This is a genomic window from Burkholderia sp. BCC0398, assembly GCF_902833245.1.
In the GTDB taxonomy this organism is placed as follows: Bacteria; Pseudomonadota; Gammaproteobacteria; order Burkholderiales; family Burkholderiaceae; genus Burkholderia; species Burkholderia sola.
Genome location: NZ_CADFEM010000005.1, coordinates 454,969 through 512,639 on the forward strand (window position 1 = coordinate 454,969; position 57,671 = coordinate 512,639).

General features: G+C 67.9%; 48 protein-coding genes (1 of these 48 running past the window's edge). 24 read left to right on the forward strand and 24 right to left on the reverse strand.

Translation table 11 applies throughout. The features are described 5' to 3' along the window. Window positions 1-176: 176 nt before the first annotated feature. Both HWX76_RS13900 and HWX76_RS13905 read right to left on the reverse strand, forming a co-directional pair. Window positions 177-1,616: an APC family permease gene (locus HWX76_RS13900; protein WP_050016791.1), complete on the reverse strand. Its 1,440-nt coding sequence runs from the start codon at window positions 1,614-1,616 to the stop codon at window positions 177-179. 288 nt (window positions 1,617-1,904) lie between these two features. Next, window positions 1,905-2,849 carry a helix-turn-helix domain-containing protein gene (locus HWX76_RS13905; RefSeq protein WP_089490430.1) on the reverse strand — a complete coding sequence of 315 codons (945 nt, stop codon included), beginning with the start codon at window positions 2,847-2,849 and terminating at the stop codon, window positions 1,905-1,907. Between the two features lie 581 nt (window positions 2,850-3,430). Here HWX76_RS13905 and HWX76_RS13910 point away from each other — a divergent pair. Next, a complete protein-coding gene (locus HWX76_RS13910) occupies window positions 3,431-4,759 on the forward strand; it encodes an MFS transporter (protein ID WP_176015946.1) in 1,329 nt (442 codons plus the stop codon). A gap of 39 nt (window positions 4,760-4,798) precedes the next feature. Here HWX76_RS13910 and HWX76_RS13915 read toward each other — a convergent pair whose 3' ends face one another. Continuing rightward, window positions 4,799-5,500 carry a FadR/GntR family transcriptional regulator gene (locus HWX76_RS13915; RefSeq protein WP_050016796.1) on the reverse strand — a complete coding sequence of 234 codons (702 nt, stop codon included), beginning with the start codon at window positions 5,498-5,500 and terminating at the stop codon, window positions 4,799-4,801. A 233-nt stretch (window positions 5,501-5,733) separates the two neighbouring features. Here HWX76_RS13915 and HWX76_RS13920 point away from each other — a divergent pair, with 233 nt between their 5' ends. From HWX76_RS13920 to HWX76_RS13960, 9 genes are all read left to right on the forward strand, one after another. Further along, window positions 5,734-7,278, forward strand: coding sequence for a sugar ABC transporter ATP-binding protein (locus HWX76_RS13920; RefSeq protein WP_124630168.1), 1,545 nt, complete (start codon window positions 5,734-5,736; stop codon window positions 7,276-7,278). Continuing rightward, window positions 7,271-8,302 (forward strand): ABC transporter permease, encoded by a 1,032-nt coding sequence (locus HWX76_RS13925; RefSeq protein WP_176015947.1) that lies wholly within the window; start codon window positions 7,271-7,273, stop codon window positions 8,300-8,302. The genes HWX76_RS13920 and HWX76_RS13925 overlap by 8 nt, the downstream gene beginning before the upstream one ends. 42 nt (window positions 8,303-8,344) lie before the next feature. Continuing rightward, window positions 8,345-9,292: an ABC transporter substrate-binding protein gene (locus HWX76_RS13930; RefSeq protein ID WP_089490428.1), complete on the forward strand. Its 948-nt coding sequence runs from the start codon at window positions 8,345-8,347 to the stop codon at window positions 9,290-9,292. A gap of 29 nt (window positions 9,293-9,321) precedes the next feature. After that, window positions 9,322-10,338 (forward strand): aldo/keto reductase, encoded by a 1,017-nt coding sequence (locus HWX76_RS13935; protein WP_050016804.1) that lies wholly within the window; start codon window positions 9,322-9,324, stop codon window positions 10,336-10,338. Beyond that, the gene (locus HWX76_RS13940; protein WP_176015948.1) at window positions 10,335-11,210 is read left to right on the forward strand and encodes an amidohydrolase family protein; all 876 of its coding nucleotides are present in this window, start codon (window positions 10,335-10,337) and stop codon (window positions 11,208-11,210) included. The genes HWX76_RS13935 and HWX76_RS13940 overlap by 4 nt, the downstream gene beginning before the upstream one ends. A gap of 22 nt (window positions 11,211-11,232) precedes the next feature. After that, a complete protein-coding gene (locus HWX76_RS13945) occupies window positions 11,233-12,243 on the forward strand; it encodes a zinc-binding alcohol dehydrogenase family protein (protein ID WP_089490426.1) in 1,011 nt (336 codons plus the stop codon). 31 nt (window positions 12,244-12,274) lie between these two features. Continuing rightward, entirely contained in the window at window positions 12,275-13,438 is a 1,164-nt protein-coding gene (locus HWX76_RS13950) for a mannitol dehydrogenase family protein (RefSeq protein WP_176015949.1), read from the forward strand. Then, entirely contained in the window at window positions 13,435-14,958 is a 1,524-nt protein-coding gene (locus HWX76_RS13955; RefSeq protein WP_050016812.1) for an altronate dehydratase family protein, read from the forward strand. The genes HWX76_RS13950 and HWX76_RS13955 overlap by 4 nt, the downstream gene beginning before the upstream one ends. 65 nt (window positions 14,959-15,023) lie before the next feature. Further along, window positions 15,024-15,254, forward strand: a complete 231-nt coding sequence (locus HWX76_RS13960) for a hypothetical protein (RefSeq protein ID WP_235356277.1) — start codon at window positions 15,024-15,026, stop codon at window positions 15,252-15,254. A 34-nt stretch (window positions 15,255-15,288) separates the two neighbouring features. Here the strand turns inward: HWX76_RS13960 and HWX76_RS13965 are convergent, their stop codons facing one another. From HWX76_RS13965 to HWX76_RS13975, 3 genes are all read right to left on the reverse strand, one after another. Next, complete coding sequence (locus HWX76_RS13965) at window positions 15,289-17,250, reverse strand: phosphatase PAP2 family protein (RefSeq protein ID WP_124555360.1); 1,962 nt, start codon at window positions 17,248-17,250, stop codon at window positions 15,289-15,291. A gap of 184 nt (window positions 17,251-17,434) precedes the next feature. Further along, window positions 17,435-19,021 (reverse strand): methyl-accepting chemotaxis protein, encoded by a 1,587-nt coding sequence (locus HWX76_RS13970; protein ID WP_176015950.1) that lies wholly within the window; start codon window positions 19,019-19,021, stop codon window positions 17,435-17,437. Beyond that, window positions 19,018-19,314 carry a hypothetical protein gene (locus tag HWX76_RS13975; RefSeq protein WP_143328942.1) on the reverse strand — a complete coding sequence of 99 codons (297 nt, stop codon included), beginning with the start codon at window positions 19,312-19,314 and terminating at the stop codon, window positions 19,018-19,020. The genes HWX76_RS13970 and HWX76_RS13975 overlap by 4 nt, the downstream gene beginning before the upstream one ends. Window positions 19,315-19,342: 28 nt before the next feature. On the opposite strand from HWX76_RS13975, the gene HWX76_RS13980 reads away from it, so the two are divergent. After that, complete coding sequence (locus HWX76_RS13980) at window positions 19,343-21,160, forward strand: methyl-accepting chemotaxis protein (RefSeq protein WP_050016818.1); 1,818 nt, start codon at window positions 19,343-19,345, stop codon at window positions 21,158-21,160. 186 nt (window positions 21,161-21,346) lie between these two features. Here HWX76_RS13980 and HWX76_RS13985 read toward each other — a convergent pair whose 3' ends face one another. The 3 genes from HWX76_RS13985 to HWX76_RS13995 form a co-directional block, all read right to left on the reverse strand. Beyond that, entirely contained in the window at window positions 21,347-22,525 is a 1,179-nt protein-coding gene (locus HWX76_RS13985; RefSeq protein ID WP_050016820.1) for a fumarylacetoacetate hydrolase family protein, read from the reverse strand. A 32-nt stretch (window positions 22,526-22,557) separates the two neighbouring features. Next, a complete protein-coding gene (locus HWX76_RS13990) occupies window positions 22,558-24,339 on the reverse strand; it encodes an IlvD/Edd family dehydratase (protein ID WP_176015951.1) in 1,782 nt (593 codons plus the stop codon). A 188-nt stretch (window positions 24,340-24,527) separates the two neighbouring features. Further along, window positions 24,528-25,565, reverse strand: coding sequence for a LacI family DNA-binding transcriptional regulator (locus HWX76_RS13995; protein ID WP_124630177.1), 1,038 nt, complete (start codon window positions 25,563-25,565; stop codon window positions 24,528-24,530). Window positions 25,566-25,862: 297 nt separating this feature from the next. Here HWX76_RS13995 and HWX76_RS14000 point away from each other — a divergent pair, with 297 nt between their 5' ends. Next, window positions 25,863-27,209 carry an MFS transporter gene (locus HWX76_RS14000; protein WP_050016825.1) on the forward strand — a complete coding sequence of 449 codons (1,347 nt, stop codon included), beginning with the start codon at window positions 25,863-25,865 and terminating at the stop codon, window positions 27,207-27,209. 176 nt (window positions 27,210-27,385) lie between these two features. On the opposite strand, the gene HWX76_RS14005 is transcribed toward HWX76_RS14000, so the two are convergent. Continuing rightward, window positions 27,386-28,552, reverse strand: coding sequence for a pyridoxal phosphate-dependent aminotransferase (locus HWX76_RS14005; protein WP_124630179.1), 1,167 nt, complete (start codon window positions 28,550-28,552; stop codon window positions 27,386-27,388). Between the two features lie 53 nt (window positions 28,553-28,605). Between HWX76_RS14005 and HWX76_RS14010 the strand changes: the two genes are divergently transcribed. After that, the gene (locus tag HWX76_RS14010) at window positions 28,606-29,256 is read left to right on the forward strand and encodes a GntR family transcriptional regulator (protein ID WP_244137970.1); all 651 of its coding nucleotides are present in this window, start codon (window positions 28,606-28,608) and stop codon (window positions 29,254-29,256) included. A 636-nt stretch (window positions 29,257-29,892) separates the two neighbouring features. Beyond that, on the forward strand, window positions 29,893-30,867 hold the full coding sequence (locus HWX76_RS14015) for a LysR family transcriptional regulator (protein WP_176015985.1): 975 nt from the start codon (window positions 29,893-29,895) through the stop codon (window positions 30,865-30,867). Window positions 30,868-31,101: 234 nt separating this feature from the next. Here HWX76_RS14015 and HWX76_RS14020 read toward each other — a convergent pair whose 3' ends face one another. The 3 genes from HWX76_RS14020 to HWX76_RS14030 form a co-directional block, all read right to left on the reverse strand. After that, window positions 31,102-31,335, reverse strand: coding sequence for a hypothetical protein (locus HWX76_RS14020; protein ID WP_011549124.1), 234 nt, complete (start codon window positions 31,333-31,335; stop codon window positions 31,102-31,104). A 290-nt stretch (window positions 31,336-31,625) separates the two neighbouring features. Then, the gene (locus HWX76_RS14025) at window positions 31,626-32,201 is read right to left on the reverse strand and encodes a DUF308 domain-containing protein (RefSeq protein ID WP_176015953.1); all 576 of its coding nucleotides are present in this window, start codon (window positions 32,199-32,201) and stop codon (window positions 31,626-31,628) included. A 12-nt stretch (window positions 32,202-32,213) separates the two neighbouring features. Beyond that, entirely contained in the window at window positions 32,214-32,588 is a 375-nt protein-coding gene (locus HWX76_RS14030) for a hypothetical protein (protein WP_162484457.1), read from the reverse strand. Between HWX76_RS14030 and HWX76_RS14035 the strand changes: the two genes are divergently transcribed. After that, window positions 32,487-33,962 carry an HD domain-containing phosphohydrolase gene (locus HWX76_RS14035; protein WP_050016960.1) on the forward strand — a complete coding sequence of 492 codons (1,476 nt, stop codon included), beginning with the start codon at window positions 32,487-32,489 and terminating at the stop codon, window positions 33,960-33,962. The two genes, HWX76_RS14030 and HWX76_RS14035, sit on opposite strands and share 102 nt — an antisense overlap. 43 nt (window positions 33,963-34,005) lie before the next feature. Here HWX76_RS14035 and HWX76_RS14040 read toward each other — a convergent pair whose 3' ends face one another. From HWX76_RS14040 to HWX76_RS14090, 11 genes are all read right to left on the reverse strand, one after another. Further along, window positions 34,006-35,487 (reverse strand): MFS transporter, encoded by a 1,482-nt coding sequence (locus HWX76_RS14040; protein ID WP_176015954.1) that lies wholly within the window; start codon window positions 35,485-35,487, stop codon window positions 34,006-34,008. Window positions 35,488-35,537: 50 nt separating this feature from the next. Beyond that, complete coding sequence (locus HWX76_RS14045; protein ID WP_089490415.1) at window positions 35,538-36,134, reverse strand: TetR family transcriptional regulator; 597 nt, start codon at window positions 36,132-36,134, stop codon at window positions 35,538-35,540. Window positions 36,135-36,276: 142 nt separating this feature from the next. Continuing rightward, window positions 36,277-37,734 (reverse strand): amidase, encoded by a 1,458-nt coding sequence (locus tag HWX76_RS14050; protein WP_050016843.1) that lies wholly within the window; start codon window positions 37,732-37,734, stop codon window positions 36,277-36,279. Between the two features lie 36 nt (window positions 37,735-37,770). Further along, window positions 37,771-39,003, reverse strand: a complete 1,233-nt coding sequence (locus HWX76_RS14055) for an MFS transporter (RefSeq protein ID WP_050016845.1) — start codon at window positions 39,001-39,003, stop codon at window positions 37,771-37,773. A 22-nt stretch (window positions 39,004-39,025) separates the two neighbouring features. After that, a complete protein-coding gene (locus HWX76_RS14060; protein ID WP_050016847.1) occupies window positions 39,026-39,964 on the reverse strand; it encodes a transporter in 939 nt (312 codons plus the stop codon). A gap of 78 nt (window positions 39,965-40,042) precedes the next feature. Beyond that, the gene (locus tag HWX76_RS14065; protein ID WP_089490414.1) at window positions 40,043-41,053 is read right to left on the reverse strand and encodes a helix-turn-helix domain-containing protein; all 1,011 of its coding nucleotides are present in this window, start codon (window positions 41,051-41,053) and stop codon (window positions 40,043-40,045) included. Window positions 41,054-41,267: 214 nt separating this feature from the next. Beyond that, window positions 41,268-42,740 (reverse strand): NAD-dependent succinate-semialdehyde dehydrogenase, encoded by a 1,473-nt coding sequence (locus HWX76_RS14070; protein ID WP_050016851.1) that lies wholly within the window; start codon window positions 42,738-42,740, stop codon window positions 41,268-41,270. Window positions 42,741-42,863: 123 nt separating this feature from the next. Beyond that, window positions 42,864-43,355 (reverse strand): winged helix-turn-helix transcriptional regulator, encoded by a 492-nt coding sequence (locus tag HWX76_RS14075; protein WP_006749694.1) that lies wholly within the window; start codon window positions 43,353-43,355, stop codon window positions 42,864-42,866. A gap of 85 nt (window positions 43,356-43,440) precedes the next feature. Continuing rightward, window positions 43,441-44,841: an aspartate aminotransferase family protein gene (locus tag HWX76_RS14080; RefSeq protein ID WP_124679088.1), complete on the reverse strand. Its 1,401-nt coding sequence runs from the start codon at window positions 44,839-44,841 to the stop codon at window positions 43,441-43,443. A 163-nt stretch (window positions 44,842-45,004) separates the two neighbouring features. Then, window positions 45,005-45,931, reverse strand: a complete 927-nt coding sequence (locus tag HWX76_RS14085) for a glyoxylate/hydroxypyruvate reductase A (protein WP_176015955.1) — start codon at window positions 45,929-45,931, stop codon at window positions 45,005-45,007. Between the two features lie 12 nt (window positions 45,932-45,943). Then, entirely contained in the window at window positions 45,944-46,804 is an 861-nt protein-coding gene (locus HWX76_RS14090) for a GNAT family N-acetyltransferase (RefSeq protein WP_050016861.1), read from the reverse strand. 203 nt (window positions 46,805-47,007) lie between these two features. Here HWX76_RS14090 and HWX76_RS36530 point away from each other — a divergent pair, with 203 nt between their 5' ends. From HWX76_RS36530 to HWX76_RS14130, 9 genes are all read left to right on the forward strand, one after another. Beyond that, complete coding sequence (locus tag HWX76_RS36530) at window positions 47,008-47,202, forward strand: hypothetical protein (protein WP_089490412.1); 195 nt, start codon at window positions 47,008-47,010, stop codon at window positions 47,200-47,202. A 65-nt stretch (window positions 47,203-47,267) separates the two neighbouring features. Further along, the gene (locus HWX76_RS14095; RefSeq protein WP_050016866.1) at window positions 47,268-47,936 is read left to right on the forward strand and encodes a haloacid dehalogenase type II; all 669 of its coding nucleotides are present in this window, start codon (window positions 47,268-47,270) and stop codon (window positions 47,934-47,936) included. A gap of 178 nt (window positions 47,937-48,114) precedes the next feature. Continuing rightward, window positions 48,115-49,653 carry a methyl-accepting chemotaxis protein gene (locus HWX76_RS14100; protein WP_050016867.1) on the forward strand — a complete coding sequence of 513 codons (1,539 nt, stop codon included), beginning with the start codon at window positions 48,115-48,117 and terminating at the stop codon, window positions 49,651-49,653. A 674-nt stretch (window positions 49,654-50,327) separates the two neighbouring features. Next, window positions 50,328-51,911 (forward strand): ABC transporter substrate-binding protein, encoded by a 1,584-nt coding sequence (locus tag HWX76_RS14105; RefSeq protein WP_050016869.1) that lies wholly within the window; start codon window positions 50,328-50,330, stop codon window positions 51,909-51,911. 79 nt (window positions 51,912-51,990) lie between these two features. Continuing rightward, window positions 51,991-52,944, forward strand: coding sequence for an ABC transporter permease (locus HWX76_RS14110; RefSeq protein WP_176015956.1), 954 nt, complete (start codon window positions 51,991-51,993; stop codon window positions 52,942-52,944). Window positions 52,945-52,974: 30 nt separating this feature from the next. Continuing rightward, the gene (locus tag HWX76_RS14115; protein WP_089490410.1) at window positions 52,975-53,931 is read left to right on the forward strand and encodes an ABC transporter permease; all 957 of its coding nucleotides are present in this window, start codon (window positions 52,975-52,977) and stop codon (window positions 53,929-53,931) included. Continuing rightward, window positions 53,931-55,805 (forward strand): ABC transporter ATP-binding protein, encoded by a 1,875-nt coding sequence (locus HWX76_RS14120; protein ID WP_050016874.1) that lies wholly within the window; start codon window positions 53,931-53,933, stop codon window positions 55,803-55,805. Before HWX76_RS14115 ends, HWX76_RS14120 begins: the two co-directional genes overlap by 1 nt. A gap of 139 nt (window positions 55,806-55,944) precedes the next feature. After that, a complete protein-coding gene (locus HWX76_RS14125; protein ID WP_080334362.1) occupies window positions 55,945-57,279 on the forward strand; it encodes an FAD-binding oxidoreductase in 1,335 nt (444 codons plus the stop codon). A 23-nt stretch (window positions 57,280-57,302) separates the two neighbouring features. Then, a protein-coding gene (locus HWX76_RS14130) for an AraC family transcriptional regulator (protein WP_176015957.1) crosses the window boundary here: on the forward strand, window positions 57,303-57,671 show its 5' portion. 63 nt of this gene lie beyond the right edge of the window; the window shows 369 of its 432 coding nt (coding positions 1-369); its start codon is at window positions 57,303-57,305; its stop codon lies off the right edge, out of view.

Here is a 57,671-nt window from a genome sequence, read left to right on the forward strand (position 1 = left end):
TTCACTGTATGTCGATGAAAACGCGCGCCTTGTCCGCTATCGGCAATCGTTGCGGCGCGATCGGGATAGGGAATACCCGTGCCGGCGCGACGCATCGCGCGTCACGTTGGCAGCGGGGAATGCTCGGGGAGTGAACAACGAGACGACGGTGCGGCGCGGCACCGTCCGGTCGGCGGCTACTGGGCGGCGCGCCCGAGTTCGCGATACAGGTCCGGGTCGCTGCGCTTCAACCGCAGCGCGGCGCGGATGCCGAGCGCACCGACGGCGACGAGGAAATACGGAAACATCGCGACGAAGGTCGAATCCGATCCGCTCAGCACGGACAGGTTGCGCACGACGAGCACGAGGCACGCGCCGAGCGCGATCACGCTGACGAGCGGCGCGATCAGGCGGTGCACGACGCCGGCGTCGCGGTGATCGCGCGCGAAGAACGCGATCACCGACGCCGCCACCAGGATCTGCACCGCGATGATGCCGATCGTGGCCAGCGCGCTCATCCACGAGAACACGACCGCGAACGGATCGAGGCGGAACGCGGCCGACCCGGCGATGGCCGCGAGCGCGATCAGCGTCTGCACCTTGCCGGCGACGTCCGGGCAACGATGCACCGGGCACGTATGGCCGAGCTTGCGCCACAGCACGCGTTCGCGGCCCATCGCGTAGAAATAGCGCGTGATCGTGTTGTGGAACGACAGGATGGCCGCGAACAGGCTCGTGACGAGCAGCACGTTCATCGCGTCCGTCGCGATGCTGCCGAGCAGCCGGCCGCTGACGGCAAACCACAGATTGGCCGGATCGCGCGCGGCCTGCGCGGCGATCGCGCGCTCGCCCCACGCCTCGACGATCGCCCACGACGACAGCGCGTAGAACGCCATGATGAGGATCACGGCGAGGTAGGTGGCGCGCGGAATCGTGCGCTTCGGGTCGCGCGCCTCCTCGGAGAAGATCGCGGTCGCCTCGAAGCCCATGTACGAGCCGAGCACGAACACGAGCGCGGTGCCGAGCCCGGGCGCGAACACCATCGCGGGGCTGAACGGTTTCGCGCTGAAGCCGCCGGCACTCGCGCCGTGCACGACGATCGCGAGATCGAGCAGCATCACGATCGCGATTTCGCCGATCATCAGCATGCCGAGCAGCCGGCCGCTGAACTCGATGCGCCGCGCGCCGCAGAAGTGGACCGCGACGACGCACGCGAGCGCGAACGCCCACCACGGCACGTCGACGCCGTAGTGCCGCTGGATGCTGTCGTTCAGAAAGAAGCCGAACATGCAGTAGATCGCGATCTGCACCGCGTTGTACGCGACGATCGCGACGAACGCGCCGCCCACGCCGGCGGGGCGTCCGAGCCCGTTCGCGATGTACGCGTAGAACGCGCCCGCATTGGAGATGTGCCGGCTCATCGCCGCATAGCCGATGCTGAAGATCAGGTACATGACGCCGGCCAGCACGAATACGCCGGGCACGCCGGGGCCGTTGCCGAGCGAGAATGCCGCGGGCGTCGCGCCGACCATCGCGGTGAGCGGCGCGGCCGCGGCGACGACGAAGAAGACGATGTGGGAGAGTCCGACGGCGTTCTTGCTGAGCCCCGCTTCGGACCGGGGTGACGATTCGTTCATGATGGGTCCCGCTGGCCGGCTCGTCCGTCAGGAGTCGACACCGGCATGCCTGATCGATATCCCCGTGCCGCGCGCCGATCCTGACGTGCCGGCAATCGATGCCGACCTCCGCCGACGACACAGGTATGCGCTTGGACGGCCGCTCGATGCGGTGCAGCGCATCGAGCAGGGCCGACGACAAAATTTACGGTGCCGAAAAAACGGGCGTTGTCCGTAATCGGCAATCCGCATGGGCGGGGGCGGCAGGGGATTACCCGGATGCGACGCCGCCATGCGTCTGTTGCGGGCTCAGCTCAGGCGCGGCGTGTGCGACGGCAGTTCGTGGAAATGCTGCTGGTAGTACGCGGAGAAGCGTCCGAAGTGGCAAAAGCCGAATTGCGCCGCCGCGTCGCCGATCCGCATCGTGTCGGGCGTCGTCATCAGGAAGCGGCGCACGGCGTTCAGCCGGATCGAGCGGAGATAGGCGGTCGGCGTGGTGCCGACCACGTTCTGAAAGCTGTATTGCAGCGTGCGGCGGCTGATCCGCAGGTGATGACAGAGATCGATGACCGTCGGTACGTCGTCGGATTCCAGCGCGATTTCCTGGCTGCGCCGCACGATGTAGCTTTGCGTCGAGGCCGACGGCAGCGCACCGGCATCCGGGTCGTCGGGCTGCACGAGGTCGAGCAGGATGCCGACCAGACTGTGCGCGAGCACGCGTTCGTCGAACGCATCGCGCGCGGTGAGCGAACCGCTGTCGAGCGCCTGGCCGAGCACGCGTTCGAGGCCGTCCAGCGCGTTGCGGTAGCGCGCGGGCGAGATCGGCAGCACCGGCTGCTTCAGGAAACGTGCGGGCAGGTTCGCGAGTTCGTCCACCTCGCTATCGGCCGCGAGCGTGCGGTCGATCGTGAACGCGAGCACCTCGGTGTCGCACGGCAGGTGGGCGACGAATTCCTCGCCGCCGCGCAGCGTCAGCAGGCTCGGCCGCTCGACGGTGCGCCCCTGGACCACGGGCGCGACCGCACTGGCGATCGGCAGCGCGAAGCAGAGCCGGTCGCGCGGCGCGAGGCCGTGCTGCATCACGCGCTGGTTGATGCGTTCGCGAAAGACGTGAAAACGCTGGCCGGCGACCTGGCGCAGCGTGGTCGTCGCGGTGCCCGGACTGATCTGGTCGTAGTGCTGCGACCAGTTCACGATCGCCTGGGAATGGAGGAACACATCCGAGAAGCACAGTGTTTCAGCGCGCAGGTTCATGGCGTGGCGAATGCATCCCGTTTCAAATTCGATGCCGGCCGAAGCCGGCTCATGCTGCCGGCGCGGGCAGCGCGATCGCGCCATGCGCGCGCCGCCCGGATGGCTTTCCGAACGCGCGGTGCGACGCGGTCAGTCCCGCCGACGATCATATCCAGAAAAAAACACCGCGTGACGCGATCGAAAAGTCCGGTGGCGTTTGTCGAGCGAGCGGCCCGCGGAAGGCGGCGGCGCATAGCCAAACCGAAAGAAATTCGGGGGTGCCGGACGATATCGACTGACGAATGTCATTGGCAACTCTATTTTTCAAAATCTCATTATAGGGGATTAAATTTATTTTTGCGGTGGGGTTTGAACATGGCGTCATGCGCTGCCGAGTAACGGGGGCTTCATGGTCAACACGATCGCGCACCATCGGTATTTTCTTACAAAACTGTCGAATGCCGATTCACGTCATGGCCCAGGGCACGCACGACGCCTCCTCTCGTGTTAACTACCGATAAATCCCGAAATACGGGATTTGTATAATTACCCCGCAACGCCTCGCCTGTTCGTGACGCCTGTCCACATACCGGGAGCGGTCCATGTCCGAGTCACCCCCTGCCTTGTTGTATCGCCGGATCGCGCTGCGCGTGATTCCGTTTCTGTTCGTCTGCTACGTCGTCAACTTCATCGATCGCGTCAACATCGGGTTCGCCAAGCTGCAGTTTCTGCAGGATCTCGGCTTGAGCGAAGCCGTATTCGGCTCCGCGACGGCCATCTTCTTCATCAGTTACGCCGCGTTCGAGGTGCCGAGCAACCTGCTGCTGGCGCGCATCGGCGCGAGCCGCACGCTGATGCGGATCATGGTGCTGTGGGGCCTGTGCACGGTCGCGCAGATGTTCGTGACCGGCAGCGTGTCGCTGTACGTGGTGCGGTTTCTGCTCGGCGCCGCCGAGGCCGGCTTCTTTCCGGGCCTGATCCTGTACCTGTCGTACTGGTTTCCGGACAGGGTGCGCGCCCGCGTCAACAGCGTGCTGCTGCTCGCCGTTCCGGTCGCGGGGATGATCGGCGGACCGCTGTCCGGCTGGATCATGGCGCACCTGCAGGACACGATGGGGTTGCGCGGATGGCAGTGGCTGTTCCTGATCGAGGGATTGCCGGCCATTGCGCTCGGGCTGGTTGCGCCGCTGATGCTGAGCGACCGGCCGGAACGGGCGGCATGGCTGTCGCCTGCGGACCGGCAGGCGCTGTTGCGCGATCTGGACGCGGAGCGGGCGTCGGCCGTGGTCGGCCATGACCGAACGGGCGTGCTCGACATCGTTCGCCACGCGCGCGTGCTGGGGCTGGCGGCGATCTATTTCTGCGTCTACGTCGGGATGGGGACGGTGACGTTCTGGTCGCCCACGGTGCTGAAGGCGGCCGGGGTCGCGAGCGTTACCGGAATCGGTTGGTTGTCCGGATTGATTTCCATGTTCACGATGATCGGCAACGTGGCGATCGCATGGAGTTCCGACCGATACGGCGAGCGCCGCTGGCATACGGTGGCTTGCATGCTCGTCACCGCGTGCAGTCTGCTGCTCCTGCGCTTCTCGGTCGGCCATGTAGGAGTCACCGTCGCGTTGCTGGCGATCGCGCAGCTGTGCGCGTTCACCGTGCCGATCGTGTTCTGGACGATTCCGGCTGCCCAGCTGACCGGCCGCGCGGCGGCAGCCGGCATCGCGGTGATCAGCATGCTGGGTTCGCTCGGCGGCGCGTTCAGTTCGTGGCTGGTCGGCATCCTGTTCGCACGTACCGGCGCGCCGTATGCCGGGTTCGCGGTGGTCGCGGGGCTGCTGGTGGTCGGCGCGGTGCTGGTGACGAGCCTGGTGCCGCGCACGCTGCCGTCGCGCCGCACGACGAGCGAACGGGCCGCGTGGCAGGGCGTCGAATAGCGCGTTGCCGCGCCCTCGCCGACGCGCGCCGGCGCCCGCTCAATCCGGATCGGCTTTCAGCCCACCCTCGATCCACCGCGCTTCCGACGCGCGAAGGTGCGCGCGAATGGCCGTCTGGGCCGCGATCGGATCGCCGGCCTGCAACGCGACGAGCACGTCCTCGTGCTCGCGCACGGCGGCCGTCCACGTCTGCGGATTCTCCGCATGGCCGCGCATCGCGGTCGCGATCGGGTCGTGGCGGCTGTCGAACAGCTCGCCGACGAAGCGGGTGAGCACCGAATTGCCGGCGGCTTCCGCGATCAGCATGTGGAACTGCCGGTCGGCTTCGACCGGGGATTTGCCGGCCTCCGCGAGCCGCTTCATGCGCTGCACCGTGCGGCGCAGGCGCTCGAGCATCGCGGCCGTCATCCGCGCGGCGGCCAGCGCGGCGACGCTGCCCTCGACGGCCGCGCGCGCCTGCATCAATTCCGACGGACTGTCGCCGAGCGTGGCCATCGGGCCGACCGCGTCGGCCGCCGTGTCGCGCACATACACGCCGGAGCCCATCCGGATCTCGATCTGCCCGCCGATTTCCAGCGCGATCAGCGCTTCGCGCAGCGACGGGCGCGATACGCCGAGCGTCAGCGCCAGCTCCCGCTCCGGCGGCAGCCGCTCGCCGATCGCGAATTCGCCCTGGCGAATCAACGCGACGATCTGGGCCGCGACCGATTGGTAAAGCCGCTTGGGTTCTGTCGATTTCATACGAGTGATAGGGATCAATGCGCTTTCGGCGCAAGCGCGTGTCGCGGAGTCTATCACGCCTGCCGCTTTGCCCCGTGTGGCAGCGGGATCATCCGGATGTCGGGGTTTTCACTATTGGTAAGATCGGATGTAGATAGTTAAATTGGCTTGACCAAAGTTGGTTTGATTGCTGTAATTCATCCAAATTGGACTGACCAGATAGTGCCGCGGTCGATCCACCCCAAGGAGACGCAATGGCAATGCCTCGCAATCTGCCCGGTCAGGCCGCGCACGACGAAGCCGACCGGGAGATCCTGCGCCTGGACGGGATTCGCAAGCGCTTCCCGGGCGTCCTCGCGCTCGACGGGATTCGCCTCGACCTGCGCCGCGGCGAGGTGCATGCGGTGTGCGGCGAGAACGGCGCGGGCAAATCCACGCTGATGAAGATCATCAGCGGCCAGTACCTGCCCGACGACGGCGTCGTTCACTATCGCGGCGCGCCGGTGCGATTTCGTTCGGCTTCCGAAGCGCAGGCGGCCGGCATCTCGATCATTCACCAGGAACTCAATCTCGTCCCGCACCTGAGCGTGGCGGAGAACCTGTTCCTCGCACGCGAGCCGCGGCGCGGGCCGTTCGTCGATACGAAACGGATGAACGCGGATGCGACGCGCTGCATCGCGCGCATCGGGCTGAACGTGGCCCCGACGACGAAGGTCGGCGTGCTGTCCATCGCGCAGCAGCAGATGGTCGAGATCGCGAAGGCGCTGTCGCACGATGCGCGCGTGCTGATCATGGACGAGCCCACGTCGTCGCTGACGGAAGCGGAGACGGTGCAGCTGTTTCGGATCATCGAGGAACTGCGCGCCGACGGCGTGGCGATTCTGTATATCTCGCACCGGCTCGACGAAATGGCGCAGATCGTCGATCGCGTGACGGTGCTGCGCGACGGGCGTCACATCTCGACGGACGATTTCGCCGACGTGAGCATCGACGACATCGTCGCGCGCATGGTCGGACGTACGCTCGACGACGCGTATCCGTCGCGGCAATCGGTGCCGACGGACGACGTGCTGCTCGACGTGCGCGACCTGCGCCGCGACGGCGTGTTCGGGCCGGTGTCGTTCGCGCTGCGCCGCGGCGAGATCCTCGGTTTCGCGGGATTGATGGGCGCCGGGCGCACCGAGATCGCCCGCGCGATCTTCGGCGCGGATCGCATTGACGGCGGCACGATCGCGCTGCACGGCCGGCCCGTGACGATCCGCTCGCCGCGCGAGGCGATCCGGCACGGCATCGCGTATCTGTCGGAGGACCGCAAGAAGGAGGGGCTCGCGCTGCCGATGCCCGTCGCGGCGAACCTCACGCTCGCGAACGTGCGCGGCATCACGTCACGCTTCGGATTCCTGCGCTTCGACGACGAGCTCGACGTCGCGCGCCGCTACGTGCAGGACCTCGCGATTCGCACGCCGTCGGTGCACCAGCGCGTGCGCAACCTGTCCGGCGGCAACCAGCAGAAGGTCGTCATCGGCAAATGGCTGTACCGCGGCTCGAAGATCCTGTTCTTCGACGAGCCGACGCGCGGCATCGACGTCGGCGCGAAATTCGCGATCTACGGGTTGATGGACCGGCTCGCCGCTGACGGCGTCGGCGTGGTGCTGATCAGTTCGGAATTGCCCGAACTGCTTGGCATGACCGACCGGATCGCCGTGTTTCACGAAGGTCGATTGACCGCGTTGCTCGACACTCAACACACCAGTCAGGAGGAGATCATGCACTACGCGTCGGGGCGTTCCCATGCTTGAAATGACATCCGATCGAAGCCAGGCCGACGAACGGGCGGCGCGACAGCGGCGGCGCGACCTGATCCAGAAGTTCGCGGCGCTGGGCAGTCTCGTCGTGCTCGTGTTCGCGTTCTCGATATCGAGCGCGGCGTTCTTCTCGGTCGACAACCTGATGACGGTCGGCCTGCAGGTCACGTCGATCGCCTATCTGGGCGTGGCCGCCACCTGCGTGATCATCACCGGCGGCATCGACCTGTCGGTCGGCTCGGTGCTCGCGCTGGCCGGCGTGTGCGCGGCGCTGCTGGTCAAGGCCGGCGTGCCGGTGCCCGCCGCGATGGCGGCCGGCATCCTGGTCGGCGCGCTGTGCGGGCTCGTCAACGGCATCTGCGTGACGCAGATGGGCCTGCCGCCGTTCATCGCGACGCTCGGCATGATGCTCGTCGCGCGCGGCATCGCGCTGCAGATCACCGGCGCGCGGCCGGTCTCGGATCTCGGCGACGCGTTCGGCGCGCTCGGCAACGGCGCGCTGCTGCGGATCTCGCACATCGGCGCGGACGGGTTCCCCGACACGACCTTTCCCGGCATCCCGTATCCGGTCGTGATCATGGTCGTGCTGTTCGTCGTGGTGTCCGTGCTGCTGTCGAGAACGTCGCTCGGCCGGCATATCTACGCGGTCGGGTCGAACGCGGAAGCCGCGCGGCTGTCGGGCGTGAACGTGCAGGGCGTGAAGCTGTTCACCTACGTGCTGTCCGGCGCACTCGCGGGCGTGACCGGCTGCGTGCTGATGTCGCGGCTCGTCACCGGGCAGCCGAACGAAGGCGTGATGTACGAGCTCGACGCGATCGCCAGTTCGGTCATCGGCGGCACGTCGCTGATGGGCGGCGTCGGCACGATTTCCGGCACGGCGATCGGCGCGTTCGTGATCGGCGTGCTGCGCAACGGCCTGAACATGAACGGCGTGTCGAGCTTCATCCAGCAGATCATCATCGGCGTCGTGATCCTCGGCACGGTGTGGACCGACCAGTTGCGCAATCGCCGGCCCTGACCGGCAGCAAGCAGTCCATACCAACGAGAAGCGGAGCGAGACATGAACAAATCCATCCTGCTGGCGGCATCGGCGTGCGTATTCGCGGTATGCAGCAGCGGCGCGCATGCGGCGGGCGGCGAGATCGCGGTGATCGTCAAGACGGTCAATTCGAACTACTGGCAGAACGTGCAGAAGGGCGCGAAGGCGGCGCTCGACGGCGCCAAGGGCTACACGATGACGTTCCAGGGCCCGGCGGCCGAGTCCGATATCAGCGGGCAGGTCAACATGGTCGACAACGCGGTCACGCGTCACGTGGCGGGCATCGTGCTCGCGCCGTCCGATCCCGATGCGCTCGTGCCCGCGATCAAGAAGGCGTGGGAAGCGCACATTCCCGTCGTGCTGATCGATTCGGCGATCGCGGACGCCGGCAAGCCGTACTACCAGGCGTTCCTGTCGACCGACAACGAAAAGGCGGGCGCGCTGTGCGCGAAGGCGCTGATCGACCGCATCGGGCAGTCCGGCAAGATCGCGATCATGTCGTACGTGCCGGGCGCGGGGTCCGAGGTCAGCCGCGTCGGCGGGTTCCGCAAGTACCTCGAGAGCCATTCGAAGCTGCAGGTCGTAGGCCCCTACTACTCGCAATCGCAAATGGCGACCGCGCTGAACCAGACGACCGACGTGCTGTCGGCGAACCCGGACCTGAAGGGCATCTTCGGCGCGAACGAGCCGACCGCGGTCGGCATGGGCCGGGCGCTGAAGCAGTCCGGCAAGGCGGGCAAGGTGGTGGCGATCGGCTTCGACGGCAACGAGGACTTGCAGGGCTTCGTGCGCGACGGCACTGTGCAGGCGATCGCCGTGCAGGGCTCGTGGCAGATGGGGAACCAGGGCGTGCGTACCGCGCTCGACGTGATCGAGCGCAAGCCCGCGCCGAAGCTGATCGATACCGGCGTCGTGATGGTCGACAAGCAGAATCTCGATTCGCAAGCCGCGAAGAACGTCCTGTACTGATCCCTTTACCCCGCATCCAGTCACGCCTCATGAACGCAAACGATACGCGCACCTTGCCGCGCAGCGGGCTGACGGTGTCCGCGCTCGGCCTCGGCTGCTCGCAGCTCGGCGGCCTTTATCGGCCGATGTCGGCCGCCGATGCCGCCGCGCTCGTCGACGCCGCGTGGGCGGCCGGCCTGCGCTATTTCGACACCGCGCCGTATTACGGCTACACGCTGTCCGAGCGGCGCGTGGGGGCCGGCCTCGCCCCGCGCGAGCGCCGCGCGTTCACGCTCAGCACGAAGGTCGGGCGGCTGATGCGCGCCGACGCCAGCGTGCAGCCGGGCGACGACGGCTGGGCCGAGCCGCTGCCGTTCCGGCCGGTCTACGACTACAGCTACGACGGGATCATGCGCTCGCACGACGACAGCCGGCAGCGGCTCGGGCTCGCGCGCGTCGACATGCTGTACGTGCACGACATCGGCGCGATGACGCACGGCGATCGTCACGCGCACTACTGGGAACAGTTGACGCGTGGCGGCGGGTTTCGCGCGCTCGACGCGCTGCGTGCGGGCGGCGAGATCGGCGCGTTCGGTCTCGGCGTAAACGAATGGGAAGTCGCGGCCGACGCGCGGAACGAAGCGGAACTCGATGCGGTGCTGCTGGCCGGCCGCTATACGCTGCTCGAACAGACGGCGCTCGAACCGCTGCTCGACGCGTGCGCGCGTGACGGGACGGCGATCGTGATCGGCGGCGTGTTCAATTCCGGCCTGCTCGCCGGCAACGGCAAGTTCAACTATGCGGACGCGAGCGCCGACGTGATCGACAAGGCCACGCGGCTCGGCGCGCTGTGCAACCGCTTCGACGTGCCGCTTCCCGCCGCTGCGTTGCAATTTCCGTTCGGCCATCCGGCCGTCGTGTCGTGCGTGGTCGGCGCGCGCAGCGTGGCCCAGTTGAAGCAGAACATCGACTGGTTCGAGCGCCCCGCGCCGGCCGAGCTGTGGGATGCGCTGCGCGACGAAGGTCTGATCGATGCGCACGCGCCGGTGCCGGGAGCACGCGCATGACCGCACGGATCGACGCCCATCAGCATTACTGGCGCATCGGTGCGCGAGCCGGTTGCTGGCCGCCGGCCGAACTCGATGCGATTCACCGGGACTTCGGCCCGGCCGATCTCGCGCCGCTGCTCGACGCGGCGCGCATCGACACCACCGTCCTCGTGCAGTCGCTGCCGAGCGAAGCCGATACGCGCTTTCTGCTCGATCTCGCGGCTGAAACGCCGAGCGTCGGCGCGGTGGTCGGCTGGGTCGACCTGAAGGCCGACGACGCACCGGCGCGAATCGCGGCGTTTGCATCCGCGCCGAAGGCGCGCGGCTTGCGACCGATGCTGCAGGATCTGCCGGACGACGCGTGGATCGACGATCCGCGGCTGGATCGCGCGGTCGCCGCGATGCGCAAGCATGCGCTCGGTTTCGATGCGCTGGTGATGCCGCGTCATCTCGATGCGCTGCATGCGTTCGCGCGACGCCATCCGGATCTGCCGATCGTGATCGACCACGGCGCGAAGCCGTTCATCGAGCGCGGCGAATTGCAGCCGTGGCTGTCGGCGATGAGCCGGCTCGCGCGCCTGCCGAGCCTTCACTGCAAGCTGTCCGGCCTCTGGACCGAAGCGGGGCCGTCGGCCGGCCCGGATGCGGTGCGCGCGCGCACGCGGCCGTATGTCGATGCGCTGGCCGATCTGTTCGGGCCGACGCGCCTGATGTGGGGCAGCGACTGGCCGGTGCTGCGGCTCGCGTCGGCATGCGGCGGCTACGGCGAATGGCTGGCCGCGTGCGAGGACGATTGCGCGCGGTTGCTCGGCGCCGCGGCGCTGGACGGCCTCTTCGGCGGCAACGCGCGCCGCTTCTACCGGATCGACACCGCACGCCACGACGAATGAACCAGAACGAAAGGACCCCGACATGCTCAGCGTGATTTGCGAATCCCCCGGCGTGCTGCGCGTGCAGCATCGCGAACCGCCCGTGCGCGGCAGCGGCGAAGTGTTGTTGCGCGTGCAACGGGTCGGCATCTGCGGCACCGACCTGCACATCTTTACCGGCAACCAGCCGTACCTCGACTATCCGCGCGTGATGGGCCACGAGCTTTCGGCGGTCGTCGTCGACGCGGAGCCGGCGTCGGGGCTCGGCGCCGGCGATGCGGTATACGTGATGCCGTATCTGTCGTGCGGACACTGCGTCGCATGCCGTCACGGCAACACGAACTGTTGCGTGAACATCAAGGTGCTCGGCGTGCATCGCGACGGGGCGTTGGCCGAATACCTGAGCGTGCCCGCGCAGTTCGTCCACAAGGCCGACGGCATTTCGCTCGACCAGGCGGCGATGCTGGAATTTCTCGCGATCGGCGCGCATGCGGTGCGGCGCGCGGACGTCCGTGCCGGGCAGCGCGCGCTGGTCGTCGGCGCCGGGCCGATCGGCATGGCCGCGATGATCTTCGCGAAGCTGCGCGGCGCCGACGTCACGTGCCTCGACACGCGGGCCGACCGGCTCGCGTTTTGCCGCCAGCATCTGGCGGTCGATGCGGCGGTTGAGGTGGGGGAAGGCGACGCGGCGCGTCTCGCCGCGCTGACGAACGGCGAGTATTTCGATGCGGTGTTCGACGCGACCGGCAACCTCGATGCGATGAATCGCGGTTTCGAATTCGTCGCGCATGGCGGCAAATACACGTTGATCTCGATCGTGCGCGGGCACGTCGCGTTTTCGGATCCCGAATTCCACAAACGGGAAACGACGCTGCTCGCGAGCCGCAACGCGACGGCCGAGGATTTCGCGACGGTGCTCGACGCGATGCGGGCAGGGAGGATTCCCGACCGCGCGCTGAACACGCACCGGATGCGGCTCGACGAGGTGCCGGACGCGCTGCCGCGTCTGCTGGATGCAGGGCAGACCGTCGTGAAGGCGCTCGTCGAATGCTGATCCAGCGAATCCGGCACGCGGAGCGCACGCGATGACGCCGCCGATCCTGCAATTCGGCACGAGCCGCTTCCTGCTCGCGCACGTCGACCTGTTCGTCTCGCAGGCGCTGGACGATGCCCACGCGATGGGCGGCATCGGTATCGTGCAGACGACCGGCAATCCGGCCAGCCGCGCCCGCATCGACGCGCTGCGTGCCACCGGCCGCTATCCGGTGCGGATTCGCGGGCGCGAGCGCGGCGGCGTGGTCGACGAAGTCGTCGAGTGCCGCGCCGTGCATCGCGCGTGGGACGCCGAGCGCGACTGGGCGGAGATACGCGGGGCCGCGATCGAGACGGTGCGCGCCATCGTGTCGAACACCGGCGACGCAGGCTATCGTGCCGATCCGCGCGACACCGTGGACCTGCTGGCCCAACCCGGGCAAGCGCCGCACGGCTTTCCGGCGAAGCTGCTCGCGCTGCTGCATGCGCGCTGGCAGGTGCGGCCCGATGACGGCGTGTCCATCCTGCCTTGCGAACTGGTGACGAACAACGGCGACACGCTGCGCGACATCGTGCTGGACCTCGCACGCCGGTGGCGGCTGCCCGGCGCGTTCGCCGACTATCTGGGCAACCGCTGCGTGTGGGTCAACTCGCTCGTCGACCGCATCGTGTCCGAGCCGCTTCATCCGGTCGGCGCGATCGCGGAGCCGTATGCGCTATGGGCGATCGAACGACGTGCGGGCATGGCGCTGCCGTGCCGGCATGCACAGATCGTCGTCACCGACGATTTGCGCAGCCACGAGCGGCTGAAGCTGTTCTTCCTCAATCTCGGGCACAGCTGGCTCGCGGAACAGTGGCTCGCGGCCGGGCGCGACGCATCGGAAACGGTGCTGAACGCGATGAACGATGCGCGGCTGCGCGACGGTCTCGAAGCCGTGTGGCGGGACGAAGTCGCGCCGGTGTTCGTCGCGCTCGGCCTGCGCGAAACGGCCGAACGCTACGTCGACAGCGTGCGCGAGCGCTTTCTGAATCCGTTTCTCGCGCATCGCATCGCCGATATCGCGGTCAACCATCGCGAGAAGGTGGCGCGGCGGATCGAGCCGCTGCTCGCGCTCGCCGATTCGCTGGCGGTGCCGGCCGACCAACCGCGCTTGCGGCAACTCGTCGCCCGCTATGAGCCGGCCGGCATCGCAACCACTGGGAGAAATACATCGTGAAGCAACCGGCAGTCGTGATCCTTCACGGCAACGACAACGTCGCCGTCGCACTCGACGCGCTGGCGCCGGACGTGCCAATCGACGTGCACGGCGCACCGTTGCGGCTGGCGGACGCGGTACCGGCCGGCCACAAGGTCGCCACCGCGCCGATCGCGCGCGGCAGCGCGATCGTCAAATGCGGGCAGCCGATCGGCGTCGCGCTGCGCGACATCGCCGCGGGCGAGCACGTGCACGTGCACAACGTCGGGATGCCCGAGCGGCATGCGCACGACGACGGGCTCGTCGGCGACGCGCACGACGTGGCGACGGATCGCCGCGATACCTTCGACGGATTCGTGCGGCCCGACGGCAGCGTGGGGACCCGCAACTACGTCGGCGTGATCGCGAGCGTCAATTGTTCGGCGAGCGTCTGCCATGCGATCGCCGATGCCTACCGGCACGGCGCGCTCGATGCGTTCGGTCACGTCGACGGCGTCGTCGCGATCACCCATCAGAGCGGCTGCGGGATGTCCGCGACCGGGGACGGCATCGAACTGCTGCGGCGCACGCTCGTCGGCTATGCACGGAACCCGAATTTTGCGGGCGTGCTGCTCGTCGGCCTTGGTTGCGAAGTCAACCAGGTCGGCGCGCTCGCGCAACGGCTCGACGCGGCCGCGCCCGGCACCGTGCGCACGCTGGTGATCCAGGACGAGGGCGGCGTGCGCGACACCGTGGCCAAAGGCGTGTCGATCGTGCGTGAACTGGTGGAGGCGGCCGACGGTGCGCGTCGCAGCGCCGTGCCGGCCTCGCGGCTGACGGTCGGCCTGCAATGCGGCGGCTCCGACGGCTACTCGGGCATCACCGCGAATCCGGCGCTCGGCGCGGCCGTCGACTTGCTGGTCCGCAACGGCGGCACCGCGATTCTGTCCGAGACGCCCGAGATCTACGGCGCCGAGCATCTGCTGATCGCGCGCGCGGCGTCGCGCGACGTGGCCGAGCGTCTGCTCGGCCGGTTGCAGTGGTGGGAGCGCTACGTCGCCGACGACGGCGGCGAAATGAACAACAACCCGTCGCCCGGCAACCTCGCCGGCGGCATCACGACGATTCTCGAGAAGTCGCTCGGCGCGGTGTCGAAGGGCGGCCGCTCGCCGCTGCGCGCGGTCTACGACTATGCGGAGCCGGTGCGGCAGGCCGGGCTCGTGTTCATGGATACGCCCGGTTACGACCCGGTGTCGGCCACCGGGCAGATCGCCGGCGGCGCGAATCTCGTGTGCTTCACGACGGGCCGCGGTTCGGTGTTCGGCTCGAAGCCGGTGCCGACGATCAAGATCGCGACGACGACCGGTCTGTTCGAGCGGATGCAATCGGACATGGATTTCGACAGCGGCGGGATCGTCGCCGGTTCGCTGACGGTCGATGAAGCGGGCGAACGGCTGTTCCGGCTGATGCTCGACGTCGCGTCCGGACGCAGATCCCGCAGCGAGGACAACGGCATCGGCGAACGCGAATTCGTGCCGTGGCTGCGCGGCGCGGTCATGTGATGCGCGACGCGACGTGCGACCGCGCGCAATCGGACAGCGAAGGAGAAGCCGCGATGGAAACCCGCATGCGCGAGCCGACGATCGGCGAAATCGATCAGGACGGCTCGCTATCGGAACTCGAGAAGGGCTTGCTCGGCGAGGCGCTGAGGTTGCTCGCCGAGACGCGCGCGCGTGCGCTGGAACTCAGTGTCGAGGTTAGCCGGCGGCAGGGCGGCGCCGCGCCGGACGTCCACGATTTCAACCTGCCGACGATCATCGAACTGCAACGGCGCTTCGGTACGCGGCTTTGCCCGTGAGCGGCGCCGTTGCAGGATCGAGCTTCGCTGCCGGTTACGCCGCCGACAGCGTGATCGACACGCCCGTCGCGGTGTAGACCGGCGTGGCCTTGAACCCGTCGACCGTCACCGTCGCGAACTTCGCGGCCGCCGCCGCGCCGTCGATCAGCGCGATCGTGTCGCCGGCCTTCGGTGCGTAGCCGTTCACGAATGTCACGTGCAGCGTGCCGCCCGTGACGGTGAGCGGCCCGCCCACGCGCAGACGCCCACCGCCGTTGCCGTCGATATCGAGTTCGAGCGTCGTGTTGTCGAGCTGCGTGTAGCGGGTCGCGATCGTCACCGGCGCGGCGGCCGCGATCCGCACGCTGCCGCCCGGGCCGACGTACACGTCGCCTTTGCCGAACGCCGTCGGCGACGCGGCCGCCAGCGTGCCGCCGCTCACCTGCGTGCCGCCCGTGTACGCGTTGTTGCCCGCCAGCGTCAGCGTGCCGCTGCCTTGCAGCGTCAGCTTGCCGGCGCCCGCGACGTCGTTGCGCCACAGGTCGGCAGCACTGAGCCCGCCTTGCGATGCGTCCATCGACACGATCACGTTGCCGTTGAACGCGCCGTAGCCGTCGGCCGCCGCGAACAGGTTCAGGCGGCCCCAGCCTTCCGCGTCGTCCATCACCGGATAGCCGGACGGCAGCTCGGTCGTCTTCAGCACGACGCGCCGCTGGTCGGCGCTCAGGTACGGAAAGCGCGTCTGCAGCAGGATCTCCGCGCCCTTCGGCACGACCGGCGGCGCGTTCGTCGATTCGATCGCGCCGAAGCCGAACGTCATGCGGCGCAGGAATGCGGTCTTGTTCGTCGTGTAGTCGGCGAACCGGTCGGTGGCCGTCGTGCCGGAGCGCGCGAATGCGGAGAAGGTCGTCGCGCTCGTGCCCGTCAGTTGTTGCAGCGTCTGATGGGCTTGCGTGTACGCGGCCTGTGCGTCGCCGGCGTATGCGGTCAGGTTCGCCGCGCTGACGGCCAGCGCGAGCATGCGTCCGCCGATCACGTCGAGCGGCGAATGCATGCCGGCGAGGATCCGGTTCTCGCCGAGTTCGAGGCCGCGGCTGACCATTTCCTGGAAGCGTTCCGGCACGAGCCACGCCATCGTCGTCGCATCGCGCATCGCCTCGGCCGTGTGGCCGCTGATGAAGCCGCCGTCGGTCGCGGGCGTCGTGCTCTCGGCCGGCACGAGCGTCGGCGCGACGACGACGCTGCTGCTCCAGCGGTACGGGCGCGCATATTTGAAGAAGCGCTTCGACGGTTCGGTCGACGCGTTGTTGCCCATTTCGTTGAGCAGGTCGACGACCTTCCCGAAGCTGGCGTTGCCGCCGCTGCTGCCGACGCCGACGTTGTTGCCGGAATCGTTGTACAGCACGGTCGTCGCATCGGCGGGCACGCTGGTGATGCTGGTGGTCTGCTGGGCCGCGGTGCGCCATGCGGCGGTGAGCGGGCCCATGCCGTCGGTCACGCTGTAGCCCTTGCCGCGCCGGTCGTCGTAGTACGCGGCATCGGCCTGCTGCGGCGTGCGGGCGGTCGTCGCGTTGACCACGTACTGCACGTTGGCCGACAGCACCGCATCGTTCAGGATCGTGCCGCACGGCACGCCGCTGTTCGGCAGCCCGGAGCAGGTCGACGGCGAGATGGCCGGGAACGCGCCGTTCGCCGGCGCGGTCACGCCCGCGTCGACCAGCATCGTCGCCGGTTGCCACAGATCGAGAAAACGGCTCAACACGCGCACCGCGGCGTTGGTCGACAGCGTCGCATAGCGCGCATCGCCGCGCTGGTTGGTCGCGACGTTGTCGACGAAAGCGGGCGCGCTCGGGATCGGCGCGCTGTCGACGAAGCCGGGGTCGGCGGGCGGCGCCGGAACGGCCGCGGCGATCGTGGCGGTCGACGCGACGTCGTCGCCGCCGCCGCACGCAGCCAAAACGATCGCACTCGACAATGCCGCGACGTGCAGCGGGAAACGGCTTCGTGACGCAAACATGCAAGACTCCATCCTGAGGGTAGAAGACGGAGGATTGTGGTCAGCGATCGTTACGCGGTCGTTACGGAATTGTTTCGCGTCGCATGCGGCGGGCGAAAATTCCCACTATCTGGTTAATTTCCGGTGCTGAACATGACGGACGGCGGAATTCATGTGCCGTCCGTCATCGATAGAGGGCGCCGGCCTACGCGCCCACCGCGCGCGTGTCCAGCCGGAACAGCGAGACGGCCTCGGCAAGCCGGTTTCCCTGTTCCTCGAGCGACTTCGAGGCGGCGGCCGCCTGCTCGACGAGCGCCGCATTCTGCTGGGTGACCTCGTCCATTTGCGTGATGGCCAGATTGACCTGCTCGATGCCGCGGCTCTGCTCGCTCGACGCCGCGGCGATCTCGCCCATGATGTCGGTCACGCGCGAAATCGCGTGCGTGACCTCGCTCATCGTATCGCCCGCGTTGTTCGCGATATGCGAGCCGTCCTGGATTTTCCGGACCGATTGCGAGATCAGCTCGCGAATTTCCTTCGCGGCGCTCGACGAACGCTGCGCAAGACTTCGGACTTCGCTCGCCACCACCGCGAAGCCGCGGCCCTGTTCGCCGGCGCGGGCGGCCTCCACGGCCGCGTTGAGCGCGAGAATGTTGGTCTGGAACGCGATCCCTTCGATGATCGCGGTGATCTCGGCGATCTTGGCGGAACTCGCGCTGATGTCCGTCATCGTGTCGACCATCAGGCCGACGGCCGAGCTGCCGCGCTGCGCGACCTCCGATGCGTTGTTGGCGAGGCCGCTTGCCTGCTGCGCATTGTCGGCGTTCAGGCGCACGGTGGACGTCAATTGCTCCATGCTCGACGCGGTTTCCTGCAGCGACGCGGCCTGCTGTTCGGTGCGGGACGACAGGTCCTGGTTGCCGGACGCGATTTCGCCGGCGCCGGTCGCGACGTTGCCCGATGCGGTACGAACCTCCGAGATCAGGCGGATGAGGTTTGCCTGCATGTCGCGCATCGAAGCCAGCACGCTGCCGGCCGGCGCGGCGCCGGTCGCGGCTTCGGCGCCGAGATTGCCGGCGGCGATATGGCCGGCGATATCGCTGAGCACGGCAGGCTCCGTGCCCAGCGCGCGCAGCAGGCCGCGGGTGATGAAGGCGCCCGAGATCGCGGCCGCGGCGGCGGCGGCGATGCAGATCGCGATCAGCATCAGTCGTCGCGACGTATAACGGTCGTCCGATTCCTTCACCAGTTGGTCGGCCCGCGAGCGCGAGTACTTCGCATACGTGTCGGTGGCCGCGACAAGCTGCGCCAGCAGCGGTCGACACTGTTCGTTGATCATCGTGATCGCCTGATCGCGCCGGTTGTTCGCCGCCGCGTCGACGATGGCGCGCGCCACGGGGCCGTACTGCGCCTCGATCGCCCCGATTTGCCGAACCAGTTCGCGAGACTTGTCGGACGCGCCGCTCCCCTCGCGGACCGCATTCGTCAGTTCGCCCATCAGCGCGCCGACTTCGCGGTCGGCCTGCAGCGCCGCTTCCTTCTCGATGTCCGCATCGCGCGGGCTGGCCGCGAGGACCTGGTTGCGGGCGGCGATCGCGCGCCGGTCGACGGCGGCGAGCACCTTGTCCGCCAGGGTCGCGCGGGCGTTGATGCCGTTGACATAATGGTCGAATGCCGCGTTCGCGTTGCCGAGCGAGACGATGCCGACGACGGAGACGAGCACGACCGTGCACGTAAGAAGTCCGAAAGCCATGATCAGCTTCGTGCGAACCGTTAATCGTCGATCGTTCATAGGAAGAATCCAGTTGTGGGTATTAAATAGATTTCCTGATTAACGGAACGGGGAACGAACAGTTTAGGACCGTCGCTCGAGGCAATCGTTTGCGGGTTGCCTGTCGTCAAAAAAATCCGGCAGCGCTCCGCATTCGTCACGCCGAACGGACGAACGGCTCCGTTTTCGCGCGCCACAACCGGTTTCTGCCTCGGCGTACCCGTGCCGGTCGCCGTCCGTCCGGCATCGCTCAACTTCCCGCCGACGGTGCCGTTAAACGGATCAGGGTCGCCCTTTTCAGCGATCCATTTCAATCACGCGGTAACGGAGACCGAAGTCATCATGCTGTCATCAATTCGCGCACGGATACTTGCGACGTGTGTCGCCATCGTCGTGACGGCGCTGGCCGTCACCGGCGGGCTCGTCTATTACGTCGTCAAGACCCACAACGACGAGGCCATCGACCAGAATCACAAATCGATCCTCGCCGGCCACGCGCTGGCGATCGACGAATGGGTGGCCAGCCGGTCGCGCGAAACCCAGGCGCTCGCGGACACGATCGCGATCGGCGACGGCGATCCGGTGCCGGCATTGAAGCTGCTCGGCAAGTCGGGCGGCTTCGAGGTGCTGACGCTCGGCCTGCCGGACAAGACCGCCTTCTCGAACGTGCCGCTCGCGCCCGGCTACGATCCGACCGCGCGGCCCTGGTACAAGCAGGCCGTCGGCGCGGGCCATCTGGTCGTGACGGCGCTCTACCGTGATGCGACAAGCGGCAAGCCGGCCGTCGCGTTCGCGGTGCCGGTGGTGCGCGACGGCGCGGTGAAGGGCGTGCTGGCGGCCAGCCTGTTCATGGAGAACGTGAGCTCGATCGTGACCTCCGTTCACCCGACGCCGGCGAGCTTCGCGTTCCTGGTGGACAAGGGCGCGCGCGTGATCGCGTCGGCCAAGACCGACCTGATCATGAAGCCGGCCACCGGCCTGTCGCCGGAACTCGATGCCGATCACCTCGGCGCGCTGCAGACGGCGTCGGCGCCCGTCGCGGTCGACATCGACGGCGCCGCCAAGCTGATGCGCGCACAACCGATCGTCGGCACCGACTGGTCGCTGGTGCTCGCGCTCGACAAGGGCGACGTGACGGCCGGCATGCGCGCGGTCGCGACGACCACGCTGCTGGCGATCGTGATCGTCGCCATCATCGCGGCCGCGCTCGTCGGCGCGATGACGAACGCGGCCTTCAAGCGCATCCTGATGGTGCGCGACGCGCTCACGGACGTCTCGAGCGGCAGCGGCGACCTGACGAAGCGCCTGCCGGCCGACGGCGCGGACGAAGCCGCGCAGATCGCGCGCGCGTTCAACGCGTTCGCCGAGAAGATCAGTGCGATCCTGCTGCAGATCCGCGCGTTCAGCACGTCCGTCAACCTCGCGAGCGCCGAGATCGCGCAGGGCAACCAGGATCTGTCGGCCCGCACCGAACACGCGGCGTCGAGCCTGCAGGAAACGGCCGCGGCGTTGGAGGAGATCGCCGGCACGGCGCGCAACTCGGCCGATGCGGCGAGCCAGGTGAACCGTCTGGCGGAATCGGCGTCGGATGTCGCGCTGCGGGGCGGCACGGTCGTGCGCGAAGTCGTGTCGACGATGAACGACATCACGCAGGCGTCGGCAGAGATCGCCAACATCGTGGGCGTGATCGACGGCATCGCGTTCCAGACCAACATTCTCGCGCTGAACGCCGCCGTCGAGGCGGCGCGCGCGAACGAGCACGGCCGCGGCTTCGCGGTCGTCGCCGGCGAGGTGCGTGCGCTCGCGCAGCGCAGCGCGCAGGCCGCGCGGGAAATCAAGCAGTTGATCCACTCGTCGGTCGAGAAGATCGAGGGCGGCTCCGGGCTCGTCCAGACGGCCGGGGCGACGATGGACGAGATCGTCGACGGCGTGCGCAACATCACGAGCGTGATCGCCGAGATCAGCGTCGCCGCGAAGGAGCAGAGCACGGGGCTCGAGCAGGTGAATCAGGCGGTGTCGCAACTCGACGACACGACGCAGCAGAACGCGGCGCTCGTCGAGCAATCGGCGGCAGCCGCGACGTCGCTGCGCGAGCAGGCGGCCCGGCTCGCGCAGACGGTGGGCGAGTTCAAGCTGGCGGAGCGCGCGGTGGCGGTGTGAGGGTTTGATTGACGGGGCCAGCGGGCCCCTGTTTCATGCGGCGCGGCTAAGTCGGTCCGGCTGGCGTACCCGCCGACGACGGGCGGGATTTCGTTCGTATCCTGCGCCGGTCCGCTGGTGCGTCGCCCACGCCGTGGCTGACTGCGATCGATCGCAAGCGGGGAGGTGGTATCGCCTTCGTTCCGTTCAGGCAAGCAGCCCGCGTGCGGCCAGATTCGCATACAGCGCGCGCACGCCGAAGGTCCACGGCGCGATCTCCGTGCAAAGCCGCACGGTGTTGACGAGCGCGCCGAGCGCGGGCGTCGAGATCGTCACGCGGTCGCCGAGGTGATGCGTGAATCCGCCGCCGGGCGCGTCGCGATCCTGGATCGGCGAGAACATCGTGCCGAGGAACAGCATGAAGCCGTCCGGATACTGGTGATGCGCGCCGCAGGTCTGCGCGACGAGGGCGGCCGGGTCGCGGCTGATCTCGCGCATGTGGCTGATGCCGTCGAGGACGAAGCCGTCGTCCGCGCCTTCGACGCGCAGCGACACGCTGCATTCCCGCACGCCATCGAGCGTGAAGCCATCGTCGAACAGCCGCACGAACGGGCCGATCGCGCACGAGCCGTTGTTGTCCTTGCATTTGCCGAGCAGCAGCGCCGAGCGGCCTTCGACGTCGCGCAGGTTCACGTCGTTGCCGAGCGTCGCGCCGACCGGCCTGCCGTCGCTGGCGACCGCCAGCACGATCTCCGGCTCGGGGTTGTTCCACACCGATATGGGCAGCAGCCCCACGTCCGCGCCGAAGCCGACCGCGGACATCGGCTGCGCCTTGGAGAACACCTCGGCGTCCGGGCCGATGCCGACTTCCATGTATTGCGACCACGCGCCGCGGCGCTCGAGCTCCGCCTTCAGGCGCAGCGCGGCTTCCGAGCCCGGCACGATCTTCGACAGGTCGGTGCCGATGGTCGCGGCGATGGTGTCGCGTACTTCCCGCGCCTTGGCCGGATCGCCGCCGGCCTGTTCCTCGATCACGCGTTCGATCAGGCTGACCGCAAAGGTCACACCGCACGCCTTGATCGCCTGCACGTCACACGGCGCGAGCAGGTGCGTCGCGCCCGGCGTGCCGTCCAGCGCCGCCTGCAACAACGGCTCGACGCGGCCGAGCGATTCGCCGGGGGCCGTGCGCGCGACCGCGACGGCATCGGGACGGTCGAACAGGTCGGCAGTGGTTGGCGCGGTGCGCGTGATGTCGAACACTTCGCCGCCACGTACGGCGACGACGCTCGGGCCCGCGTGGGCGCCGTCGTGCCGCCAGACGCGGCCGATCAGCAGCGCGTGGGCAAGGTCGTGCGGCAGGCAGTCGGAAACGGAAGGAGTACGCATGGTCAGCTCGGCAAGAGTCGGGGGCGGCGGGGTCAGTGCGAATGGCGCGGGTTGCCGCGCTGCTCGATCACCTTCAGATACAGCGTGGCCGGTTCGAGGCAGCCGCCGGTGGACAGCTGTCCGACGAACCGGCGATAGAGTTCCTGCCACGGCGTTTGCGCCTGCGGCACGGTGAAGCTGGCGGTTTCGCGGCGGCGCGCGAGTTCGTCCTCGTCGACGAGCACGTCGACACTGCGGCGGTTCAGGTCCACGCGCACGCGGTCGTTCGTGCGCAGCAGCGCGAGACCGCCGCCGACCGCGGCTTCCGGCGACATGTTCAGGATCGACGGACTGGCCGACGTGCCGCTCTGGCGTCCGTCGCCCATGCACGGCAGCGACGTCACGCCGCGCTTCACCAGCTCGGCCGGCGGCGCCATGTTCACGACTTCGGAGCTGCCCGGATAGCCGACCGTGCCGCAGCCGCGGATCACGAGGATGCAGCGCTCGTCGATGTTCAGCGCGGGATCGTTGATGCGCGCGTGGTAATCCTCGGGGCCGTCGAACACGATCGCGCGCGCCTCGAACGTATTCTCCGCGCCCGGCTCGGAAAGGTAAGTCTGGCGGAACGCGTCGCCCACCACCGACATCTTCATGATCGCGCTGTCGAAGAAGTTGCCCGACAGCACCATGAAGCCGGCGCCGTGCTTGAGCGGTGCGTCGGGCGTGCGGATCACGTCGCGGTCGGCGTCCTGCGCGGTGTCGGCGATCTCGCCGATCGCACGGCCCGATACGGTCAGGCAGTCGCGCCGCAGCAGGCCGGCCGCATCGAGCTGGCGCAGCACCGCGGGGACGCCGCCGGCGCGGTGGAAGCTCTCGCCGAGGTATTCGCCGGCCGGCATGCAGTTGACGAGCAGCGGCACGGCTTCACCCAGGCGCTGCCAGTCGTCCAGGCTCAGTTCGACGCCCATGTGGCGTGCAATCGCGATCAGGTGCGGCGGGCAGTTGGTCGATGCACCCAGCGCGGAGGCCACGACGATCGCATTCTCGAATGCCGCGCGCGTCATGATTGTCGACGGGCGAAGGTCTTCGCGAACGAGCTCGACCGCGCGCTTGCCGGTCGCGTAAGCCATCTGGCCGCGCTCGCGATAGGCGGCGGGAATGCTCGCGCAGCCGGGCAGCGACATGCCCAGCGCCTCGGCGAGGCTATTCATCGACAGCGCGGTGCCCATGGTGTTGCAGTGGCCGATCGACGGCGACGACGCCGTGGTCAGCTGCATGAAGCCTTCGTAATCGATCTCGCCGGCCGCGAGCAGGTTGCGCGCATGCCAGATCACCGTGCCCGAGCCGACCCGCTTGCCGTCGTGCCAGCCGTCGAGCATCGGTCCGCCCGACAGCACGATCGCGGGCATGTCGACGGTGGCCGCGGCCATCAGGCACGCGGGCGTGGTCTTGTCGCAGCCGGTCGTCAGCACCACGCCGTCCAGCGGAAAGCCGTGCAGCACTTCCACCAGCCCGAGGTAGGCGAGATTGCGGTCGAGCGCGGCGGTGGGCCGGCGGCTTTGCTCGGCCAGCGGATGCACGGGGAACTCCATCGGAATGCCGCCCGCGTCGCGGATACCGGCCTTGGTGCGTTCGGCCAACTCGATGTGGTGGCGGTTGCACGGCGCGAGGTCGCTGCCCGTCTGTGCGATGCCGATGACAGGACGGCCCGACTGCAGTTCCTCGCGCGTCAACCCGTAGTTCATGAAGCGCTCGACATAGAGCGCGGTCATGTCTGCGTGCGCGGGGTCGTCGAACCATTCCTGGCTGCGCAGACGGCGAGGGGTGTGTGACATGGCAGGCTGTCTCCTGAGGGGCCTTCTTCATTTTGCGTGCCGGATGGTACCGGTAACATCGATTGGATGTTAGCACGGCTTTTTTGCGTAGCGGAAGGGATTTCGTGCGCGCGTGGCGAAGGCGTGGGGCAGGGGGCGGTACGAAGCCGCACGCGTCGCGTCCTGGGATGCGCGCGATCGTCGGCTTGTCACGCGCTTTCCCGCGCGATGATGGTGTAGTCGATACGGATGCTTTTCGAGTCGGTCGGCTCGCCGCCGTCGCGCGCTTGCAGCGCCGCCAGCAACGCTTCGCCGGTGCGCAGCCCGATGCCGTACGCATCGACCGACACGGTGGTGATGGTCGGGTGGCAGCACTCGGCCACTTCGAAGTTCCCGAAGCCGGCCACGGCGATGTCGGCGGGCACGGTGAGGCCGCGCCGGTGGCATTCCATGATCGCGCCGAATGCCGACATGTCGCTCACGCACATCACCGCGTCGGTATCCGGCCAGCGCTCCAGCAGCGCGGCCATCGCGGGCCCGCCGTGGCTCATCGTGATCGGCGATTCGCCCAGCCGCACGACGCGCGGTTCGCCCAGGCCCAGCGCCTTGATCTCCGCCTGGTAGCCCTTGAGCCGGTCCAGGCCGCGGCGATCCAGTTCGCTCACGCCGACCAGAAAGCCGATGCGCCGGTAACCGCGCTCGGCCAGGTGGCGCACCATCGCACGGGCGGCGCGCACGTTCGAGAAGCCGACGGCGGTGTCGATCGGGCGCGTGGGCAGGTCCCACATCTCGACCACCGGAATCGCCGAGCGCTCCAGCACCTTGCGCGTCGCTTCGGTGTGCTGCGACCCAGTCAGCGCGATGCAGCGCGGCTGGTGTCGCAGCATCGAGCGGACGAGCCGTTCTTCCCGTTCCAGGTCGTAATCGGTATCGCCGAGCAGCAATTGCAGACCCTGCGGCTCGAGCGCATCGGTCAGGCCGCGCACGGTGTCCGAGAAGTTGGAGCTCGACAGCGACGGCACCAGCACCGCGACGAATTCCGAGCGTCCCGACGACAGCGCACCGGCGGCGGCATCCGCCACGTAGCCGAGCTGGTCGATGGCCTCGCAGACCCGTGCGCGCGTCTCGGCGGCCACGCTGTGGCCGGCGAGCACGCGCGACACCGTCATCTTCGATACGCCGGCGAGGCGCGCTACGTCGGACATGCGGGGCGGCCCGGCGGGCCGGACGGCGGTGGGACTGGGCATCGGAATCGCGATCGGGAGAAAGCCGGAAAGGCTACATCATACCGGTGCGGCATACCGCGCAGGCGGGTCGCGCCGTACCCGTCGCGGTAAGCTCCGTACTAGGGAAACCACGCGTTCGGCGGCACTTGTATGCGCGTATCGCAGCATGCTACCTTCAACGTTGTTACCGGTATCAGCGTGCCGATCGCTCCCGTCGCCTCGTCGGCTTTTTTTTGCCACCGGATGTTATCGGTAACATCGATGCGCGAAGCGCACGCGACGGTACGAAGAAGATCGATACAACCAGGAGACAGACCGATGCCATCCCTAACGCAGGCCGCTGCCGCACCGGCCGCGGCCGACTCGTCCGAAGACGCCCTTTACCGCAAGGTCATGCGGCGCATCCTGCCGTTGCTGCTGCTCTGCTACGTCGTGGCCTACCTGGACCGCGTCAACGTGGGCTTCGCGAAGCTGCAGATGCTCGACGACCTGAACCTGAGCGACGGCGTCTATGCGCTCGGCGCCAGCATCTTCTTCTGGGGCTATTTCCTGTTCGAGATGCCCAGCAACCTGCTGCTGCACCGCTACGGCGCGCGCTTCTGGATCGCGCGGATCATGATTACGTGGGGGATCGTGTCGTCGTCGATGGCGTTCATCGTGCCGCTCGCGCAGTTCTTCCACGTGCAGACGACCACGATGTTCTACACGCTGCGCTTCCTGCTGGGGCTGTGCGAAGCGGGTTTTTTCCCGGGCGTCATCCTGTACATGAACTACTGGTTCCCGGCGCGCCGCCAGAGCGTGGCGATGTCGGGCTTTTTGGTCGCGATCCCGCTGAGCCTGACGCTGGGCAGCGTGGTGTCCGGCTGGCTGATGGAGCAGACGCACGGCCTGTCGGGCATGAGCGGCTGGCAATGGATGCTGCTGCTCGAAGGGCTGCCGTCGATCGTGGTGGCGTTCATCGTGCTGGCCTGCCTCGGCGACGGCCCGCAGTCGGCGAAATGGCTGTCCGCCGACGAGAAAGCGGTGCTGTCACGCAATCTCGAATCCGAGGCCGCGCACAAGTCGCACAGCATCGGCGCCGCGCTGCGCAGCCCGCGCGTCTGGCTGCTCACCTTCATCCTGCTGACGTTCAATACCGGCTTCTACGGGCTGGCCTTCTGGCTGCCGTCGATCATCCGCGCGTCGGGCGTGCACAGCCCGCTGCACATCGGCGTGCTGACGGCCATTCCGTACCTGACGGCGATCTTCGCGATGGTGTGGAACGCGTCGCACTCGCGCAAAACCGGCGAACGCCGCCTGCACGCGGCGATTCCCGCGCTGATCGGCGGCGTTTTCCTGATCCTGAGCGCGGCGTTCGCGCAGAACGTGGCGCTGTCGATCGTATTCCTGACTATCGCCACCTGCGGCATCCTCGCACTGATGCCGATCTACTGGACCTTTCCGGGGCAGATCCTGTCCGGCACGGCCGCGGCCGCCGGCATCGCGCTGATCAACTCGGTGGGCAACCTGTCCGGCTTCACGGGCTCGATGATCACCGGCGTCGCGAAGCAGATGACCGGCAACATCAACAACGGCACCTATGCGCTCGGTGCTTGCCTGTTGGTCAGCTGCGTGCTGATCGCGTCGATTCCACGCGATATTTTGCGGCCGCCGGTGGGGCGGTAGGGCGTTTGTGCGACGTTACGTTGCGCCGGGGCTGGGGCATTGCGCTGCCTCGGCGCCGGATGCATCACGTCATGTGCATTGATCTCGTGTGAGTTTGCTCGACCGTCACACGCGGAATTCCGGCTACTTCCAGCCAGGGACGCCCTGCGCGCTATCCCGCTTTCTCGTGGGGACCGTCATGCGTCCTCTAGGGCGAAGCGCACCTTGTCCCCGAGCGTGCGCAACCGTTCGACAGGTTCGTTCGAGAACACGAAACGGACGTACTGCTCGCCGTGTGCGACACCCCATCCGGTCATGGCCGTCGCACATACGCCGCAGCGCAGCAACCGCTCCGACATCTGCGATCCGGTCAGGCCGAAGTCGGACACGCGCAGCAGCATCGACCAGCCGCCCGCCGGCATGCCGAACGGCAGCCCGGATAGTTCGGCGGCGACCGTATCCCGCCGCCTCTCGAGTTCGCTCACATAGCCAGGCAGATCGGATGCGGAGTGTTCTAGCGCAATCGCCGCAGCCTCCTGGGCAATGCCGACCGGCACCACGACATTGGCGAGCGACACGGCCACAAGATCGGGAATCAACCATTCCGGCGCGACGATCCAGCCGACCCGCCAGCCGATCATGCGCAACTCTTTCGACGCTGCGCCGACCGTCACCGTACGCTCGGCCATGCCGGGCAGGCCGGCGGGATGGATGACCGTGCGTCCATCGAAGAGCAGCCGTTCCATCGCGCTGTCGAGGATCAGCAGCAGATCGTTCTGCACACACAGGCTCGCGATCAGTTGCCAGTCGGACGCATCGAAGAAGCCGCCCGAAGGCATCGAAGGAGACATCAGCAGCATGGCCCGCGTTTTCGGACCGATTGCCGCCCGCAGCGCGGCCTGGTCCAGCTTCCATTCGCCGCCCGGCGTGAAGGCGAACGGGACTTGCCGGGGCACGCCGCCCGCAAGGCGGACGCGGTTCAGCAGACCTGCGTACGTCGGATCGGTGACGATGACTTCGTCGCCGATCTCGACGGTGGCGAGCAGCGTGTTCAGAATGCCGGAGAGTCCGCCCGCCGACACCACCACGTGGTCGGCCGTGAAGCGCTGCCCGGAAAGCGCCGACACGTGGGCGGCCGCGCTCGCGCGTAGCCGATCCTGACCGACGAATGGCAGATAGGAGTTGGCCGAATCTCGCTGGATGGCCGCTCGGGTGAAGGCGAGCGCTTCCGCGGTAGGCGGGATGTCGGTATCGAGATTTTCGAGTCGCAAAAGGTCGACGTCGGCATGATCGGCGATCGAACCCATGCGATCGACACCGATACCGGCGATGTGCTGCAGACGGACAGGGCGGTGGTGGCGCATCGAGCCTCCGGGTTTGTTACAATTTAATAGATAATCTATGCATGGTGGTCGGGATGAATTTGGAAGTCAAGGAGGATCGCTCGCTGGCCGATCGGATCGCTGGCGCATTGGCGGACCGCATCATCTCGGGCACCATCGCGCCGGGGGAATGGCTGCGTCAGGACCATATCGCGGCAGAGTTCGGTGCGAGTCATGTGCCGGTACGCGAGGCGTTCAGACGGCTGGAAGCGCAGGGATTGGCCGTGGTGGAGCCGCGACGAGGCGTGCGGGCGGCGCCGCTCGAGCCGGCGGACGTGCTTGAAATGGCGAAGATGCGTGCTGCTTTCGAGGCGCTGGCGCTGCGGGAGGCGATTCCCGCGCTCGATGCACGTGCGCTGGAGGAGCTCGATGCGATCCTCGATCAGGAGGCGGCGGCGCGTGGCATAGCCGTGCTTGGCACGCTGAACCTGAGGTTTCATCGCGCATTGACCGCGCGGTGCGGGATGCCGCGGCTCGTCGCTGCGATCGGCGACATGCATCGGGCCAGTGCGCGGCATTTGTATGCGACGTGGCAGCAGCTTGACTGGCAGGATCGCTCGAATGATGAGCATCGGAACATCGTTCGGGCGATACGCGAGGGTGATGTGGACGCAGCCTGTGCGGCCCTGTCCGCGCATATTCTGGCTGCGGGGGATGCGCTGGCTCAGGCGTTGCGGAGGCGGTAGGAATGCGGGCCGAGCCACAGTTATCAAGCGGTTCATAGGACCGGCTTTGGGGACGGCTGGTGTCTTCTAAACGCGTCGGGCGGCATCCGGCCATCGACAGTCGTAGGCAATCGCTCTCAAGCAGCCATTCGAACGTCGGCTGTACCTTGCCCAGGGACACACGCGTGCCAATCGTATCCGTCGCGGCACGCCACGCCCTGTACGCGAAGGCGCGAATGTGGGCGCGTCCGATCGTCTTGGAACACGCGCACCGGACACCGACCGATGCCGTGGCGCTTGACCCGGAATGCGACTCGGTCGCCGCGACCGATAAACAGCCCGTGGCTGCACTGGCGGGGCGACGACTAAATTGACGCGAGCAGAATCATGCGCCTGGCTAACTGTGCGTCGCGCCGCGAGCAGACAAGCGGCAGCGTGTACCTTAGACTCCTGCCGCAATGACCATTGAGTGGCCGGAGGCTTCGTCAACGAGAGCATCCGGGAGATGCATCCGGTTCAGGGACGACATCGCCTTTGTCCATCTGATCAGCATCCGAGCGAGTCCCGAAAGGTTTGGGCAACCGCATGGAAGCGTTGCTGCGGCAAAGCCGCTCGGCCGTCGCGGTGAATCCTGTGAACGATAGAAGTATCTGCTATATGGCGACCAAGCTGTCATTCGAAGTTCTCGAAGTTTTGGATGCAATTGACCGGACCGGTACATTCGCCGAGGCGGCCGAGTTGTTGCATAGAGTTCCGTCCACGCTCACTTACCTTGTGCAAAAGCTGGAAAGCGACATGGATGTCGAGCTGTTCGACCGCAGCGGCAGACGGACGAGACTCACGGAAGCGGGTCGTGCTGTTGTGGAAGATGGGCGTCGACTTTTAGACGCGGCTCGACACCTGGAGGCCAAAGCAAAAGGTATTCGAGACAGTTGGGAATCGGAGCTTCGACTATGCGTCGATGCAATCTTGCCAATCCAGTCCTTATGGCCGTATGTCCATGCCTTCTACGACCTGGAGATGAATACCCAGCTAAGTCTTTCCACCGAGGTGCTTGGGGGCGTGTGGGATGCCCTGGTTACGCGGCGTGCCGATCTCGCGATAGGGGCGTTCGGCGAGCCGCCGCATGCGGCCAATATTGCGGCCCGGCCAATCGGAACCCTCCGGCACGTTTTTGTCGTGGCACCGGACCATCCACTCGCCCGCATGCCCGAGCCGTTGGAGAGCGAAACGATCGCAAGATATCGAGGTGTGGTCATCAGTGACACTTCTCGCGAACTGCAACCGCAATCTGTGGCCACCCGTGATGGACAGCCGCTGATCATCGTGCCGACGCTCGCAGCTAAACTGCAAGCACTGTGCGAAGGTATCGCTGTCGGGATGCTGCCCGATCTCGTAGCGAAAGAACCGATACACGAAGGCAGGCTGGTCGCGCGTCGCATTGTGGGTGTGCGCGAGTTCACGAATGGCTACCTCGCTTGGCGCGAGGACAAGGTAGGGAACGCTTTGAACTGGTGGATTGCGCAACTAGACAGCGCCGATCTGCTTGAACGGCTCCTGACACCGCGTCAAGAGAGTAAAGGGCAGCCCGGGGCGCCCGCTTGCGCAGTCCGTTACCAAAGCGCGGAGTAACAGGCCATCAGTGCTACTGTCCGAGGACCTTCGCCGGTGCATGGAGTTGGACATTCGAAGGTCAGCTTGGCACCGAACCTTGCCGTTGAGTTGCCGAGGCATCCAATGGCTGCGACGGGTCGATCTGCGTCGGTCGCGCGTTGCAGGGCAGCGGCCGGCCGCGTTCGGCCACGAACAGCCGTTCGACACAGCTTTTTAGATCGTCGGCAATCGGTGCGGATAAGGGCGTAGCCTTTAGCGGTTACCGTCGATCAGATCGTTCAGCAGCGCATCGAACGCGGCCTGTGCGTCTTCAAGTTCCTGCAGGGCGGCATCAAAGGTTTGCAGCGCGAACGGCGAAGGCTCGCCGCTGCCTTGCGGCGGAAATTGCTTCTGCATCGAGGCGAACGTACTCTGCACGCGCAGCGTGGCGGCCACCATGCGCTCCATCGCCTGGGTTTCTTCGGCTCGTGCCTGTTCGGGATTCATTCCTCTCTCCTTGGATGGTTTTCTTGAAGACCAGATCGTACACGCTGTGTCCGTTCTTGCCGCCCTTGGCAGAACGACTCCGTTGAAGGTTCCAACGGCACGCTGCGGGAGAAGCGATTTAATCGGGAATGATTCCGCAGTCGCGCCGAGGCCAAGATACTCATCGAGCGAGGCTATAAAATCCCGCCGCAGGTCACAACGATTGGCCGCTTTGGATAAATCTGAAGGGCCGTTCTGGGTCGTTCAGCGCCATTCGCGACCGCGTGCAGGTCTTCATTCCGACCGACGGCTCACGACACGCTACGCCGCATCCCCCGCACCTGCAGCCAAATGGCGGATATCAGGAAATAAAGCGCCCCCACTCCCGCATAGCCCGCGATCTTGACGATCGCCGGCGGCATCGGCGCGTGGCTTTGCAAAATGAAGAACAACCCGGCCAGCGCCGATTGCGCCCCACTCAGCACCATCACCCACTGCGCACCGGCATGCTTCCACCGCCGCACGGCAGTGCCAAGCTGCAGCGCGCCGGACAGAATCGCCCACACACCGAACACCGCAAGTACCGCGGGCAGCCCCGCACTCAACGCCGGAAATACCGCCAGTGTCGTGACGGCGCTGATCGCGACGTTGACCGCCTGCGTGCGGTTTGCCGCCATCCCGCCGCTGCGGGCGAGGTCGACGAAATTGGCGAGCGCGTCCCACGCCGGATAAACGACCAGCAGGACCGCCGCGCCGGCCGCGCTCTGCCGGCCGACGGAAAACGCCAGCGCGACCCAGATCAGCGAGAATATCGCCCGGGAAAGGTAGTACCGTTTCAGCCAGTGTTCGTCGGCAGGGGCGTGGAATTCGGGGTAGCGATCAGTCATTTGCACTCCTTGTTACATTGAATCGTCGTTCCGGCCCGCATGCACGATTCCCACCACGCGAATGCGGCCTCGACCGGATCTCCAGTGCGCCGAGTATCGCAATCGTCCGCGCCTGCCGCCATCGGTCAGATATCCGATGGCGAAGTTCACCGGCTGCTCGCACCGATACCAGTGAACATCGCACCGGATTGGCCCCGGCGCGCCGCCAACGCGCATGCCCCTGCACGCCGCGACGCCGTCGCGTATGATCGTTTTCCCATCCTCGCGAATGTCTCCGCCCACCCGATGCCCGACGCCGAAGCCCGTCACGCCCCGCTGCGCATAGTCGACGCCGTCCGCGCGCTGGCCTTCATCGGCGATCTCAGCATGGGCCAGCCGACGGACCATTCGCCACGCACCAGTTGGTTGGCGGCGCAGCTCGCGCACGCGGCACGATTCGATGCATCGGTCTGCGACACGGCCCGCGAGGTGGCGCTGTTGCGCTGGTCGGGCTGCACGGCGAACGCGGCGGGCTTCGCGCAGATATTCGGCGACGACGTCGCGATTCGCGCCGCAATGCTTGCGAGCCAGCCCGGCATGGCCGAAGCGATCGGCGGCGCGGGTGCCGCGCTGATCCCGCTCGCGCAAATCCATTGCGAAGTCTCGGGCGAAGTTGCGCGAATACTCGGCCTGTCCCGCGCGACGGAAACCGCGCTGCGGCACATTTTCGAAACCTGGGACGGCAACGGGCTGCCTGCGCGGCTCGTGCGCGAACAGGTGCCGCCCGCCGTGTCGATCGTCGCGCTGGCAGGCGATCTCGACGTGTTCAGCCGCACGTACGGCATCGAACGGGCCCTCGAATTGATCGGCCAACGCGCGGGGTCGCGCTATCCGGCCGTGCTCGTCGAGACGGCTGCGCGCGACGCACCGCGCTGGCTGGCGGCGCTCGAACACATGGCGCCCGCCGACCTGGACGCCGCACTGGCCACGCCGGACATGTGGGGCGCGACGTCCGCCGAATTGATTGCGGACGTCATCGATCTGAAATTGCCGTGGATGACGGGTTTTTCGCGTTCGGTCGCCGCGACGGCCGCCGCGTGTTACGGCCGTCTGTCGCCGGACGAGGCCGCGCGCGAACGCGTGTACCGCGCCGGACTGATTCACGGCATCGGCAGGGCCGCGGTGCCGAACGACGTGTGGAATCTGCCGACGCGGCTGCCTGCGAGCGCGTGGGAAAAGGTGCGACTCGTGCCGTACTGGACCGAGCGCGCCGGCAGGCAGACCGGCGCGCTCGGCGAAGCCGCCGTGCTTGCGTCGTATGCGTACGAGCGGCAGGACGGCTCGGGCTATTTCCGCGGCGTGCGCGATACGGCGCTGACGCTGGAAGCGCGTGTGCTGGCGGCGTCGCTGGCGTGGGTCGCGTTGCGCTCGGCGCGTCCGTGGCGAACGGCCCTGAGCGATGCGGCCGCCGCCGGCCAGTTGCAGGAAGAAGTGGCCGGCGGCCGGCTGTGCGGCGAAGTGGTGGCGGCGCTCGTGACGGGCGGGCCGCCCGTGGTCCGGCGCATCGCGACGGGCGCGTCGGCCGCTGGCCCGCGCCTGTCCGCGCGGGAAATCGACGTGCTGCGGGCGATTTCCCGCGGTGCGAGCAACAAGCAGGTCGCGCAGGCGCTCGCGATGAGTCCGAGCACGGTGCGCACCCATGTCGAGAAGGCGTTCCGCAAGCTCGAATGTTCGACACGCGCCGCGGCGACCCTCAAGGCATCGGCGCTCGGGCTGCTCTGATGCGCTCCGCGACGCGGATTCGCTTTCGTGTGTACGCCGACGCTCACGGCCGTTCGCGTTCCGGGCCGAAGCCCGGACGGACGGCAGCACGCATCGACGTGCGCGCGGCGGGCGCGCGTGCAAGCGAGATGCCCAGCGCGGCGCCGACAGCGAGGAACACCGAGATCGACAGGAGTGCGACGATGAACGCGTGCGCGATGGCCGCCGGATCCTGGCGCGTACCGAGCGTCGTATAGAAAATGCCGCCGATGATCGCCACGCTCAGCGACGTGCTGACCTGCAGCGTCGAGCTGGCGATGCCGGCGATCATGCCGGACAGCGCCGGTGCGACGCGCCCCGTCACCATGCGCATCAGCGTCGGCAGCGCGAGCCCTTGTCCGAAACCGATGACGAAGAGCACGACCGCGAGCGGCACGGCAGCGAGCGGCATCCCGAGCGGCGTGGCGTCGATCAACCACGCGAGGCCGACGAGCCCGACGATCTCGAGGCTCATCCCGAACGGATTGACGTAAGCGCCGATGACGCGCGAGCAGAAAGGCGTCGACAACGGGCCGAGCAGGAACCCGACGCCGAACGGCAAGAACACGAGGCCCGCGCTCAGCGCGTCGACGTGCAACGCATTCTGCAGATACACCGAGAACAGCAGGAAGAACGCGCCGATCGAGTACAGCAACAGCGCGATCAGCAACGCGCGGCCCAGCCCCGGTGCGCGCAGCGCGGCCGGATCGAGCAGCGGGGCGCCGCCGCGGCGGCCGAGCCGGCGCTCGTAGCGCCAGAAGAAGCCGGCGAGGGCCGGCACCGCGAGCAGCGACGCCCAGGCCCAGACGGGCCAGCCTGCTTCGCGCCCCTCGATCAGCGGCACGATCAGCGCGCCCAGCGTCAGCATCGACAGCGCGGTGCCGCCGAGGTCGAGCTTGCGCGCATGCTGTGCACGCGTTTCCTTCAACAGTGGAATCCCGAACAGGACGACCAGAATCGCCAGCGGTAGGTTGACGAGGAAGATCGTGCGCCAACCCAGATTCAACAGATTCAGCGAGATCAGGATTCCGCCCAGCGCCTGCCCGATCACGGCGGCGAGGCCGAATACCGCGCCGTACAAGCTGAGCGCGAGCGGCTTTTCCGCTTCGGGAAAGATTGCCTGGATCGAAGCGAGCGCCTGCGGCGCCATGATCGCGGCCGTCACGCCCTGCAACGCACGGCCGACGATGAGCGTCCACGGCGAACTCGCGAGACCGCATAACGTCGAGGCGATCGCAAAGCCGATCAACCCGAGGAAAAACACGCGGCCGCGGCCGAACAGGTCGCCCAATCGCCCGCCGGTGATCAGCGTCACCGCGTACAGCCCCGCATACGATGAAATGACGAGTTGCTCGGCGGATGACGACGCGCCCAGTTCCGCGCGGATCGACGGCAGCGCGACATTGACGATGAAGAAATCCAGCGGCGGCAGAAACGCGCCGACGAGCAGGACCGCAAACATCGCCCAGCGGCGCGGGTCGGGTGAGACGGGGTCATTCCGTGACATGGACGGCTCTCCATACGGAACCATTCGGTTCCAAATTGGGTAAAAAAATATCAGTCGAGGATGCGCATCGTGCGGTCGACCAGCGCGAGCATGTCGTGCTCGGACACACCGGTTTTCCCCAGCACGCGCATGCCCTCGATCTGGCAGACGAGCAAACGCGCCAGCACCTGTTCGTCCTGCTCGGGGATCTCGCCGCTTGCCTGGCCACGGACGATTGCACCGGCATAGAGCTGCTGCAGCCGCCGGAACAGGCGCCCGGTGCGTTCCGCGACATCGGCGTCGCGCGCGGCCAGTTCGGTGGTCATCGCGACCGCGAGACATCCGCGCCGGCCCGCGTCGCCGACGGACAGGCGCGCATAGCGCAGCAGCGAATCGCGAATCGCATCCTTCACGGCGCCGGGTTGCGACAGGATGTCCGCGGTTGCCTTGAGCCCATCGGCCATGTACAGGTCGAGCGCCGCCAGCAGCAGCGCCTTCTTGTCGCCGAACGCCTTGTACAGGCTGCCGCGCGACAGGCCGGTGCCGGCCATCAGGTCGGGCAGGGACGCGCCCTCGTATCCGCGGTCCCAGAAAACGTCCATCGCGTCGCGCGCGGCATCGCCAAGTTCGAATTCGCGCGGACGGCCCACGCCAGCCGGATTTGCCATTGATCGGTTTCGCAAACGATGCGGTGCCTGAAGTTGGAGTGATTATATGGACCGATCGGTTCCGATGTCAACGTGTGTGTCGACCGGGCGCGGCGATGGTCGCCCCCGGGTGCCGCGCACCCGTCGCTGGCCACCGGACCGTTCACGCGCCCGACAGCCCGACGCACACCGGCGGCGCACGATCGCCCCACGGCGCGGCGCGTTCGAGCTGGGCGGCGAGCGAGAACAGCAGCGACTCCGCGCCGAATGCCGCCGCGAACTGGCTGCCGATCGGCAAACCTTGTTCGTCCCGGTAAAGCGGCACCGACATCGCGGGCTGGCCGGTCGCGTTGAACCAAGCGGTGAACGGCGAAAACCGATGCGACCGATCGATGACGTCGCTCAACGATTGCGCGTCGTCCACCGTCGCGAGTGCGGCCGGTGCGAGCGGCGGCATCGCGAGCGTCGGCGTCAGCAAAACGTCGTAGCGCTCCATCAACCGGCCGAACGTCCTGCCCAACGCATGGATCCAGTCGACCGCGCCCGCGTACTCGGCGCCGCTCACGTTGCCCTTTTCGCGCACGATGATGCGGGTGCGCGCCTCGATTTCGTCGTCGCGTAGCGGCGCGTGTCGCTGAGCGCCGATCGTGTCGAGCAGTGCGCGCGTTTGCGCGCCGATGATCGTGAACACGTGGCCATAGAAAGCGGCCGAATCGACGGGACTGTCGAGCGGCTCGACGTCATGTCCGAGCGAGCGCAGCAACGCGACGGTATGGTCCAGTGCGGCTCGGCATGCCGGATGAAGCGGCCAGGGCGGCGCGTGCTCGATCACGGCGATTCTCAGCGGCCGCGGATCGCGCTGCGTGGCCGCGAGAAACGTGTCGGCCTGGTGCGGCGACGCATAGGGCGCGCCGATATCGGCGCCGGCGGTCAGGTCCAGCAACGCGGCGCTGTCGCGCACCGAGCGCGTGATCGCGTGGTTGATGCCCATGCCGGCCCATCCCTCGCCGATCATCGGGCCATTCGGCGTTCGGCCGCGCGTCGGCTTCAACCCGAATACGCCGCAACAGGAAGCGGGCACCCGCAACGAGCCGCCGCCGTCGTTGCCGTGCGCGAACGGCAGCACGCGGGCGGCGACGAGCGCCGCCGCGGCGCCGCTCGAACCGCCGGCGCTCACGTGCGGATGCCACGGATTGCGCGTGACGCCGAAACGCGCGGACGACGTGCAATAAGACGTGCCCAGTTCCGGCGACAACGAGGTCCCCGCGATCGGTATGCCGGCCCGCCGCAGCCGCGCCACGAGTTCGCCGTCGAAGTCCGGCCGGTAGTCGCCGAACAAAAACGATCCGTTCGACATCCGCGCGCCGCGCACCGGCATGAACAGGTCCTTGATCAGCGTCGGGACGCCGGCGAGTATGCTTTCGCGCCCGGTGACGGACGACGCGGCCTGTCTCGCCGAGTCGTCGAGTCGTTCCGCCACGGCATTCAGCGCGGGGTTGAGCGTATCGAGACTGGCGAGCACGGCGTCCAGCAATTCGGTCGGCCGTACTTCTTTTGCACGGACGAGCGCTGCGAGCGCGATGCCGTCGTGCGTGGCGATGAGCGTCTGAAAATCTTTCATGGGTCTAGGGTTCGGGAACGGGAAAACGTGAATGGGTTATGCGTCGTCGCGACGGCGAAGCGCCGGCAACAACCACGACAACGCGGCGACGGCCGTGCCCGCCGCAATCGCGAACACCGCCGCGCGCAATCCGCCGAATGCCTGCGCACAGCCGAGCACGACGAGCGGGCTGACGAACTGGCCCAGATAGAGCGCGGCCGTGAAACCGCCGAGGCCGCGGCCGCGCATCGCGAGCGACAGCGTGCGCATTAGCGGCAGGATCGCATTGGGCACCAGCATGCCGCCGCCGAAGCCGTGAATCACGACCGCCACGACGATGGCCGGCACCGTATGCGCGCGGGCCAGCAAGAACAGGCCCGCCGCGAGCAGCGCCAGGAGCACGACGTTGACGAAGCGGCGGCCGAGCGCGTCGCGCAACCATGGCCACGCGATCGAACCGGCCAGCGTCGACAGCAGGCCGACGCCCGCGACCGCACCGATCATCGTCGACGAGCGCTGGCCGATGTCGACCATCAGCTGCGGCATCTGCACCGGCACCACGAACGAACTGACCATGCCGATGCAGATCAACCCGTAGCCGACCGCGAGCGTCGGCGCGAGCCGGTTGCCGGCCGGCGGCGTGCCGTTGTCGGCCGGCCCGGCGGGCTGACCGTCGCGCAGCGGTTCCCACAGCACGGTCGCAATCGCCGGCACGAGCAGGATCGGCAACAGGTACAGATAGAACGGGTAGCGCCACGCGTGCTCGCCGGCCGCGCCGCCGAGCACGAAAAACACCGTGCCGACGATACCGATCGTGACGACCTGCCGGTTCACGTAGCGCACCCGCTGTTCGCCATGCCAGTAATCGCCGATCAGCGTCGTGCAGCAGGTCATCACGCACGCTTCCGCCGCGCCGAGCGCGAGCCGGCACACGAGGATCGCGGCGAGGCTGTCGAGCCACGCCGGCGCCGCGCCGACGAGCCCGTACACGAGCGTCGCGAGCAACAGCAACATCTTGCGTCCGACGCGATCGGCCAGCCAGCCGGCGAGCGGCGCGCACAGCGCGATCGCGAGCGCGGGGCCCGTCGCGATGAGCGGCACGAGCGCGGCCATGCGCGGGTCGGCCGGCACGAATTCGGCCGCGAGTTTCGGCAGGATCGGCGCGATCATGACCGCGCCCATCACGGTGAGACTGCTGCCGAGCAGCAGTACGGCGCCCTGGCGGGTACCGGCCTGCCGGGCGGCACGCGGGTAGGCGGGCGCGGATTGCGTTGAGGAAAGCGGATTCATCGACGGCTCCCGAATCGGAACATCAGAACGACAGCGCGGCACGCAGCGCGATCTGGTAACCCTGCGCGCGGTTCCGCGCGCCGAATTCCTTGTACGCATGCAGCCAGACCGCGGGCTTGCCCGGCTCGACGTAACTGATCGCCGGGCCCAGCGCATTCACGCGCGCGCGGTTGCCGTCGATGGTCGGGCCGTGGTCGTTGCTCAACTGCCGCTCGATGTAGCCGCCCAGGCCCGCCGTGAAAGGGCCGATGTGCTGGCCGAGCGCGAATTCCTGGCGGAACCCGGTGCCGCTGCGATAGTTCGTCGCGCGGTTGGTCGTGTTCTGATCGATCTCGATGCTGGTCGAGATTTCGAATCCGCTATCGGTGATGTACGTCGCGCCGATGATCGGCGAGAAGGTCCAGTGGTTGACGCCCGGATTGAAGAGCCGCGTGGCGCGATACGCACCGGTCGGCGCCTGCACCTGCAGCGCGACGTTGACGAACAGGTTCGGCGAGGTCCATGCGAGGATCAGCGGCTGGAAGTCCGCATCGCCGATGTTGGTCGGATCGGCCGACATCGCGAGCGTGCCGGCCGGCGTCGGCACGTTCACGTGGCCGTTCAGGTTCAGGAACGGCACGACCGCGCCGAAGCCGACGTTCGCGCCGAACAGTTTCGCGTTCGTCATCCGGATGTACGCGAGGCTCCAGGACGCGACCGTCAGCGAGAAGTCGGTGTTGCCGCCGTTGCGGATCGTGCGGGTCGAGTAGTACGCGAAGCGCGTGGCGAGCGTGCCGTTCGGCGTGGGCGGCGGCGTGATGCCCGCGCCGAAATCGAATACGCCGAACGGCGTGATCGGACCGTCGTTTTCGAGCGCGTGGGCGTGCTGGCAGGCGAGCGTGGCCGCCAACGTGCCGATCGCGACGGCGGTGGTGCGTGTGCGGCAGCGCCGCACGCCGTGCGGACGTCTGAGGATTTCCATCGTGCCGTTCCCCGTACAGTTGAAATGTGTACGGAGTCTAGGAACGTCAAAATCCGGCGCGTTATCCGCTTTTGGTAATTATCGCGGCGGGCGTTTGAGCGTGTCGGACGGCAGTTCGCCGAACAGTTCCCGGTAGTGCGACGCGAACCGGCTCAGGTGCCAGAAGCCCCAGCGGCACGCGACGTCGCTGACCGACGTGCTCGCCGGGGAATGTTCGCGCAGTTCGCGGCGCACCGCGTTCAGCCGCAGCACGCGCAGGTACCACGCGGGGTGCGTGCCGAGGATTTCCTCGAAGCAATACTGCAATTTGCGCCGGCTCGCGCCGACTTCGCGGCATACGTCGAGCACCGTCAACGGCACATCGGGCCGTGCCGCGACGAGTTCGCGCACGCGATCGACGACGCGGTGCCGCGCGGATGGATCGAGCCGCACGGGGCGGCCGGCGGCTTCCATCGCGTGCACGAGTTCGACCAGGATGGCGTCGCGCAGCGACTTGCGCGTGTGCGGCCGGGCGAGCGGGCGCTCCGGTGTATCGCACGCCCCGAAGCCGGCCACCAGCAACGAGGTCAGTGCGTGATGGCGTGCGGCGGGCACCCGCAGGATGCGGGTTTCGTTCGACGATACGCGGTCGCCGTCTTCGTCCTGATCGCCGAGCCACGCCAGTTGGTGCAGCGTGTCGTTGGGCACCGTCAACAGCACGACGTCCTGATGGTCGGGCGTGCGCAGTTCCGGCAGCGAGGTGCCGCCGGAGACGAGCAAGGCCTTGTCGCGCAGCAGCGCGCCGCCGCAGAAGCCGGCGCCGGCGGTTTCCAGCGGGATGCTGAACGACGTGCTGCCGGCGCACTGGTCGCCGCGCTTGAGCAGCGCGCGGTTCACGCGTTCGCGCAGCAACTGCATGCCGTCGAAGCGGATTTCATGCAGCGTGCCATGGAACGGCCCGGGCGACAGCTGATCGAGCCGGATCGACCAGCCGTGCGTGCATTCCGCGTGGGTATCGACATCCTCGCTGGCGAAGCGCCGGATCAACGGCAGCGCGTCAGGCGCGGTGTCGGCAAGGCTTGCGGCGGACGACAGCGGAGCGGAATGCATGGCGAGTGGGGCGGTGGACGAGGCGTCCGCCGACAATGCGCACACAAATTCCGGTTGGCAATGCGTTTTTACCCGGGGCCGCGGGTGCGGTGCCGCCGCGGATGACGGGACGCCGCGTCGGGCATGCATGATTCGGTATGGCGCCCGCACCCGCAAGGACCCGCCAGCGGGCGCGGAACGCGCAACGGGAAATCGAACGCGCGGCGACGCCGGTTCAGTCGAGCCCGCCCTGGCACAGATACTTGATCGACAGATAGTCGTCGAGGCCATAACGCGAGCCTTCGCGACCATAGCCCGATTCCTTCACGCCGCCGAACGGCGCGGCCTCGCTCGCGAGCGCGCCTTCGTTGATCCCGACGATGCCGGTTTCGAGCCGCGCCGACACGCGCGCGATGCGCCGCACGTTCTGCGTGTAGAAATACGCGGCGAGCCCGAACGGCGTGTCGTTCGCGGCGTCGACCGCTTCGTCCTCCGTATCGAACCGGAACAGCGCGGCGACCGGGCCGAAGGTTTCCTCGCAGGTCAGCTGCATGTCGGCGGTGGCGTCGGCGAGCACGGTCGGCGCGTAATAGTTCGCACCGAGCTCGGTCAGGCGCTTGCCGCCCGTCAGCACGCGCGCGCCGCGTTCGACGGCATCGCCGACGTGCCGCGCGATCTTGTCGACCGCGCGCGCGTTGATCATCGGGCCGATCTGCGCGGCCGGGTCCGTCGCCGGCGCAACCTTCAGCGCGGCGACGCGCGCGGCGAGCTTCGCGGCGAATGCATCGTAGACGCCGGCCTGCACGTACACGCGATTCGGCGACACGCACGTCTGCCCGCCGTTGCGGAACTTGGCGGCCATCAGCCCGTCGACCGCGGCATCGAGCTCCGCATCGTCGAACACGATGAACGGTGCATTGCCGCCCAACTCCAGCGACAGCTTCTTCAACGTCGCCGCCGAGTCGCGCGCGAGCAGCTTGCCGACGGCCGTCGAGCCGGTGAACGTGATCTTGCGCACGCGGCCGTCGGCGAGCCAGTCGGCCGCGGCTTCCACGCCGCGTTCGCGCGACGCGGTAATCAGGTTCAGCACGCCGGCCGGTACGCCGGCTTCCTGCGCGAGAAACGCGAGCGCGAGCGCGGTCAGCGGCGTGTCCTCCGCCGGCTTCGCGACGACCGTGCAGCCGGCCGCGAGCGCGGGTGCGATCTTGCGCGCGATCATCGCGAGCGGGAAATTCCACGGCGTGATCGCCGCGACGACGCCGATCGGCTCCTTCACCGCGCTGAGCCGCTTGCCGCGCTGCTGCTGCGGGATCAGGTCGCCGTACGTGCGCGTCGCTTCCTCGGCGAACCACAGCACGTACGACGCACCGTACGCGACTTCGCCGCGCGCTTCGGCCAGCGGCTTGCCCTGTTCGCGCGACATCAGCTTCGCGAGATCGTCGGTGTGTGCGACGATCGCCGCATGCCAGGCACGCAGGATCGCGGCGCGTTCGCGCGCGGGCGTCGCGCGCCACGCGGGCAGCGCGCGGGCCGCCGCGTCGGTCGCCGCGCGGGCGTCGGCGGCGCCGCTGTCGGGTGCGTGGGCAACGGTATCGAGCGTGGCCGGATCGGTGACGGCGAAGCGGCGGCCGTCGAGCGCATCGCGCCAGGCGCCGTCGATCAGGTTGGCGGTGCGGACGAGTTCGGTTCGGGACAGCGTAAGCGGCATGACAGTTCCTTGAATGAAGCGGTTCGGCGGCAACGACAACGACAGCGACAACGACGGCGGAGCAGGCGCGCGACGACCCCACGCGGACAGCGGGCTGCCGCGTTCAGGGGTGTCGCGCGTCCGTCAGTGACGTTCGCCGAACAGCGATTCGAGCGGGTAGTGCCGTTTGACGAACGGCGATTTGATGATCACGTAACTGAAATACTTCTCGATGCCGATGTTCTGCTCGAGCAGCCCTTCGACGATCGTCTGGTAATGGCTCACGCTGCGCGTGATGAACTTCAGCAGATAGTCGTAGCCGCCGCTCGCGAGGTGGCATTCGACGATCTCGTCGACGTTGCGGATCGCCGCGACGAAGCGGTCGAAATCCTCGCGCCGGTGGTCGGCCAGCGTGACCTCGGTAAACACGACCTGCACGTCGCCGAGTTTCTCGAGCTGGATGTGCGCGCCGTAGCCGCCGATGTAGCCGGCCTTCTCGAGCCGCTTCACGCGGATCAGGCATGGACTGGGCGACAGCCCGACCGCATCGGCCAGCTCGACGTTGGTCATGCGGCCGCGCTTCTGCAACTGGGAGAGGATGCGCAGGTCGATGCGATCCAGCTTGCTGTCCGTCATGTTCACGTGAGAAGGCAAAAATGGAATGTCCGGTTACTTTAGAGTCGAACGATGGCGGCCACAAGCCCGGCTTTCCCTTGTCCGGTCAGGCCGGCTGCGCGTGCGCGGCGTCGAGCGCGCGCTGCACGCCCGCATCGGCCAGCACGTCGTCGAGCGTCTTGCGCACGCGTTCGAACAGCAGGTCGAACTCGCCCGCGGTGAAGCTCAGCGCCGGCGCGAAGCCGAGCACGCCGTCGCCGAACGCGCGGAACACCACGCCGTTCGCGTACGCGGCGGCCGCGATCTTGTCGGGCACGTTCAGCGCCGGGTCGAAGCGCGTCTTGTGCACCTTGTCGGCCACCAGTTCGAGCGCGCCGAGCAGGCCGACCGAACGCGCGTCGCCGACGAGCGGATGCGCGCGCAGCGCGTCGAGCCCCGCGGCGAAGCGCGGCGCCAGCGCCTGGCCGTTCGCGAGCAGCCCGCCTTCGTGATAGAGCTTCAGCACCTCGAGGCCGATCGCCGCGCTCACCGGGTGAGCGGAATACGTATGGCCGTGGCCGACCACCGGCGCATCGGCGCGGTCGCCCGCGATCCCCTCGTAGATTTCGTCGGACATCAGCACGGCACCCATCGGCGCATAGCCGGCGGTCAGGCCCTTCGCGACCGTCATCAGGTCCGGATCGACCTGCTCGGCCTCGCAGGCGAACAGCGGGCCGGTGCGGCCGAAGCCGGTGATCACCTCGTCGGCGACGAACAGGATGCCGAGACGCCGGCACGCGTCGCGCATCGCCTTCAGCCAGCCGGCCGGCGGCACGATGACGCCTCCGGAACCCTGCACGGGCTCGCAGAAGAACGCGGCGACGTTGTCCGCGCCGAGCTCGGCGACCTTCGCTTCGAGTGCGGCGACCGACGCGGCGATCAGCGCCTGCGGATCGTCGCCGAGCGGATGGCGGTACGGGTAGGGCGACGGAATATGGTGCTGGTCAGCGCGCGGCAGGTCGAAATGACGGTGGAACGCGGGCAGCGCGGTGAGGCCGGCGCCGACCGACGACGAACCGTGATAGCCGCGTTCCAGCGCGATCATCTGCTTCTTCGACGGGCGGCCGGTCGCGTTGAAATAATGCGTGATGAAACGGATCGCGGAATCGACCGCGTCCGAACCGCCGAGCGTGAAGTACACGCGGTTCAGCGACGGCGGCGCGAGCGCGGCGAGCCGCTCGGCAAGCTCGATCGCCGGCTGCGAGCCGAAGTGGAAATAACCGGTCGCGTAGGGCAGCTTCGCCATCTGGTCGGCAGCGGCCTTCACGATGCTGTCGCGGCCGTAGCCGACGTTCACGCACCACAGGCCCGAGAACGCGTCGAGCAGCGTGTGGCCCGCGGCGTCGCGCAGGAACACGCCGTCCGCGGATTCCAGCACGGTGACGCCGCGCGCCTCGTGCGCACGGTAGTTGACGACGGGGTGGATCAGATGTTGACGATCGGCTTCGATCAGCGCGGCTTGGTTCATGGGAAGGCGGGACTCTCGTCAGGTGTCAGCGGTGAGTTCATGCTAACGGGCGAGAATTCCGCATGCGTCTTCAATTTGCGGCCTGAAACGTATGCGCGCGGCGTTTGTGCGGGGCGCTTCGGCATTTTCTGCTGCGCGCCCGGCGGGCCGGGCGCGCAGCAGGTCAGTAGCCGCGCGTACGATCGACGACGCCGATCATCGGCTGCCCCGCGCGATGGCGCGCGAGGTTCGCGAGCACCGCGTCGACCGCGGTGTCGGGCCGCGTCGCGCTGGCGATGTGCGGCGTGATGCGAATGCGCGGATGCGTCCAGAACGGATGGCCGGCCGGCAGCGGTTCGGGGTCCGTCACGTCGAGGATCGCGCTGTCGACGCGGCCGCTCGCGAGCGCCGCGAGCAGCGCGGCTTCATCGAGTTGCGGGCCGCGCCCGACTTGCACGAGCGACGCGCCGGCCGGTAGCGCGTCGAACACGCGTGCGCCGAGCAGCCCGCGCGTGCTGTCGGTGAGCGGCAGCAGGCAGATCAGGATGTCGGTGCGGGCGAGGAACGCGTCGAGCGCCGCATCGCCGGCATAACAATCGATGCCGTCGAGCGTGCGCGGCGTGCGGCTCCAGCCGGCGCACGGGAAACCGAAGCGCCGCAGCGTGTCGAGCACGGCCTGGCCGAGCGTGCCGAGCCCGAGCACGCCGACGCGCCGCGACGCGGCCGCGCGTACGGGATGCTCGCGCCACACCTGGTCGCGTTGCTGGGCCGCATAGTCGAACAGGTCGCGATGGATCGTCAGCACGGCCTGCGTCACGTATTCGACCATCCCTTCGACGATGCCCGGCTCGATCATCCGCACGACGGGGATGTGCGAAGGCACGCGCGACAGGTCGAACTGGTCGATGCCGGCGCCGACCGAGAACACGACTTCGAGATTCGGCAGCAGCCCGACCGGATCGTCCGGCGGCTGCCAGGCGGCGAGATAGCGGACGGCCGCGGCGTCGCCGAGGTCCGGCCAGATCCGGAACGGCAGGTCGGGCGCCTGTTGCGCGAAGCGTGCCGCCCACTGCGCGCCGCGCACCGGGTCGGCCTTGTACAGGAAGCTCATCGTCGGTGTCCTTCAGCCGAGTGCCTGGCTCACGATCGCGAACGCACGCAGCGCCGGGTCGCGCGCCGGCGTCGTGCCGCGCGCCATCGCGACGACGGTATCGACGCGCGGCAGCCCGAGCCCTTCCAGCCAGTCGGACAGCCCGCTGTCGCTGGGCAAGTCGAGCCGCACGAACATCCCCTCGTTCAACGCGAGCCAGTGGCTGATCAGCGCCTGCGCGCGCAGCGCATCCGGCGCGATCACCGGGCCGATCACGTGGCCCGGGCCGAAACGGCGGAACAGCGCGAAGCCGAGCAACTCGCCGTCGCGATCGAGCGCGATGCCGTTCGCGACGTCGAGCAGCGCATCGGTCACCGCGCCGCGTTCGTAGCCGGCCGCACGCGACGCGAGCGCGGCGAGGCGCGGCCCGTCGTTGGTGCCGAGCGGGCGCAGGCGCTCGCCGGGCGGCAGCGAGATCAGCGGCGGCCGGAACGCCGCGCCCTGATGCTGGTCGATCGTATCGATCGGCTCGAAGCCGAACGCGGCGTACAGCGGCTCGCGCCCCGGCATCGCATGCAGAAAGACGGTTCGTGTGCCGAAGCCGTCGAGCGCGCGGGCCAGGAGCTCGCGCTCGATGCCGCCGCCCGCCCGCTCGGGCGACACGATCACCATGCCGAGCGCCGCGTGCGATTCGCCGAGGCGCCAGCCGAGTGCGGTCCCCACGACGCCGGTCTCGTCTTCGGCCACGATGCCGCTGCCGAGCTGGAACGCGAAGCGCCAGTCGTCGAGCCGGTGCGGCCACTTGACCGCCTCCGACAGCCGATGGGCGGCGGGCAGGTCGGTTTCGGCGAACGGGCGATAGGTGAGCGTGCGGGAAGAATTGAGGTCGGACACGCCGGACTCCGGATGGGTAGAAATGACCTATCGACTCTGCCAGCGACCCACGGGCGCGGATAGGACGATTCGCCTGTTTTCCGGCGGTGACGGACGCGCCCGCGAGATCGACGCAAACCCGTTCGATCGATGCGGACGAACGCGCTGATCGTGCCGGCGCGGCCGGTCAATCCCACCACTCCTGCTGTGGGAACGCCGCTACGATGAATGCGCGGCCGCGCTGCCGCCTGCCCGGAGGGCTGCGCCGGCAGGCGAGCCCGCTGCGGCAGCACGCCGCCCACCGGCCGGCCGCGCCGCGCCCGATCGCGCCGCAGATCGTGCTGCATGTGCCGGGCAACACGCGGCGATTCTGCGTTTTGAGCGACGCCGAACGATGCGCGAACGACTTTTTGCCCTGATTCAATTTCGTTAAACCCAGCCCACCCCCGGCCCTGCCGGGGCTTCACACCGACAGGACGTCACCATGATCCAGTTTGAACCGAAGTACATCACCTTCGACTGCTACGGCACGCTGACCCATTTCCGGATGGCCGAGACGGCGCGCGAAATCTATGCGGACCGGCTGTCGCCGGCCGCGATGGAGGCCTTCGTGCGCGCGTTCGCCGCCTATCGGCTCGACGAGGTGCTCGGTGCGTGGAAGCCGTACCGCGACGTCGTCGTCAACTCGGTCCGCCGCACCTGCGCGCGGCTCGGCGTGAAGTTCGACGAAGCCGAGGCCGAGCTTTTCTATCATGCGGTGCCGACGTGGGGCCCGCACCCGGACGTGCCGGCCGGGCTGTCGCGGCTGGCGTCGAAGTACAAGCTGGTGATCCTGTCGAATGCGATGGACGAGCAGATCATGAGCAACGTCGACAAGCTCGGCGCGCCGTTCCACGCGGTGTTCACCGCGCAGCAGGCGCAATCGTACAAGCCGCGGATGCAGGGCTTCGAATACATGTTCGACAAGCTCGGCTGCAAGCCGGAGGACGTGCTGCACGTGTCGTCGAGCCTGCGCTACGACCTGATGACGGCCGAGGATCTCGGGATCAAGCACAAGGCGTTCGTGAACCGCGGCCACGAGCCGGGCACGCCGTTCTACAACTATTACGAAGTGTCGGACATCGGCCAGCTCGCGACGCAGCTCGGGCTGTAAGCCGGCTGCGCCGGCAGATCCATCGAACGCGCGACGGGACGCGGCCGTGATGCCGGCGCGTCCCGTCACGCGTTCGATCAGCGTACGAAACGAGGGTAATTACCGATATCGAGTCGTTCAAGGCGGGGCCGCCCGGGCCGATATATGTACCGAACGGTTAATATTTCGAGGCCCCCGCATGAAGTTGTCCACCAAACTGCTGATGCTCGTCGCCGCGGCGCTGCTCGGCGTCGTCCTGCTCGCCGCGTTGTCGCTGCACACGCTGCGCGACGCGCTGATCGACAGCCGCCGCGAAGAGATCGTCATTCTGCTGACCAAGGCCGAGCATCTGGTCGATTCGTATCGCGCGCTGCAGACGAGCGGCACGCTCACGCAGGAGCAGGCGCAGCAGCAGGCCAAGGCCGCGCTGGCGGCGCTCAACGCGAATTCGAAGAGCTACTTCTGGGTCACGACGTCGGACGGCGTCAACCTCGTGCACCCGAACGCGAAGTTCATCGGCACGCGCGCGAAAGGCAACCGCACGACCAGCGGCATGACCGACAGCGAGGCGTACCGCGCGGGGATGGCGCAGGCGCATTTCGCGCTCGTCGACGTGCTGATCAAGCGCAGCCCCGACGCGGACCTGGAGCCGAAGCTGCAGGGCGTGGTCGCGATTCCGGACTGGAACTGGTGGATCGGCACCGGATTTTTCTACGACGACATCAACGCGGCGTTTGCCCGACTCGCGATGGTGCTCGGCGCCGTCGCGCTCGTCATCGCCGCGGCGCTCGCGGCCATCGCATGGGGCGTGCTGCGCAGCGTCAGGCGCACGCTCGGCGGCGAGCCCGCGCATGCGACGCAGATCGCCGCCCGCATCGCCGCCGGCGAACTGGACGTGCAGTTCGATACGGCGCACGCCGCGCCCGGCAGCCTGCTCGTCGCGCTGGGCGACATGAAGGCGCGGCTGACCGACACCATCGCCGAGATCCAGACCACGACCCACTCGATCGCCACCGGCACCGGCGAGATCGCGCAAGGCAACCTGGATCTGTCGCAGCGCACCGAGCAGCAGGCCGCGTCGTTGCAGGAAACGGCGGCGAGCATGGAGCAGATCACGTCCACGGTCAAACAGAACGCCGACAACGCACGTCAGGCGAATGCGCTCGTGGCCCAGGCGAAGGATGCGACCGAACTCGGCGGCGCCGCTGTGCAGGCCGTCGTCGAAACGATGCGGCAGATTTCGGATGGATCGGTGCGGATCGCGGACATTACCGTCGTCATCGAAAGCATCGCATTCCAGACCAACATTCTCGCGCTCAACGCCGCGGTGGAAGCCGCGCGGGCCGGCGAGGAGGGGCGCGGGTTCGCCGTCGTCGCGTCGGAAGTGCGTTCGCTCGCGCAACGCAGCGCCGCGGCCGCGAAGGACATCAAGGGATTGATCGACGCGTCGGTCGAGCGGGCCGGCAGCGGCAGCCGGCTCGTCGAGACGGCCGGCGAGCGGATGACGGAGATCGTCCGGTCGATCGACCGGGTGGCCGACATCATGGGCGAGATTTCGGCGGCATCGGCCGAGCAAAGCACCGGCATCGAACAGATCGGGCTGGCGGTCGCGCAAATGGACGAAGTCACCCAGCAGAACGCCGCGCTCGTCGAGCAGGCGGCTGCGGCCGCCTCGTCGCTGGACGAGCAGGCGGCGCGCCTGCGGGCCGCCGTATCGGTATTCCGGCTCGCTGCGTGACGGCTTCGCGCCGTCCGTTCGCGGCCGGCGCATCCTCTGCTTCTCGGGCGCCGCGCTGGCGGCCGCCCGGCGTGCGCGTCGACATGCCGGTGACGCACGCGTCGCCTGACGGCTGCACGGTCCCGGTTTCCCGGTAGTCCCGTGATCTTCCCGTCTTCCCGCCAAGCCGCTCCGATCGAGCGGTATTCCTCTGAACTTTCCTGTGCGACGTCCCGTCGCGATCCCCACCGTCGACGCCCGTGCATGCGGCGATCTGCCGCAATGCGCCGCTCATTTCGGCCGTCGTCGGCATGCGCACACGCATTCGACACAAACGTGCGGTTTGCGTGAGCCAAACGCGCGCCGGATGCCGAACGGGCAATTTTGTCGGCGCAATCTGCGGCGGCTGCGGCCTTACGATTTCCTGCATCGACACCGATTCGGCAACCACCGCGACACGCCACCGGGCCAACGGCGACACGTGCGCGCACGCAGCAATTCATGCTGCGCGGGCGGCCTAAAACGGTCGATTCGTATCGTGCGGGGCGCCCGAATCGCGACAAACCGCATTTTGGCGATGCTTAAATGAATTGCATGTGTACGACGTCGCGCCCGCCACCAGCAAGCGGGCGCGGCGCGATTGAACAACCACGCTGGACCCTTGGACCCACTTCCCACAGTCAGGAGCAGTTCGGATGAGCGACGATATCGACAACGGCGGCAAGGGCGGCTTCACGCGCCGCGACATGATGAAGGTCATGGCGGCGGGCGGCATGATGGCCGCCGGCGCCGGCGGACTGCTGATGACCCCCGATTCGGCATTCGCCGCGCCCGCGCCGAAGCGCGGCGGCAAGATCCGGGTTGCGAACGAAGCCGGCTCGACGGCCGATACGCTCGACCCGGCCAAGGGCTCGACGGGCGCGGACTACACGCGCTTCTTCATGTTCTACAGCGGTCTCACGCAGCTCGATGCGAGCCTGACGCCGCAGATGAACCTCGCCGAGTCGCTGCAGACGACCGACGCGAAGACCTGGATCATCAAGCTGCGCAAGGGCGTCACGTTCCACGACGGCAAGCCCGTCGGCCCGGCCGACGTGGTGTTTTCGCTGATGCGCCACAAGAACCCGGCCACCGCGTCGAAGGTCAAGACGCTTGCCGAACAGTTCTCGGATGCGAAGGCGACCGGCCCCGACGAAGTCACGCTGACGCTCGCGAGCGCGAACGCCGATCTGCCGGTGATCCTCGCGACGCCGCAGCTCGTGATCGTCAAGGACGGCACGACCGACTTCTCGACCGGCGTCGGCTGCGGCCCGTACAAGCTGAAGTCGTTCAAGCCGGGCGTGTCGACCATCGGCGTGCGCAACGACAGCTACTTCAAGCCGGGCAAGCCGTATCTCGACGAGATCGAGCTGATCGGCATCAGCGACAGCGCCGCGCGCCTGAACGCGCTGCTGTCGGGCGACGTGCACCTGATCAACGCGATCGATCCGCGCTCGACGCAGCGGGTCTCGTCGACGCCGGGCTACGCACTGAAGGAAACCAAGTCCGGCCTCTATACCGACCTGATCATGCGCAGCGACAACCCGATCGTCGCGAACCCCGATTTCGTCGAAGGGATGAAGTACCTGTTCGATCGCGAGCAGCTTCGCACGGCGGTGTTCCGCGGCTATTCGGTGATCGGCAACGACCAGCCGATTCCGCCGGGGCATCGCTACTTCAACGCGTCGCTGCCGCAGCGCGCGCACGATCCGGACAAGGCGAAATTCCTGCTCCAGAAGGCGGGGGCGCTCGGCGCCGCGCTGCCGCCGATCTATGCGACGTCCGACGCGAACGGGTCGATCGAAATGGCCGTGCTGCTGCAGCAGGCCGGCCAGAAGATCGGGCTGAACCTGCAGGTCAACCGCGCATCGCCCGACGGTTACTGGTCGAACCACTGGATGAAGCACCCGCTCACGTTCGGCAACATCAACCCGCGTTCGAGCGCCGACGTGCTGTTCACGCAGTTCTTCAAGTCGGATGCGCCGTGGAACGAGTCGGGCTGGAAGAACGCGAAGTTCGACCAGTTGCTGCTCGCCGCGCGTTCGGAAACCGACGACGCGAAGCGCAAGCAGATGTACGGCGACATGCAGGTGATCGTGTCGCAGCAGGGGCGGGTCGGCATTCCGGCGTTCATCAGCTTCCTCGACGGCTACGACAAGCGGCTCGCGGGCCTCGGCTCGATCCCCACCGGGCCGATGATGGGCTTCACGTTCGCCGAGAACGTGTGGTGGAACGCATGATGTTGTTGCTGGCCGCCGTTGCGTGGCCGGTGCGGGCGACCGCGCCGGCCACGCGGGGGCTTTTCGGGAGTGTCGCTCCATGAACCGAGTTCTCATCGGGCTGATCGGCCGGCGCATCGCGGTCACCGCGCTGACGCTGCTGATCGTGTCCGCGATCATCTTCACGATCACGAACCTGCTGCCGGGCGACGCCGCGCAGGCCGCGCTCGGCCAGTCGGCGACGCCGGAGACGGTCGCCGCGCTGCGCCAGCAGTTCGGTCTCGACATGCCGGCGCACGTGCGTTACCTGCACTGGCTCGGCGGGCTGCTGCACGGCGATTTCGGCCGGTCGTTTTCCGGCGACATGCCGGTGTCGGAACTGATCGGCGGGCGCCTGCCGAAGTCGCTCGCACTGGCGGCGATCACGACCGCGGTATCGGTGCCGATCGCATTGCTGCTCGGGATCCTCGCGGCGGTCAAGCGCGAGTCGGCGATCGACCGCGTGATCAGCCTCGGCACGCTGTCGCTCGTCGCGACGCCGGAATTCCTGATCGCGACGGTCGCCGTGCTCGTGTTCGCGGTGAAGCTGCACTGGCTGTCCGCACTGTCGTACAGCGGCCCGATCGAAAGCCTGCACGATTTCCTGCGTGCATATGCGATGCCGGTGCTGACGCTGTGCGCGGTCGTGATCGCGCAGATGGCGCGCATGACGCGCGCCGCGGTGATCGAGCAACTGAGCGCGTCGTACGTCGAGATGGCCACGTTGAAGGGCGCGAGCCCGGCGCGCGTCGTGCTGCGCCATGCGCTGCCGAACGCGATCGGCCCGATCGCCAATGCGATCGCGCTGAGCCTGTCGTATCTGCTCGGCGGCGTGATCGTCGTCGAGACGATCTTCAACTATCCGGGCCTCGCGAGCCTGATGGTCGACGCCGTCAGCAATCGCGATTTCCCGTTGGTCCAGGCGTGCACGCTGATCTTCTGCGTCGCGTACCTGACGCTCGTGCTGTTCGCCGACCTGTGCTCGATCGTGTCGAACCCGCGACTGCGCACCTGAGTGTTTCGTCTTTCTTCCGAGATGCCGCCCATGCAACCGATCGAACCCGTACAACGCAGCAGCGCGCTGCCGCCCTCCGGCGACCCGCCCCTCGGGCGGGGCAGCATGCCGCCTGCCGCGCCTGCTCCCGACCAGCCGCGCAAGCGCCGCGCCACGCGCCTCGCGTTGACGACCGGCGGCCGCGTCGGCCTGTCGATGGCCGGCCTGATGCTGTTCGTTGCGGTGTTCGCGCCGCTGATCGCGCCGCATGACGTCGGCGCGATCGTCACGCCCGACGTGTTCGCGTCGTTCAGCGCGAAGCTGCCGTTCGGCTCCGACTTCCTCGGCCGCGACATGCTGAGCCGGATCCTGTACGGCACGCGGCTGACCGTGCTGCTCGCGCTGGCCGCGGTGCTGCTCGCCGCGGTGACCGGCACGACGCTCGGGCTGCTCGCGACCGTGTCGGGCCGCGCGGTCGACGAGACGATGAGCCGGCTGCTCGACGCGCTCACGTCCATTCCGTCGAAGATGTTCGCGCTGATGTTCGTCGCCGCGTTCGGCTCGTCGCTGCCGCTGCTGGTCCTCACCGCCGCGGTCAGCTACATGCCCGGCTCGTACCGGATCGCGCGCGCGCTGGCCGTCAACATCAGCACGCTCGAATTCGTGCAGGTGGCCAAGGCGCGCGGCGAAAGCGCGCTCTACATCGCGTGCGTCGAGATGCTGCCGAACATGATCCACCCGATGCTGGCGGACACCGGGCTGCGCTTCACGTTCGTCGTGCTGCTGCTGAGCGGCCTGAGCTTTCTCGGGCTCGGCGTGCAGCCGCCGTACGCGGACCTCGGCTCGCTCGTGCGCGAGAACATCGCGAGCCTCGGCGACGGCTCGGCCGTCGCGATCATGCCCGCGGTCGCGATCGCGATCCTGACGGTGGGCGTCAACCTGTTGATCGACGGTCTGCCGCATCGCGGCCGCCGCAAGGGCGCGGCCGGCGCCGCCGGAGGACACTGATGCGACACGAATCGAATCCGCTCGTCGAGGTGCGCGGGCTGCGCGTGGTCGGCGGCCGGCCGGGCGGCGACGAAACGACGATCGTCCACGGCGTCGACTTCGACATCGGGCGCGGCGAGGTGCTTGCGCTGATCGGCGAATCGGGCTCCGGCAAGACGACGATCGCGCTGTCGCTGATGGGCCATGCGCGCGCCGGATGCCGGATCGCCGGCGGCTCGGTGAAGCTCGACGGCACCGACGTGTGCACGCTTTCCGGACCGGCGCTGACCGCGCTGCGCGGCCGCAAGGTCGCGTATATCGCCCAGAGCGCGGCCGCCGCGTTCAACCCGTCGCGCACGATTCTCGACCAGGTGATCGAGAGCGCGCTGATCCACAAGACGATGACGAAGCGCGACGCGCAGGCGAAGGCGATCGAGCTGTTTCGCGCGCTCGCGCTGCCCGAGCCGGAGACGATCGGCAAACGCTATCCGCACCAGGTATCGGGCGGCCAGTTGCAGCGGCTGATGGCCGCGATGGCGCTGATCACCGATCCGGAGCTGGTGATCCTCGACGAGCCGACCACCGCGCTCGACGTGACCACGCAGATCGACGTGCTGCAGGCATTCAAGAACGTGATCAAGCGCTGCGGGATGAGCGCGGTGTACGTGTCGCACGACCTGGCCGTGGTCGCGCAGATGGCCGACCGGATCGTCGTGCTGAGCGACGGCGTGATCCGCGAGGCGGGCGATACCGAACAGATCCTGCATGCGCCGACGCACCCGTACACGCAGAGCCTGATCGCCGCGGTCACGCCGAACGATGCGGAGCGCGACGCGCAGGCGCAAGCACAGGAGCCGGCCGCGCCCACACCGCTGCTCGACGTGCGCGGCGCGATCGCGGGCTACGGCGGCCGCGCCGCGAACGGCTGGCCCGCGAAGGTGATCCTGCATGAAGTCGACCTGCGCATCGGGCGCGGGCAGACGGTCGGCGTGATCGGCGAATCGGGCTCTGGCAAGACGACGCTCGCGAAGGTGATCGCGGGCCTCGTGCCGGCGACCGGTGGCGAGATCCTGCTCGACGGCGTGCCGCTCGCACGCGATATCGTCAAGCGCACCAAGGAGCAGCATCGCCGCGTGCAGATCGTGTTCCAGAACGCCGATACCGCGCTCAACCCCGTGCATACCGTCGAGCGCACGCTCGCACGACCGCTCGCGTTCTACCACGGGATCAAGGGCGCGCGAGCCCGCCAGCGCGTCGCGGAGCTGCTCGAGCTCGTGCGGCTGCCGCCGGCGGTGGCGTCGCGGCGGACCGGCGAGCTGTCGGGCGGGCAGAAGCAGCGCGTGAACCTCGCGCGCGCGCTCGCGGCCGAGCCCGACCTGATCCTGTGCGACGAGGTCACGTCGGCGCTCGACACCGTCGTCGGCGCCGCGATCATCGAGCTGCTGCGCGACCTGCAGGCAAAGCTCGGCGTGTCGTACGTGTTCATCACGCACGACATCGCGAAGGTGCGCGCGATCAGCGACGACATCGTCGTGCTGTATGCGGGCCGCCGCGTGGAGACGGGCAGCCGCGACGCGCTGTGCGCGCCGCCTTATCACCCGTATTCGCATCTGCTGGTGTCGTCCGCGCCGGAACTGCGCGCGGGCTGGCTCGACGATGCGGCCGAGCGTTGCCACCGGCCGCTGGTGCCGATCGGCGCGCGCGAGAACGAGGACGAGCTGTGTCCGTTCCTGTCGCGCTGCGCGATGCGCGTGGACGGCGTGTGCAACCGGACGGCCCCGTCGCTGCGCACGCTCGGCAACGGCGCGCAGGTGCTGTGCCATCGCAGCGAGGAGGATCTCGCGCGCTTCCAGGCGGAGCCGATTCCCGCCGGTGTCGCGCCGCTGCAGCTGTAGTGCGTGGCGCGCGAACCGTGCATCGCGCGGGGCGGTGAACGGCCCGCCGCATAGTCTGCCGCGGCGGTCGCGCAAAACGGCAATTTGCACGCGTGCCGCGCGCGAATACGCGGCAACTGCGGTTTTTGACGGTGATTAAATGATTCTCATTGAACGGTCGCCGATCGTCGTTGCGGAAATGCTCGAGAAGGATCCGATGAAACTGGAATCGTACTGGCTGGATACCCGCCCCGCGTTTCGCGCCGGAAGCGTTGGCCCCGTCGAAGGGCGGGCCGACGTCGTCGTGATCGGCGGCGGGTTCACCGGTTTGTCGGCGGCGCTCGCGCTCGCGCAGCGCGGCGTTTCGGTGGTCGTGCTCGAAGCCGCGCAGGTCGCGGGCGAAGCGTCTGGCCGCAACGGCGGCCAGTGCAATACGGGCGTCGCGCAGGACTACGCGTCGCTGGCCGCCCGCATCGGCGCCGCGCAGGCGAAGCAGTTTTATCTCGCATACGAAAGCGCGGTGAAGAGCGTCGAGACGATCGTGACCGAACAGGCGATCGATTGCGATTTCCGGCGCGCCGGCAAGCTGAAGCTCGCCGCGAAGCCACAGCATTTCGCGGGGCTCGAAAAGACCTTCAACGCATTGCGGCGCGACGTCGATCCGGATATCGAACTGATCGAACCGTCGCGGATCCGCGACGAAATCGCATCCGACGGCTTCTACGGCGGGCTCCTGCAGCGCAACGGCGCACAGATGCACATGGGCAAGTTCGGCGTCGGCCTCGCGCAAGCGGCCGTGCGGGCCGGCGCACGCGTGGTCGAGCACGCGGCCGTCACGCAGATCGACCGGCTCGACGGCGAGCGCCACCGGATCACCAGCACCCGCGGCACGATCGTTGCCGACCGCGTTCTGGTCGCCACCGGCGCATCGCAGCACGGGCCGTTCGCATGGTTCCGGCGACGCATCGCGCCGGTCGGCAGCTTCATCGTCGTGACCGAGCCGCTGCCGGATGCGCAGCTGAACCGGCTGTTTCCGCATCGCCGCGCCTACGTGACGTCGCGCCAGATCGGCAACTACTTCCGCGTGACGCCCGACAACCGGCTGCTGTTCGGCGGCCGCGCGCGTTTCGCGATGTCGAGCCCGCGCTCCGACGCGAAGAGCGGCGACGTCCTGCGCGCCGGCATGGCCGGCTACTTCCCGGAACTGGCCGGCGTGCGGCTCGACTACTGCTGGGGCGGGCTGGTGGACATCACCGCCGACCGGCTGCCGCGCGCGGGCCAGCACGACGGGCTCTATTACTCGATGGGCTACAGCGGCCACGGCGTGCAGATGTCGGTGCACATGGGCCGCGTGATGGCCGACGTGCTGTATGGCGCGGCCGCGTCGAACCCGTGGCGCGAGCTCGACTGGCCGGCGATACCCGGCCATTTCGGGCACGCGTGGTTTTTGCCGCTCGTCGGCGCGTATTACCGGATGCAGGATTTCCTGCATTGAAGCGCGCGCCGGGAGAATTCGACATGACAGTGCAATTCGTTGGCTCGCCGCGTGTCGCGCGGCCCGTGTCGCCGGCGATCGGCGACGTGCTGCGCACGATCGACGCGTCGTTCGCGCAGCCGCTGAACCTCGACACGCTCGCGGCGGTGGCCGGGTTGAGCGTGTCGCGCTTCACCGCGCGCTTTCGCAGCGAAACCGGGCTGTCGCCGCACCGGTATCTGTGTCTCGTGCGGATACGGCGGGCGCAGGACCTGTTGCGCGCCGGTCTCGCGCCGTCGGTCGTCGCGACCGACGTCGGCTTCTTCGATCAGAGCCATCTGTGCCGGCATTTTCGACGCGTGCTCGGGATCACGCCGCGCGATTACATGGTCGCCCGTACGGGCGGCGCACCG

Coding starts and splice junctions, on each gene's coding strand:
- HWX76_RS13900 (WP_050016791.1), bottom strand. CDS start 1,616: ATGAACGAATCGTCACCCCGGTCCGAAGCGGGGCTCAGCAAGAACGCC.
- HWX76_RS13905 (WP_089490430.1), bottom strand. CDS start 2,849: ATGAACCTGCGCGCTGAAACACTGTGCTTCTCGGATGTGTTCCTCCAT.
- HWX76_RS13910 (WP_176015946.1), top strand. CDS start 3,431: ATGTCCGAGTCACCCCCTGCCTTGTTGTATCGCCGGATCGCGCTGCGC.
- HWX76_RS13915 (WP_050016796.1), bottom strand. CDS start 5,500: ATGAAATCGACAGAACCCAAGCGGCTTTACCAATCGGTCGCGGCCCAG.
- HWX76_RS13920 (WP_124630168.1), top strand. CDS start 5,734: ATGGCAATGCCTCGCAATCTGCCCGGTCAGGCCGCGCACGACGAAGCC.
- HWX76_RS13925 (WP_176015947.1), top strand. CDS start 7,271: ATGCTTGAAATGACATCCGATCGAAGCCAGGCCGACGAACGGGCGGCG.
- HWX76_RS13930 (WP_089490428.1), top strand. CDS start 8,345: ATGAACAAATCCATCCTGCTGGCGGCATCGGCGTGCGTATTCGCGGTA.
- HWX76_RS13935 (WP_050016804.1), top strand. CDS start 9,322: ATGAACGCAAACGATACGCGCACCTTGCCGCGCAGCGGGCTGACGGTG.
- HWX76_RS13940 (WP_176015948.1), top strand. CDS start 10,335: ATGACCGCACGGATCGACGCCCATCAGCATTACTGGCGCATCGGTGCG.
- HWX76_RS13945 (WP_089490426.1), top strand. CDS start 11,233: ATGCTCAGCGTGATTTGCGAATCCCCCGGCGTGCTGCGCGTGCAGCAT.
- HWX76_RS13950 (WP_176015949.1), top strand. CDS start 12,275: ATGACGCCGCCGATCCTGCAATTCGGCACGAGCCGCTTCCTGCTCGCG.
- HWX76_RS13960 (WP_235356277.1), top strand. CDS start 15,024: ATGCGCGAGCCGACGATCGGCGAAATCGATCAGGACGGCTCGCTATCG.
- HWX76_RS13965 (WP_124555360.1), bottom strand. CDS start 17,250: ATGTTTGCGTCACGAAGCCGTTTCCCGCTGCACGTCGCGGCATTGTCG.
- HWX76_RS13970 (WP_176015950.1), bottom strand. CDS start 19,021: ATGAACGATCGACGATTAACGGTTCGCACGAAGCTGATCATGGCTTTC.
- HWX76_RS13980 (WP_050016818.1), top strand. CDS start 19,343: ATGCTGTCATCAATTCGCGCACGGATACTTGCGACGTGTGTCGCCATC.
- HWX76_RS13985 (WP_050016820.1), bottom strand. CDS start 22,525: ATGCGTACTCCTTCCGTTTCCGACTGCCTGCCGCACGACCTTGCCCAC.
- HWX76_RS13990 (WP_176015951.1), bottom strand. CDS start 24,339: ATGTCACACACCCCTCGCCGTCTGCGCAGCCAGGAATGGTTCGACGAC.
- HWX76_RS13995 (WP_124630177.1), bottom strand. CDS start 25,565: ATGCCCAGTCCCACCGCCGTCCGGCCCGCCGGGCCGCCCCGCATGTCC.
- HWX76_RS14000 (WP_050016825.1), top strand. CDS start 25,863: ATGCCATCCCTAACGCAGGCCGCTGCCGCACCGGCCGCGGCCGACTCG.
- HWX76_RS14005 (WP_124630179.1), bottom strand. CDS start 28,552: ATGCGCCACCACCGCCCTGTCCGTCTGCAGCACATCGCCGGTATCGGT.
- HWX76_RS14010 (WP_244137970.1), top strand. CDS start 28,606: ATGAATTTGGAAGTCAAGGAGGATCGCTCGCTGGCCGATCGGATCGCT.
- HWX76_RS14015 (WP_176015985.1), top strand. CDS start 29,893: ATGGCGACCAAGCTGTCATTCGAAGTTCTCGAAGTTTTGGATGCAATT.
- HWX76_RS14020 (WP_011549124.1), bottom strand. CDS start 31,335: ATGAATCCCGAACAGGCACGAGCCGAAGAAACCCAGGCGATGGAGCGC.
- HWX76_RS14025 (WP_176015953.1), bottom strand. CDS start 32,201: ATGACTGATCGCTACCCCGAATTCCACGCCCCTGCCGACGAACACTGG.
- HWX76_RS14035 (WP_050016960.1), top strand. CDS start 32,487: ATGCCCGACGCCGAAGCCCGTCACGCCCCGCTGCGCATAGTCGACGCC.
- HWX76_RS14030 (WP_162484457.1), bottom strand. CDS start 32,588: ATGGTCCGTCGGCTGGCCCATGCTGAGATCGCCGATGAAGGCCAGCGC.
- HWX76_RS14040 (WP_176015954.1), bottom strand. CDS start 35,487: ATGTCACGGAATGACCCCGTCTCACCCGACCCGCGCCGCTGGGCGATG.
- HWX76_RS14045 (WP_089490415.1), bottom strand. CDS start 36,134: ATGGCAAATCCGGCTGGCGTGGGCCGTCCGCGCGAATTCGAACTTGGC.
- HWX76_RS14050 (WP_050016843.1), bottom strand. CDS start 37,734: ATGAAAGATTTTCAGACGCTCATCGCCACGCACGACGGCATCGCGCTC.
- HWX76_RS14055 (WP_050016845.1), bottom strand. CDS start 39,003: ATGAATCCGCTTTCCTCAACGCAATCCGCGCCCGCCTACCCGCGTGCC.
- HWX76_RS14060 (WP_050016847.1), bottom strand. CDS start 39,964: ATGGAAATCCTCAGACGTCCGCACGGCGTGCGGCGCTGCCGCACACGC.
- HWX76_RS14065 (WP_089490414.1), bottom strand. CDS start 41,053: ATGCATTCCGCTCCGCTGTCGTCCGCCGCAAGCCTTGCCGACACCGCG.
- HWX76_RS14070 (WP_050016851.1), bottom strand. CDS start 42,740: ATGCCGCTTACGCTGTCCCGAACCGAACTCGTCCGCACCGCCAACCTG.
- HWX76_RS14075 (WP_006749694.1), bottom strand. CDS start 43,355: ATGACGGACAGCAAGCTGGATCGCATCGACCTGCGCATCCTCTCCCAG.
- HWX76_RS14080 (WP_124679088.1), bottom strand. CDS start 44,841: ATGAACCAAGCCGCGCTGATCGAAGCCGATCGTCAACATCTGATCCAC.
- HWX76_RS14085 (WP_176015955.1), bottom strand. CDS start 45,931: ATGAGCTTCCTGTACAAGGCCGACCCGGTGCGCGGCGCGCAGTGGGCG.
- HWX76_RS36530 (WP_089490412.1), top strand. CDS start 47,008: ATGAATGCGCGGCCGCGCTGCCGCCTGCCCGGAGGGCTGCGCCGGCAG.
- HWX76_RS14095 (WP_050016866.1), top strand. CDS start 47,268: ATGATCCAGTTTGAACCGAAGTACATCACCTTCGACTGCTACGGCACG.
- HWX76_RS14100 (WP_050016867.1), top strand. CDS start 48,115: ATGAAGTTGTCCACCAAACTGCTGATGCTCGTCGCCGCGGCGCTGCTC.
- HWX76_RS14105 (WP_050016869.1), top strand. CDS start 50,328: ATGAGCGACGATATCGACAACGGCGGCAAGGGCGGCTTCACGCGCCGC.
- HWX76_RS14110 (WP_176015956.1), top strand. CDS start 51,991: ATGAACCGAGTTCTCATCGGGCTGATCGGCCGGCGCATCGCGGTCACC.
- HWX76_RS14115 (WP_089490410.1), top strand. CDS start 52,975: ATGCAACCGATCGAACCCGTACAACGCAGCAGCGCGCTGCCGCCCTCC.
- HWX76_RS14120 (WP_050016874.1), top strand. CDS start 53,931: ATGCGACACGAATCGAATCCGCTCGTCGAGGTGCGCGGGCTGCGCGTG.
- HWX76_RS14125 (WP_080334362.1), top strand. CDS start 55,945: ATGATTCTCATTGAACGGTCGCCGATCGTCGTTGCGGAAATGCTCGAG.